Raw genomic sequence first — 57,671 nt, forward strand, 5'->3', positions numbered from 1 at the left:
CCGAGATAACTATACACAGGCCGTGTTCCACTATGAACTGCTCATCAACTACCTTCCGGGCATCTACATGCGAGTATAGTACTCCTGGTAGTTTGTTATCAGATGTTGTCAGGCTTCCCATTATTGATCCGCGTTGATTACAGTACAAAGTTGTGGTTAATTCCACTATTCTGCTTTCGTGAGGAGCTCAATCTTTCTTTAGTTAGAAGCTCACTTTGAAGTATTCTGCCGGGAATTCATATTTTTAAACCACTTAATAAATTGTTAATCATACACCTAAGAACTTTCCATCATTCTTCACGAAATATTTGTGTAATTATTACGGAAAATATTTTGTTTATATGTTTAAACCGCTATATATTTGTGTAGAAGTTACACAAAAGCATACTATCAATGACGACGCAAAAGCCTACAGGAGTAATAATCGCAAGGTTCCAGACGCCTTCCTTACACGAAGGGCACTTACAGCTGATCAAAGAAGTAAAATCCAAACACAATCGCCTGATCATTGTATTAGGTGTCAGCCCCATCAAAGGCGGCCGTAAAAACCCGCTGGACTATTACACCCGCGAGCGGATGCTGAAACAGCTCTTCCCCGATGTAATTGTACTCCCGCTCAGCGATCAGGCTTCAGACAAAGTATGGTCACGTAAACTGGATGAATTACTGGGAAATAACTTAGGTAATGAAACATTCATCCTCTATGGTAGCCGGGATAGCTTTATCCCTTTTTACTCCGGACGCTTTCCAACTGTAGCATTACCACCCGTACAGGATTTTAATGCTACTGCACAAAGAGAAGCGGTTTCTGACAAGGTGTTTGATACAGAAGAGTTCCGCGCTGGTATCATCTATAGCACCTACAATCTTTACCCTAAGGTATACCCTACAGTAGACATTGCATTGTTCCGTAATAATCGCCGTGAACTGCTGTTAGGGCGTAAACCCGCCGAAAATGCCTGGCGACTGCCCGGTGGTTTTGCCGATCCGGACGATGTCAGCTTTGACGCCGCTGCTGCGAGAGAGCTCCATGAAGAATGCGGACAGATAGAAACAAGCCCTATGCAGTACGAAATGTCCCTGCAAATGGATGACTGGCGCTACCGCTCTGAAGTGGATAAGATCATCACCACCCTTTTCAGTACTGATCTGTTATTTGGCGAACCCGCTGCAGACGATGATCTGGCCGCCATGCGCTGGATCGATGTCAATGCAATCCCCGAGCTGATCGCACAAGGTGAAATAGTCAGTACACACATCCCCCTCCTGAAAAAATTAGCTGAAAAATATTCTACTAACGACTAAACAGAAGAATCATGACAAAGGAAAACCTCATTTTATTAGCAGATGCCTATAAATATTCCCACCACAAGCTCTATATCCCCGGCACCGAATACATTTACTCCTACTTTGAAAGCCGCGGAGGCAAATTTGACGAAACCGTGTTCTATGGCCTGCAATATTTCCTGATGGAATACCTGCAGGGCGCTGTTATCACCAAAGAAAAAATTGATGAAGCCGAGGCCACGCTGCTGGAAGTATTTGGTCGCAATGATGTATTTGACCGCAGCCGTTTCGAATATATCATTGAGAAACACGGAGGCCGCCTTCCCGTTCGTATCAAAGCGGTTCCTGAAGGTACTGTAACTGGCGTACGCAACGTGCTGATGAGCATCGAAAATACAGACCCCGAATGTTACTGGTTGACCAATTTCCTGGAAACACTGCTTATGCAGGTATGGTACCCTTGTACCGTAGCCACACTTTCCAGGGAGATCAAAAAGACAGTGAAGAAATATTACACAGAAACCGCCAGTGAAGCTGCTTTTGCAGGAATAGACTTTGTGCTGAACGACTTCGGTTTCCGTGGCGCCAGCTCCGTCGAAAGTGCAGGTATCGGCGGCAGCGCTCACCTGATCAACTTCTCTGGTAGCGATACCCTGATCGGTTCCACTTTTGCCAAAAGATATTACCAGGCACCCGCTGCTCCCGGACTATCCATTCCGGCTACCGAGCACTCTATCGTAACCATGCTGGGTGAAGAAGGAGAGGTCGATATCTTCCGTCATATCCTCAATGCCTTCCCTACAGGCACCATTGCTTGTGTTTCCGACTCTTACAACATCTTCAGGGCGTGTAAAGAATACTGGGGCACTGAACTGAAAGAACAGATACTTAACAGGCAGGGTACACTGGTGATCCGCCCCGACAGTGGAGATGCCATACAGACGCTCCTGAAAGTATTTGAGATCCTCATGGAAACTTTCGGCTATACCCTGAATGAAAAAGGCTATAAAGTATTACCTCCACAGGTTAGGGTAATACAGGGTGATGGTATCAGTTACTCTTCTATTCCTCCCATCTTTGAAGCGTTAAAACAGGCGGGCATCAGTGCTGAAAACCTGGTACTGGGTATGGGTGGCGCTTTACTGCAAAGGGTCAATAGAGATACGCAGGAATTCGCACTTAAATGCTCTTTTGCACAGGTGAACGGCAAACCTATCAACGTACAGAAAAATCCATTGGAGCTGGATGCCAATGGCAACACCAGGGTATCTTTCAAAAAATCCAAATCAGGTAAACAGAAACTCGTACTGGAGAATGGCGCCTATAAATCCCTTCCTCAAAACGAAGCTCCGGAACTGAAAGATCAGCTGCTTACAGTTTTTGAAAATGGTGAGATCAAAACAACGTATACTTTTAACCAGATAAGAAAGAACGCAACAATCTGACTTCTCGCCATCATTTGTCCCCCATACCAGCCGTCCGAAGCGACGGCTTTTTTTTGCTCCAACAGTATGTATCATCCCTGACTTCCATTAAAGGTGCAGGTAACCGGAAGGCCGGAGTAAGACTACTCCGGCCTGTTGCCTAAACCTACAACTGTTACACTATTAGTAACTAAATTCTTTATTGATCAATTCAACGATGTTTCTTCAATTTCCGCTGCATAAGGCGCTACCAGCCTTTGACGGATCAATCGCTTGGCAGAAGGCTTGTTCCATCCAAAACGGTTCATCACGCTGTCCACTACCCTGTATACCACCGGTACTACGATCAGGGTAAGGAACATAGAGCTGATCAGCCCTCCGATGATCACCCAGGCCAGACCATTCTTGATCGAGGCGACACCACCGGTTGCCAGCGCAATAGGTAACATACCGATCACCATGGCGATGGTAGTCATAAGGATCGGACGCAGACGGGCATTATTCGCATGTATCAACGCCTCGTTGGTACTCTGGCCCTGCTCTTTCATCTGGTTGGCAAAGTCAACCAGGATAATAGCGTTCTTTGCCACCAGGCCTATCAACATAATGATCCCCAGGATGGTAAAGATGTTCAGGGTATTGTTCGTAAGTGCAAGCGCAAGCAATGCACCGATAATGGCCAGCGGAATAGAGAACAATACCACAAACGGATAGATATAATTATCGTACAGCGCCACCATGATGAGGTACACCATTACAATAGAGATCAGGAGGGCCGCACCCAGCGCACCAAATGAATCTCCCTGGTTTTCCGCATCACCTGCCCACACATAGGAGATTCCGGCAGGCTTGCGCAATTTCTCCAATGCTGTGGCGAACTCGGTTTGTACGGTACCACTTGGGCGTCCTATCACCAAACACTTTACAGACACTGAAGTATTCTTATCCCTTCTTTCAAGACGGCTTGGACCGGAACCTTCCGTTACAGTTGCGAACTGCGATAAACGGATCAGCTGCCCCTGATTGTTGAGGAACTGGATGTTAGACACATCCTGCAGGCTTTTACGGTTAAAGTCATCGAAACGAAGGTTGATCGCATACTCATAATCGCCCTGGCGGAATTTTATCTTAGAGTCGTCTGCTGTTCCGCTGAAAGCAGTCTGCATGGTGCCTCCCACATTTTCCAATGTCAGGCCAAGAGCCGACATTTTATCGCGGTCTACCTGTACGTTGATCTCAGGATTGCCTTCTTCTACAGATAATTTCGCATCACTGGTACCATCTATTTTCGCCAGCACATTTCTTGCTTCTTTCGCATATGTCATTACACTATCCAGCTCAGTACCCATCACTACCAGTTCTACAGGCGCGTTTTCTGCCGTACCCAGGATACTTACGTTCATGGTTTTTACTTTCACACCAGGCAGGACCTTGCTTATTTCCGCCTTCGTTTTTGCGGCGTATATATCAGAACCGTCCGCACGTTTTTCAGGATCTACCAGCATCACCGTGATCTCTGATTTATATGCAGTAGACTGGGAGGTACCCATACCATCCTCACTCGTCTGACCTACAGTAGTGATCAGACGGGTCACTTCCGGCTTTTTAGACAGATATTGTTCTGCCTTACGTGTAGCCTGGTTTGTCTGTTCTACAGAAGCGTCTTTCGGCATTTCCAGTACCAGGATGAACTGGCCACGGTCGCCTCTCGGGATGAATTCACCACCGATATATCCTTTACCTAACAGCATAAAGGACAGGAACAACAGGCCTATGGCCACTACCAGGGTAATGAGCTTATGGCTCAGCGCCCATTTCAGGATACCGGTCATCCAGTCGGTGAATTTCTGCAGCTGTCTTTCAAACCAGAGGATGAATTTCTCAAAGAAGTTCTTCCCGGTGATATGTTCCAGCTTTCCAAAACGGGATGACAGCAGTGGTACGATCATAAAGGACGACAACAAGCTGAGCATCGTAGAGATCATTACCACCACGCAGAATTCTCTCAGGATCTTCGATACCAGTTCGTTTGTTAAAGAGATGGGGAGGAACACCACTACAATTACCAGGGTAATGGAGGTAACGGTAAAACCGATCTCTTTCACACCATCAAACGCAGCACGTACCCGGTTCTTACCCATCTCCATGTGACGGTAGATGTTCTCAAGCACCACAATGGCGTCATCCACCAGGATACCTACCACAAGAGACAAACCAAGCAGGGACATAAGGTTCAGTGAGAAGCCGAACAGCTTCATACCGATAAAGGTAGCCACCAGGGATGCCGGAATAGAGATCATTACGAAGATGGCACTCCTGATACTATGGAGGAACAACAGCATTACTGCTGCTACCAGCACTACCGCAATGATCAGGTCATGGATCACAGAATCTGCAGATTCCAGTGTAAAATCCGAAGAGTCGTTCGCAATAACGATCTTCAGGTTATTGGCAGCATAATCTTTTTCTACGCGTGCAATCGCCTTTTTCATTTCCTCACTCACAGTTACCGCATTGGCATCTGTCTGTTTCTGTACCTGTAGGGCGATCGCGTTTGCTCCATCTACACGGGCCATACGTTCCACATCTTTCTGGGCGTCCTGCACATCAGCAACGTCGCTCAGGCGGATCTGTGTACCATCCGCAGTTGTTGTAAGTACAAGATTACGCAGCTGGTCCACATTCTTATACTTACCTGCCAGGCGGATCAGGATCTGCTGGTCGGCTGTTTTCACTTTACCGGTAGGAAAGTCCAGGTTGGCGTTGGTAACTGTCTGCCTTACCTGGTTGATGGACAGTTTATATGCTTCCAGTTTGTTTGGATCTATATTCACCTGGATCTCACGTTCCTGCCCGCCGATCAGGGAGATCTGCGCTACACCCGGCAGGCGGGATAATAAAGGCTGCAGTTTTTTATCTACCAGGTCATAAAACTCCTTACTATCCATTTTTGCTGTGGCAGACAGGGTCATGATAGGCAAATCAGACAGGGAGAATTTTGTAAGTGATGGAGCCTTTGCATCTGAAGGAAGGTCTGACAGGACAGCGTTCACTTTACGCTGTGCATCCTGCAGGGCAATATCAACATTGGCATCATTATTCAATTCCACGGTAACGGTAGACAAGCTCTCAGAAGATTTTGACATGATCTTCTTGATCTTCTCCATCGATGCTACCGCATCCTCGATCTTTTTTGTAATGGTGCTTTCCACCTCTTTCGGTGACGCACCGGGGTATACTGTTGCAATGGTTACTACCGGCGACTCGAATTTCGGCAACAGCTCATAGTTGAGCGATTGGTAGCTCATCACACCCAGCAAAGTAAGAATGGTGAATATCACCACCACTATTGTGGGCCGTTTTATGGATACTTCTGTGATTTTCATAGTTGATTATTTTTGCACTGTTACCTTAACACCATCTACCAGGTTGATCTGTCCGCTGGTAATAACAGTTTCTCCTTCATTCAATCCGTCCCTGATCTCCACTTTATCGCCATAAATACGGCCAGCCACCACTTTGCGCAGTTTAGCCGTATTATTTTCCATTACATACACCTGGTTGCTGTTCACACCACCTACAAAAGCGGTACGTGCTACCATAATAGTTGGCAATGCCTCCTTCATCTCAAAATGAGCGGTGCCATACATACCGGCTCTGAGCTGTTTGCCGGTGTTGTTCAGCACTTCCATTTCCACAGGGTAGTTAAGCGTATTATCGCCCTTTGCAGCTATGAAGGTTACGCGACCTTCATAGTTCATTTCAGGAAATACATTGGATGTTACCTTCACTTTATCGCCTTCCTTCAGGTTTACCACCTGGAACTCAGGTACGGATACTGCCAGCTTCAGGCGGGATACATCTACTATATCAAACATCTTATTGCCGGGGGAGAGGTAGGCGCCCTGCTCTATATATTTTTTGTTGATCACACCGCTGATAGGAGCCTTGATGTAGGTATCGCCTACACGACGGCTGGCAGCTTCATATTTTGTCTTCTGCAGTTCATATTGCAGGGTTGCATCATCCACTTGCTTTTTAGTTACCCCACCGGTTTTGAATGCAGCTTCATATCTTTCCTTATCTACCTTCAGCTGTTCCAGGTTGGTTTTAGCAGCAGCAAGGTCTGTACCCAGTATCTCGCCATCTACGTGCGCGATTATTTGTCCCTGGTGTACAACGCTGCCTTCATCTACCAGCAGTTTAGTGATGCGGCCGGTAGTTTCTGCCAGGTAGGTCAGTTCACGTACAGGCGTGAAATTACCATTGGACTGAAAGCCCTGTGAGAAATCCGATTTCGCTACCTTTTCCACCAGCACGGGAACCTCGCCGGCATTGCTCTGCTTCACAAATTCCGTCTTAGCTTCGTTGGCTTTTTTATTGGCGTCCAGTTTCCACATGATCAATACGACAGCTGCAATGGTCAGTGTGCCCCAGATAAGAATCTTTTTCATATAGTTTGGTATGCGGTTTTAGCGGTTTTAATTAGTTCAGCAGGCTTTTCAGGTTACCATTGGATTTGATGATATCCAGTTCTGCCAGTTTATATTGTAGTAAGGCTTCGTTGTAGTTGTTCTGTGCGGAGGTGAGGGATGTTTCAGCATCCAGCAGGTCCGTCAGGTTGGCCAGTCCCAGGTTATAGTTATTCTGGGTAGAGTTGTATACTTCATTGGCCAGATCTACGTTCTCTTTCTGCGCTTTGATAGTGGCCAGGTTATTCTGCACCTGCAGTTTGGCGTTCTCGTACTGCGTATTCAGAGAGAGAGTAGTAGCCTCCATATCTTTCTTCAGCTGCTTCAGGGTTACGTTGGCCTGGCTTACACGCGAGCGGCGCGCCCATCCATCAAAAATGGGGATCTTCAGTGTAAGGCTTACGGCCGCCATATCGTACCAGCTGGCAGTAGAACCGCCTGACTTGGATTTCAGCATGTCAAACTTATTGCTGATACCATTATAAGAGTAGTTGCCAGATAAAGCGAGAGAAGGATAATATTCCGCGAGGTAAGCTTTCTTCTGGAATTCCTGCAGCTCTTCCTGTTTCTTCAGCAGGCGGTATTCAATCCTGCTGTCGACATTCATACCACCAAAATCCACCAATGTTGCTTTGTTCTCTATTTCCCTGAATGAAGCGGAAGGCAGGTTCAGGGTGGTGCTCATAGACATGCCCATTTGCTGTTTCAGCTGATTGGCCTGTACAAGGAACTGGTTCTGCGCCTGTGTACGTTGTGTTTTATAATTGGTGAGGTTCACGCGCATACGGTCAAGGTCTATCTTACGTGCCAACCCGTTCTGCACCTGGGAGGAAGTGGTCTCTACCAGTTTAGTGAGCTTCTCAATATTTGCATCCAGTACGATCATCTTCTCGCGGGACACCAACGTATTGTAATAAAGCTGTGTTACGTTATAGATTACGGTCTCCTCGTTCTGCACTGTCTGCATTTTATAGTATTCCTCACCGGCTTTTGCAGCTTTCAGGCCTGTAAACACAGACTGATTGTATACTTCCTGTGTCACAGTACCGGAAGCGGTAACATTGTGTGTGGTACCGGCTTGCAGCAGGGTAGTGGTACCCGGGGCGCCTCCGGTGATTTCGCCGGGAACAGCAAGCACCTGTTTCTTGATATTATTGGTATACTGTCCCTGGGCATTTACCTGGGGTAGTGCCCTGGCTCTTACTTCACTGGTTTTAAAACGGCCCATATCTTCTTCCAGCCGGGTACGTGCCAGTTGCTGATTATTAGCGAGCGCATACTTCAGGCACTCCTGCAACGACAGTTCCGATTGCGCATAGGAGGTATATCCCCCTATTCCCATTAAGAGAATAAGCGTTAACATTATCCTTTTCATCCGTATGTTTTACTTTGATTTTTTTAGTTGGCGGATATAGTTTTAAGCGGTAGTATTAGTCTTCTTTAACTTGTAGGTATTCAGCTGCCAGCTTACGTCCTTTCATTGTCGTCACTCCAAGTATAAAATGTATGGTGATCTCTCTTATGACCTCATGCATATTGAACTGTGCAGCAGGAAATTGCATCGGTTCAAAAGCCAGGTCCAGCTGAAGCAGCCGCGTACGTGCTATAATATTCAGATTAAGGTTACTGCGGTAAATGCCTTCCTGTATTCCCCTTTCGAGGTTGGCAGTGATGGCCTGCAATAGCCGCTCCTGTTTAAACACCTCCACGTCTTTCCAGGTATCGGGCAGGTACTTCTCCATTTCAAACAGCATCACGGGATTGATTGTATTTCCCACCTGTTCAATGTACTCCACCTCTTTCAACAGTTCTTCAATAGCGTTAGCAGATTGCTGACGAAAATCTTCCAGATGCTGCTCATGCCTGTTCAGCAAAAAGCGCACCCCGTCCTGTACCAGTTCTTCCTTATCCCTAAAATGTTCGTACACCGTTTTCTTTGACACCCCACATTCCCTTGATATGTCGAACATTGTAACACTCTTAATTCCATACGTCCTGAACATCCTTGATGCTGTTTCCAATATCCGTGCTCTGACTGGCATTACTCCTGTTTATTGTTTCTTGATTCCTCTAACGAATATTTCCGTCAACAATTTCTGCTGTGCTACTATCTTGTCAAATGCTTCATTGTCTATATCCGGGATCGTTTCGGGAAGGCAGCTCATGCCGGCAAATCGCAATCCTTCCATGGCATCCCTGTATAATTGTGCGATCGCTACAGGATCTTCGACGTCAAATTCTCCTGAGGCTACGCCTTTTTCTATGATCTTGGTGAGCATCTTGGTTTCCCGCTCATGAACAGACCGGATGATCTGTTGTATCTCTTCTGATTTATCATTGAGTATCTTAAACAGTTCCAGGCGATTGTAGCGCTCAACGAACTGCTTTTTTATAGCAATAATGTTGGTGAAGATCTGTTCAGATGAAATCGCCTTATCAGCCTCTGCTTCCTGCTCCTCAAAGAAGGTTTCCCCGATCTTCATTAACACGGCATTATGCAATGCCTTTTTATCGGAAAAATAATAATACAACGATGCCTTTGAGCAGCGCAGATCATCTGCAATCTCATTCATAGTGGTTTTAGAAGCACCATAGTGCATAAACCGCTTCAAAGCCGCCTCAAGGATCTTCTCCCTCATTTCATCTTTGTTCTCAGCAAGCATTAACTTTTTGACTTTTTTAGTTTGCGAGTCAAAAATAGGAAGATTTCGGATAATAGTGAAACAAGTTGACCATTTAACAATAGATTAACTTTTTGACTCCAAAAGTCAGATAGTTGAAAAGTCAAAAGTCAGTTTACTAAATAATTAATAATCAACTTTCTATAAATCTTATTTTTCGCCGCAAAACAAGAAAGTCAGCTTTCAGCTTTGGTAGAGATCCGGTAGAGGTTCGGTGGAGGTAGCCTCATCCTCCCTTAATCTTCCGTTCCGGAACGGAAGATTAAGGGAGGATGAGGCTACCTCCACCGAACCTCTACCGAACCATTGGCGGATTTTCATATTAAATACTGTCTTTAACCGGGTCCGGCAAACAGTTATCAGTCTAATACAGATCAGGTCTTAACAATGGTTCTTCTATGGTTATCTTTTGTTCAAAGACGTAAAAAGCCACAGCCCGCCAGTGTTAATACCGTATTCAGGCGGCTAATGCCCGGAGCATCAGCCGCTGCAGGAAGCGCTGAGCTGGCTGTTCGGGAAGAATCTTATCAGGAAGGGCCGGCCACTGGTTTCCGGGAGAACCATCCGCAGGCTAACCCGGCATTCCCCGGAAAAGTAAACATTCGGGCTACTACGGGGTTATTTAATGTTACGGGAGCATTATTGCGCTTATATAGCTGGTGACCGTTTTCATTAAATGTCGGTTATAATAAAACATTCATATCCGGGGATGAATATCGGGGGCTTATGAATCAATTTCCTACATAACTGGTCTCAACATTCAGGGTTTTAGCCGACAAATTTTTGCTCTATATCTCAGAAAAATGACGCCGACAGTTTAGGGCATTGGTTTTGCCTTATATAGGTAAAATCAAACGCTATGAAAAAGTTAATGTTTCTTCTGTTAGCCGTAACAGGTTTTACGGCAACAAGCATGGCCCAGCAGATCAATGTAAGTATCAATATAGGAAGGCAACCGGTATGGGGACCTGTGGGTTATGATCATGTTGATTATTATTATCTCCCCGATATCGAAACATACTATTATGTACCAGACAGGGTATATGTTTACCGGTATGGTAATGATTGGCGCAGGTCTGCCACCCTGCCTGCGAGATACGCAGATTTCGACGTATACCACGCGCATAAAGTTGTGATCAATGGCGTAAACAGGCCTTATTTATACCATGACAAGTATCGTAAGGAATATTATGGTTACAGGAACAAACATGACCAGGTATCCATCCGTGACAGCAGGGAACAGAAATATTTCGTGAACAGGGACCATCCACAGCACGGGCAGTGGAAGAAAGACAACCGGGGTCACGGGAAACAGGGCAGAGGTCACAATAAACACTAATATACCCTTCTTTCCACAACACCACACCTATTCAATGAAGAAGGCCGCTCCGTTCGAGACGGGGCGGCCTTTCTTCTTTTCTTATAGCTTGCCAGTATAATCTGTTATTGCAGTTTCTCCAATGCTGATTTCAGCTGGGCGATCATAGCCGGGATCTCTTCTTTCTTACAGGTACCTACGCTGAGACGATACCATGGAGAGTTTTTGGAAGAGCCGAAAGCATAGAATGGCACCAGGCCCAATTTAGCCTCGTTCAGAATGTAAGAGGTAACAGCTGCCTGGTCCTGCAGTACGGTACCATCGGCGGTCTTTTTACCGGCCAGGTCGATTTTCAGGGTCAGGTAGATAGCCGCCTGCGGTGCAATAGCCTCTACAGGATGACCGGCTTTCTTCAGGCTGTCAAAACCTTCATAGATCTTCTGCAGGCGTTCTTCCACTTCTGCCTTGAATTTCTTCAGGTAAACGTTCACCTCGTCCTTGCGGCGCAGATAGCGGGCAGCCGCATGTTGTTCTGCCATCGGGCTCCAGGCGCCTACGTGAGAGAGGATGGATTTCATTTTACCGATTACATGAGCAGGTCCTAAAGCCCAGCCCACCCTTACACCGGTAGCCGCGAAAGCTTTACTCATACCGTCGATGAAAACGGTGTAGTCGCGCAGTTCAGGACGCAGGGTAACTGGTGTGTAATGGTGCGTCTGGCCAAAGGTCAGTACCCAGTACATCTGATCGAACAGGATGTATAAAGGTTTCTGATCAGCGCTGCGGCTCTTGTTCTCGGCAATTACCAGGTCGCAGATCTCTTCCAGCTGTTGCTTGCCGAAAGCGGTACCTGTTGGGTTCTGCGGAGAACACAACGCCAGGAGGGTGGCCCCCTTCAGCAGTGGTTTCAGTTCGGCAGCAGTTGGCATGAAGTCGTTCTCTGGCTTTGTTTCCAGCACTACGTGCTCTGCCTCCAGGAAGTGAGTATAATGATTATTGTTCCAGGATGGAGTAGCATATACTACCTTTTCTCCCCTGTCAACAATTGTTCTGAAAGTTGCATAGATGATTGGACGACCGCCGCAGGAGATCACGATTTCCTTGGCCGGATCGTAGGTCAGGTTCTCATGTTCAGCGATAAACTCGCTCACAGATTTCCTCAATTCGGGAATACCGTCAGCCGGTGGGTAATTGGTAAACCCTTCCTTGTAAGCCGTTATGATCTCTTCCTCAAATTCAGCCGGAATTGGGAATACCTTGGGGTCAAAATCCCCAATGGTAAAATTGTAGATCTTCTCGCCCTTGGCCTGCTTCTCCTTTATCTCACCGGCCAGTTTGATAATTTCAGACCCGATCAAGGTTTCGGCTAAATGAGACAGTTTCATAACCCAAAAGAATTTTAGTTTTAAAAATATTTTTTTGCGCCCGCAAAGCTAAAGGATATGAACATCATTTAAAAGAAACAGTAAATTTTTTCACCACATCATAATAAACATTCGTTTCATTAAATTAATTTCAATAAAAACACACATAATCATCACTTTGTCTAACATTGCATTTTACGGTAATATCTGTAAATAGCACGATACTTGACAATTCTTTCTATCTTTGTCCGCTTTCTTAAAAAGCCTTATTTTTAGTGCGGTTAACAAACCCGGAATACGGCCAACAATATCAGAAACCTTTACAGTGGCCGGTTTTGATAAAAAAGCAAAAAGTAAATAACAATATATCACATGAAGTTTATCGTTTCTTCCTCTACTTTGTTAAAACAATTGCAGCAGATCAGCGGGGTGATTAACTCTAATACGGTGTTGCCTATATTGGAAGATTTCCTTTTCCTGATCGACAAGAACGAGCTGACCGTTGTGGCCACAGACCTTGAGACTGTCATGAAGGTAAAGCTGGAGGTTGAAGCCAAAGAAAATGGCCGTATCTGCATCCCCGCCAAGATTCTGATGGATTCACTCAAGAATCTGCCCGATCAGCCGCTGACTTTTCATATAGATCTTAATTCTTATGCTGTAGAGATCACCTCCGACAATGGTAAGTATAAGGTAATGGGTGAAAATCCTGAGAATTTCCCCAAAGAACCTACAGCAGATGATACCACCTCTTTCACGGTGACATCTACGGCACTGGTAACAGCGATCAACAAGACATTGTTTGCCGTAAGCAACGATGACCTGCGTCCCGCTATGACAGGTGTGTTCTTCGAACTGACGCCTACCAGCCTCACTTTCGTAGCTACAGACGCTCACCGTCTTGTAAAGTATGTAAGGACCGGCGTTGAATGCCCTAAAGCAGAAACATTCATTGTGCCTAAAAAACCGCTGAATCTGCTCAAGTCTGCATTGCCTGACAATGACAGCGAAATAAAGATCGCCTACAGCCAAAACCATTTCTTTGTGACACACGATGGCGCCCAGATGATCTGCCGCCTCATTGACGCAAGGTTCCCCGACTATAAAGTGGTGATTCCAAAAGATAATCCTTACCGCCTTACACTGGCGAAAAGCGATTTCCAGAACGCCCTGAAACGTGTAAGCGTATTCGCCAACAAAAGCACCAACCAGGTGGCCCTGAACATCACCGGCAGCGAGCTCCAGCTTTCTGCACAGGACGTGGATTTCTCTTTTGAAGGTAATGAACGCATGAGCTGCCAGTATACCGGCGATGATATGCAAATTGCTTTCAATGCGAAGTTCCTCATAGAAATGCTGAACGCCGCCGAAGGCGATGAGATCACCATCGAACTGTCTACTCCGACTAAAGCTGGTATTCTGAAGCCTTCAGAAAAAGAGGAAAATGAAGACCTGCTGATGCTGGTAATGCCGCTTATGTTGAACAACTAGTCAGTTTTACAACAACTAATAACTTATGTTTATTTGTAAAGCAATCTCTCACAAGGAGATTGCTTTTTTCTTTATCCATGGCCACTTTCAAAAGAATTATTATTTAAAAAGTTCGTAAATTAATACCAGTAAAACAGGACAGTAAGCGATTGATTTGCCCCAGTTTGATGACCACTATTTCACGATGAACTGATCAGCGCATGATACGTCATGCTATAAATTTTAATTCCCGTATGGAAGAATTTTTCAATAATATTCCTTCCTGGTATCGTACCGCATTTCTCGTAGGCGGACTGGTACTGCTATGGATGATAGAAGGAGCAATACCCCGGCTCTCATTAAATGTGAACCGTTACAGGCATGCAGGCACCAACCTGTTCTTTACCCTGACAACGGCTATCGTTAACCTTGGCTTCGCATTTGTCATTGTCATTGCATCAGAATGGACCGCAAAGGCACAATTCGGCCTCTTATACATCGTTACACTACCCGTATGGCTCCATTGCCTGCTGGCTATTATGATGATGGACCTGATAGGCGCCTACCTGGTACATCTCATTCAGCATAAGATTGCCTGGATGTGGCATTTCCACAAGATTCACCACATCGATACGGCGGTCGATACGACTACCGCCCTGCGGCATCATCCGGTAGAATCCGTTTTCCGGGTGCTGGCCCTTCTCCTCGCCATCGTTTCTATGGGAGTGCCTATCTGGATGGTCATGTTATACCAGACCATTTCGGCCTTTATGTCCCAGTTTAACCATGCCAATATCCGCTTGCCTAAATGGCTGGACACAGCCCTTAGCTGGGTCATTGTGTCGCCGGATATGCATAAGGTGCACCATAGTCATTATCAGCCGGAAACGGACTCCAATTATGCAAATATCTTTTCGTTCTGGGATCGCCTGTTCGGCACATTTGTGGTGGTAAATGATGTAACGCGGCTACGCTACGGGCTGGATGAATACCGGGAATCCCAGTATCAGCAGATAGGGACACTGTTGAAAGTACCCTGGGAAGAACGAAAGCAATAGACAGGTTATGAACTTTTCATTTTCATTTTAATTCTACATATATGCAACAGCACACCACGTCCACCCCCACTAAGATTGCCTGCTTCGTTTCCATGTTTGCGGGCATATTTGCTGCAGTATTTTCTTTTGTGTCAAGGAATCATAATACTGCACTGGTATTTGGTATTGCAGCAATTGTAATAGGCGGACTTTCCGTAGTTAAAGCTCATAAGAACATTGATGACACACAGGTAGCTACAGCAGGTATCTTCATGGCGGTTGTAGCCTGCGCCGTAGCTTTGTGGAATATCTATCATTAGTTAGTTCATGACAAACTATAGTCTGCAATGCAGGCAGCAGGCAATATATCGCAATTGTCTGTTGCCTGCAGACTATGGATGCGAACTATCTCTTATTACTTTTGACCTTTTTGTATTCTTCGAGGTATCCCTCTGCAGCTTTGATGGGAAACAATACTAACGAAGTGTCCGTTAGTGACCTGATAAGCGTAGTATCTATGACGGCGGCAGAATCTTTTTGCTGCGAGCCTTCTGCATGGCTCCATAAAAACAGCGTATCATGCGACACACTCCACTTGTCATATACCATTGAGTATGTATTGACTGAAGTAATAGCGCCTTTTTTCTTCAGCAGAAACCCCTGTGTAGCCTTGTCAACTCCCGGCACAGGCTGCAGCCACTTGCCCAGCAACTGGTCTTCAGTATAAGATATCGTGTCCACCTTCACCAGCGTTACTGAATCAGTGATCGTTTCAGGGGTCACTGTATCTTTCACATCAATCAGGCTGCTGTCTTCCGGTATATCTGTTTTTGAAGACGGAGATGGCTGTTGACATGCTGCGGTAATAACAGTACAGATCACTGACAGGACCAGGCATTTTTTCATAGTTCCAAAGATAGTAATACTAGTTTAACAAATTTAACTACCTTTAAGCTCACTTTAGGGGTGTTTCCCGGTTGTAAAGACTTCCGGGAAGCTGAGATGAAACCCTCAGTACCTGACGCAGCTCATACTGCCGTAGGGAAAAGTAGCTGAACTCTCCTTCATCTTTCCATCCTTAAAGTTTATTGTTCACTTAATTCCTTGCAAACATGGAAGTGCTTGTAAACAATAAACTTTATGCGGTGCAGCCAGGAACAACTGTTGCTGCCCTCTTACAGTTTATTCAACTTTCTTCAGAAAAAGGCGTTGCTATCGCCGTCAACAGCCAGGTTATTCCGAAAACCTCCTGGCCTGAGCAAATCTTACAAACAGCAGATAAGGTCACCATCATTCGCGCTACACAGGGCGGATAAGGGCTCATTTACCAGCATGCTATAACATTGATACGCGCACAGCCGTGAGGCCGTGTTATGCCTCCGTGTGCCGTCTTCTCAATTCATAAATCCTAATTCATAATTCAATCGTCAGTTTATGCATTCAATTTCCCGTACGCCCTTCCCGGCATCCAGAAAGATCTATGTAGATGGCGTTGCCATGAGAGAGATCACGCTGACTCCTACACGCCTTCAGGGCAGTAAAGGAGCTGAAGTACCTAATTCCCCGGTGGTGGTTTATGACACCAGCGGCCCCTACACCGATCCCGATATGGACATCGATGTACGTAAAGGCCTGCCCAGGTTGCGTGAAAGCTGGATCAAAGATCGTAACGATGTTGAACAGCTGCCAGGCATTACTTCTGCCTACGGCAGGGAAAGAATGGCCGACAGTCGTCTGGACAGCCTGCGTTTTTCTTACCAGCATTCCCCTATGAAAGCAAAAGCCGGACATAATGTATCGCAGATGCATTATGCCAAAAAGGGCATTATTACCCGCGAGATGGAATACATTGCCACACGCGAGAATCAATGCGTGGATAAGCTATTCCAGGATAACGCCCTCTGGCAACAGCATAAAGGCCAGTCATTCGGCGCCAATACCCCTGTAAAATTCATTACCCCTGAATTTGTAAGGCAGGAGGTAGCTGCGGGACGTGCCATTATTCCCAATAATATCAATCATCCCGAGAGTGAGCCTATGATCATTGGCCGCAACTTCCTGGTGAAGATCAACGCCAATATCGGCAACTCCGCTGTCAGCTCCAGCATTGAGGAAGAGGTTGAAAAAGCTGTATGGGCCTGCCGCTGGGGGGCAGATACTATTATGGACCTCAGCACCGGTAAAAATATTCATGAAACCAGGGAATGGATCATCCGCAATTCCCCCGTTCCCATCGGTACCGTTCCCATCTACCAGGCCCTGGAAAAAGTGAATGGTAAAGCAGAAGAACTGAGCTGGGACATCTTCCGGGATACGCTGATAGAACAGGCGGAACAGGGCGTTGACTATTTCACCATTCATGCCGGCGTACTGCTGCGTTATGTACCATTGACGGCCAAACGCACCACCGGTATTGTATCCCGGGGAGGGTCCATTCTGGCTAAATGGTGCCTGGCGCATCATAAGGAAAACTTCCTGTATACACACTTTGAAGAGATCTGCGAGATCATGAAAGCTTATGATGTAGCTTTCTCACTCGGAGATGGCCTCCGTCCCGGAAGCATTGCAGACGCAAACGACGCTGCGCAGTTTGCAGAACTGGAAACACTGGGAGAGCTGACGCATATTGCGTGGAAACATGATATACAGACGATGATAGAAGGTCCGGGCCATGTACCCATGCACCTGATCAAGGCCAATATGGATAAACAGCTTGAACACTGCAAAGAGGCGCCTTTCTATACCCTCGGACCACTGACCACCGATATTGCTCCGGGTTATGATCATATCACATCTGCCATCGGCGCTGCCATGATCGGCTGGTTTGGTACGGCTATGCTATGTTATGTTACACCGAAAGAGCACCTGGGATTGCCCGATAAAGAAGATGTAAGACAAGGGGTGATCACTTATAAGATAGCAGCGCATGCTGCAGACCTGGCGAAAGGTCATCCCGGGGCGCAACACCGTGATAATGCCCTGAGTAAGGCCCGTTTTGAGTTCCGTTGGGAAGATCAGTTCAACCTTTCCCTCGATCCGGAGACTGCTCGTTCTTATCATGATGAAACGCTGCCGGCAGAAGGCGCCAAGATCGCTCACTTCTGTTCCATGTGCGGGCCTCATTTTTGCTCAATGAAGATCACACAGGAAGTGCGGGACTATGCCGCTACCCAACAGATAGATGAAACACTAGCCCTGGAAACCGGTATGGCAGAACAGGCACACGCATTTAAGGAACAGGGAGGAGAAGTTTACTTCTGATACTCATCTCATGATACAGATCATCACACACAGTACATTTCTGCCGGAAGAAACCAGCTACTGGCAACAACTGATCGCTGAAGGCGCAGACAGTATTCTTGTACGTAAACCGGGATGGCCGGAAACGGACTATGAGCAACTGTTACAGGATGCTGATCCTTCCTGTTACCCTAAGCTGATGATAGCCGGGCATCCTGCGCTTTGTGAAAAATATGGTCTGCAGGGCGTACACTTCAGTGAAGCCGGCAGAGGCCTCGTAAGCGGCGACCAGATCATCGGCTACAGGGAGAACGGATGGCGGCTCAGTACCAGCATACATGCGGCTGAGACATTGCAAATAGCCAGCGACAACTGGGACCAGCTCTTACTCGCGCCCGTGTTTCACAGCATCTCCAAACCAGGGTATGCCGGTACATTTGAAGAAAGCTTCCGTCTTTCGAAAGACGGTTATAACGGGCAGGTACTGGCCCTGGGAGGGATCGATCATACCACAGCAGCAAAGGCCCGCAACATGCAGTTTGACGGGATTGCCCTACTGGGCGCCATCTGGCAGGAACCCGCTGCAGCTATCAGCAATTTCCGCCGCATCAGGGATATATGGAGAACGGACGCCCTTATGTCATGAGCCTGGCCGGCCTGGACCCTTCGGCGGGAGCCGGTCTGCTGGCAGATATAAAAACGTTTGAAGCACTTGGCGTCTATGGTCTCGGCGTTTGTACTGCCCTTACCGTACAGACAGATACACGCTTTGTTTCTGTAGAATGGTTGCCTGCAAGCCAGATCATTGCCCAGGCAAGGCCCTTGCTGGAAACATTTCCGGTGCAGTACTGCAAGATCGGGATCGTGCAGGACGCAACATCCATGCTGGAGGTGATCCAATCTTTCAGGGGCATACAACCGGATATACGCTTCATACTGGACCCGGTGCTGAAAGCGAGTGCCGGCTACACGTTTCATGATGCCACACAACTGGCCGTATGGAAACAGGTATTGCAACAGCTCTACCTGCTCACGCCCAATTACCAGGAAGCACTATTGCTGAGCGGAGAGGAGGATGGCCATGCTGCTGCAAGTACGCTGGCCACCTGCTGCGCCGTGCTGCTAAAGGGTGGGCACCGTCAGGAAAGGCCGGGTGTAGACAGTCTCTATATCGGAAAGACCGATATCATTGACATTCCTGCAGGTACTGACGCCGTCTTTCCAAAACATGGTTCCGGTTGTGTGCTCAGCGCTGCCATCACTGCTCAGCTGGCAACAGGCAGTTCATTGCCTGTCGCCTGTATCAGGGCTAAACTTTATACAGAGAAGTTCCTGGCCAGTCATTCATCACTTTTAGGTTATCACATCACATGATCAGCTCATTGCATTATATATCACAACAAACCGCAACCGCCTCCCACCTGGACAATATCCTGGCTGCCTGCGAGGCTGGTTGCAGATGGATACAGCTTCGTATCAAGAACGAACCTGAAGACAAGATCCTCGCCAGCGCACTGTCAGCAAAGGCCATCTGTTCACGGTACAATGCTACCCTGATCATCAACGACTATCCGCATATTGCCAGGATAGTGGGCGCCCATGGCGTTCATGTCGGCAAGCAGGATATGACAGTGAGCGGCGCACGGGCTGCTACCGGCGATGAGTTCATCATCGGTGGCACCGCCAATACCCTGGAGGATATTCTCATGCATGTAAAAGACGGCGCCAATTATGTAGGTCTCGGACCTTACCGCTTTACCACTACCAAAGAGAAGCTCAGCCCCATTCTTGGCCTGGAAGGCATTGCCGGCATCATGGAGACGCTCAGGAATATGGGTATTCATATTCCGGTTATCGCCATTGGCGGCATACAGGCTGAAGATGTACCGGCACTGATGCAGACGGGTATTCATGGTATTGCTGTAAGCGGTCTGATTACGCACGCAGAAAACAAATTTCAAACTGTATCATCTCTTACACTATGACACCACTCGTAATAGCCGGGCATTCCTTTTCATCCCGCCTGTTTACCGGCACAGGCAAGTTTGCCTCACTGTCCGTCATGGAAGAAGCCCTGCTGGCTTCAGGTTCAGAACTGGTAACGGTGGCCCTGAAAAGGGTGGACGTTCACAACGAATCGGACGATATGCTGCAGCATGTACATCATCCGCAGCTAAAATTGCTTCCTAACACCTCCGGTGTAAGAACCGCCAGAGAAGCCATCTATGCGGCGCAACTGGCCAGGGAAGCACTTGAAACGAACTGGCTCAAACTGGAAATACATCCTGATCCGCGCTACCTGCTGCCAGATCCGGTAGAGACATTGAAAGCGGCAGAAGAACTGGTAAAACTCGGTTTCATTGTATTGCCTTACGTACATGCAGACCCCGTATTGTGTAAGCGCCTGGAGGAAGCAGGTACCGCAGCGGTGATGCCACTCGGCGCGCCGATAGGCAGTAATAAGGGACTGCGGACCATAGATTTCCTGGAAATCATCATCGAGCAGAGTAATGTGCCTGTAGTGGTGGACGCAGGTATTGGCAGTCCTTCGGATGCGGCGAAAGCCATGGAAATAGGGGCAGACGCCGTATTGGTGAATACGGCCATCGCCGTTGCCAAAGACCCGGTAATGATGGCGCAGGCATTCAAACAGGCCGTAATAGCCGGCAGACAGGCATATGAAGCAGGCCTGCCTTCCGTACAGCGGCAGGCAGTGGCATCCAGTCCGCTGATAGGCTTTCTTGATGAAGTTTAAACAAGCACACCATGTCAGGTTTTAAGAACATTTTCGATCAATATAACTGGGATGAGGTCAAGGCAGACATTTATGCCAAGACCCCGCGCGATGTAGAAGCTGCGCTCAACCGCAGCAGGCGCAGCCTGGAAGATTTCAAGGCACTCATCTCACCCGCGGCGGCGCCGTACCTGGAACAGATGGCCCAAATGAGCCGCACGCTTACACAACAGCGTTTTGGCAATACCATGCAGTTGTACATACCCCTGTACCTCAGCAACGAATGCCAGAATATCTGTACCTATTGTGGCTTCAGCCTGGATAATAAGATTGCACGGAAAACGCTCAACAAAGAGGAGATACTCCGGGAGGTGGCCGTTATCAAGGCAATGGGCTATGAACATGTGCTGCTGGTTACGGGCGAGGCCAATCAGACAGTAGGCCTCGATTATTTCCAGGAAGCACTGAAAGTGATCCGCCCTCATTTTGCCAACATCTCGATGGAAGTACAGCCAATGGACGAAGCTGACTATGCACAGCTGATACCCTACGGCCTGCACGCGGTATTGGTCTACCAGGAAACCTATCACCAGGCAGATTATAAAATGCATCATCCCAAAGGACGTAAATCGAATTTTGAGTACCGTCTGGACACTCCGGACAGGTTGGGCAGGGCAGGTATACATAAAATAGGATTGGGCGTGTTAATCGGCCTGGAAGACTGGCGTACGGATAGCTTTTTTACCGCCCTGCACCTGCAGTACCTGGAAAGGACCTATTGGCAGACCAAATACAGTATATCTTTCCCCCGTCTGCGTCCGTGTTCGGGTGGCCTGCCGCCAAAAGTGGAGATGAACGACCGCGAACTGGTACAGCTTATTTGCGCCTACCGCCTGCTGGACCAGGAAATAGAATTAAGCCTTTCTACAAGAGAAACGCCCCGCTTCCGGGATAATGTGATCAAACTGGGCATTACCGCGCTTAGTGCAGGCTCAAAGACGAATCCGGGCGGATATGCAACAGATCTGTCATCGCTGGAACAGTTCGAGATCTCGGACGACCGTAGTCCGGTGAGTATCAGTGGCATGTTGCGGGCTCAGGGCTATGAGCCTGTATGGAAGGATTGGGATGCGGGATATTGATAAAGAGCGGAATCTTACAAAAGAACAGCCCCGCATCCTACGGGGCTGTAAATTTACCTAAATCCATTACTGAAAATGTTACTTATCGAGATAAGTAGCCGCTTAATCTTACATTTCAAATGTAAGCTGCACATAATGAACAACCGCAGTTAACATCCATTATGAACAAAAAGAACAGCGGATGATAAAATGAACACATTCCCATTAATGGGGGATCTTTTCAAGGTCCCTGTAGGTTCTCACTGTCTCGTGCGAGCCTCTGAGCGCACCCTTCTGGTTAGCGATCAGTTCTCTTATGCTGTAGGGCATGGGGACGCTTGAGCGTAATACATCTTCATATGTTCTTTGTGCGGCGTCTTCTGCATATTCACAGGAAGACAGCAGTGCCTGACGGTCGTGTCCGGAAAAGGTAGCTTTCACATTCATCCAGGTTCTATAGAGTTTTCCATAAACGGAAGAGCCTTGTGCTACATCTCCGCCGCCGTCGAGTAATACATTGTTTAACTGGTCAATATATGTAAGGCTTTCATCTGCCATTCTCTGAAATAAGGCCTTCAAGTCGGTATCTTCTGTTAACGCTATTGCTTTTTTATATCCCTCCACACGATCTTGATTGATCCTGACCAGATCACTCAGGGCTTCCAACAATTTTTCATTTAGTTGCATGATAGTCAATTTTAAATTAATGCAATGACGATTAATATATGTGAGGCAAAAATGTAACCAGTTTCTACGCTTAGATCAGGGTGGGTATGGTGGCCCATTCCAGCCCCTTACCTGGCGGGGATTTTGCCCTTGCTGGGGAATACACTCCACAAAGAAAAGCGCCTGAAAAATACTGGCATATATTGCTTAAAAAAGGGAAGAAGACGCTGTAACCCTTGTAAATATTGGATAATAGCCATCCGTGCTTTTATTAACACTATCTGGCACAAATTTTTTACTCACTACTGTAACCAAATCTTATTGATATGAACGGCTTACTTTATTTGATCGCAGTGATCCTCATTATCGGATGGATTCTGGGTGCGTTTGTTTACTCCGCCGGCAGTCTGATACATGTGCTGTTGGTATTAGCTATCATCGCTATTCTTGTAAATATAATACGCGGCCGGGCAGTATAAGCCAGGCAACCGAGCTCCATTGTGTGAAGAGGTAATCAGTCGTAGCAGAATATTCCGAGCGTTTATTTTGCTATGATCTGATTACCTTATTTTTCTTCATAGCATCCATCCCAGTCGTCATAATCCATCAGCACAAAGCGGGTGTCCTTTTGCATTTCGAATTTGTTAACTGTTTCGCTGCCATCGGCCGCCCTGCCGACATCTATGACCCTGCTCTTCCAGCGGCACACTGATTGAAAAGTATTGCGCATATGTCCACAACTGCTTGCCATACTGTACAGAGATGAGCCACTTCATACTTCCTCCCCCCGGATGCTTCTCATTCACTACTTTTGTGCGAGAAATTTTTATATGAAAAAATATATGCTGCTGGTGATGCTGTTAGGAGCTTGCACCACACTACATAGAACCCCTGTTAAGGATACCACGCTGCCATCCATTCATTCACTGACTTTGCTGCATAAATATATTGTGCCTTACAATATGCCTTTTAACGGCACCACAGTAGGCGGGCTTTCCGGTATAGACTATGATAGTGCCCGGAAGGTATATTACCTGATCTGCGATGACCGTTCGGAGAGACAAGCTGCCAGGTTTTACACCATTCAGATACCGGAAAGCAACTACGACAGGGACAGTATCCGTTTTTCCCGTGTTACTTATCTGAAAACGCCGAATGGCAATGTTTATCCGTCAGCGAAGGCCCTCGCGCCCGATCCGGAGGCGATGCGTTACAACCCACATACCGGTCGTTTGGTATGGAGCAGTGAAGGGGAGAGGATCATCTCGGAGCAGGCGAATATTATTAACGACCCGGGAATATATGACATAGACACCATTGGCCGGTACCTTGACAGCTATCCATTGCCCGCGCAGTTTCATATGCATGCAACGGAAAACGGGCCAAGGCGGAATGGAGTATTTGAAGGCCTCGGATTTACACCCAATGGCCGCCATATGTTTGTAAGCCTGGAAGAGCCGCGATATGAAGACGGGCCCCGCGCTGATCTGAGGGATACAACAGCCTATACACGTATTATAAAGTACGACCTGCGTACCCGTCAGCCCATAGCTCAGTATGCTTATAAGCTGGAACCAGTTGCACACCCATCCATACCTGGTAATGCCTTCCGTGTCAACGGCATCTCTGACATCCTGGTGCTATCGGAAACGCAGCTATTGGTCATGGAACGTTCCTATTCTACAGGCGTGAAAAGCAACACCATTCGTGTATTTAAAGTAGATCTCCAACATGCAACAGATATTAAGGCAGTCAATTCATTGCGTGAAAACCCCCATTTTCTACCTGCACAAAAGTCTTTGCTCTTAAATTTTGATGACCTGGATACTTTTGTCGATAATGTAGAAGGAATGACGTTCGGGCCGATATTACCTAATGGCCACAGAAGTCTCATTTTTGTTGTCGACAATAATTTTGACAAAAATGAGGAGACGCAGTTTTACATCTTCGAAGTTGAACAATAAAGAATACTATTTTATCGGGAAAAATATATGAAACAGGAAAGTATGCCAAAATAATACTTTCCTGTTTTGTCACTTTATGTCATTTTTCTGATTTATATACAAATTGCGGAAATCCCTTTCTTATCCTCTCCCATAGCAGTTTTTCACCGTTCAAAACTTTTTTGCAAAAACGTTTTACTTTACTTGAAAAATATTATACTTTTAACACGGAGTTACCATATTTATTCAAAAAGCCGAAATCGTTATAAAGAACTTGTGTATTGAACTAAAACTAAAATTCCGTAGCGTTATTTGGATCATTAATCATTAATTATTACTTGTAGCTTTTTCTTATCCGCACAGGATAACTATCAGCATTTTATTTTATTCTTTTTCATTACAGGCCACGTAAAATAATGATGTAATGTAAATGTAACTGTCAGTAATAACTGTACTTGTCATGCTGCAATCGAATGTTGTAGCCCAGAACTCTATTATCTAAAACCTCCAGAATATGAAGTCTAAATTCACACGTTTCATGAGGGTTGCGGTGCAGGGCGCGCTAGCGTTGCTGTTAACACTGCCCGCATTCTCACAGGCCCGGAAAATTTCGGGTAGGGTCCTTGACAACAGGGATAATTCCCCGCTCCCCGGGGTTTCTGTACAAATTAAAGGTACCAGTAGCGGTACACAAACCAAACCAGATGGTACTTATAGCATTGACGCACCATCCGGGAGTACCCTTGTGTTCTCTTTTATTGGTTATCTGACCCAGGAAAAAGTAGTTAATGGTGCTGCGACCATTAACGTCAGCATGTCCTCTGACGTAAAATCATTACAGGACGTAGTAGTTGTAGGTTATGGTTCAACAAGACGTTCAGACCTGACAGGTGCGGTAGCTTCTGTTAAGACCGCACAGCTGGAAGAAAGGCCCGCTGCGTCTGTGAACCAGGCATTGGCAGGCAGGATCCCGGGTGTACAGGTGAACACCAACTCCGGTCGTCCAGGTGGCCAGACCAATGTGCGCATCCGTGGTTTCAGCTCTATCAATACTACCAACAACCCGCTCTATGTAATTGACGGAGTGGTAATTCCGGTAGGTGCGCAAACACAGAACAGTAATGCAATTGACTTCTTAAACCCGAATGAAATAGCATCCGTAGAGGTACTGAAAGACGCTTCTTCCACTGCCATCTATGGTGCAAGAGGTGCGAACGGTGTGATCCTGGTTACTACTAAAAGAGGTAATGCGAGCGGTAGCCGTGTTACTTATGACGTAGGCCTTGCTTATAACACCATCGGGCCTAAACGCGTTCATATGCTTAACGCAAAAGAATATATGCAGGTAGAAGACCTGGCATGGAAGAATGCAGAGATCTATGATCCGGAAGGATGGGCTAAGGGTAACTATATCTCTAAAGAGCCGAAACTAAAGAGAACCAATCCAGACCTGTTCGATGCTAACGGTAACCCAAAATATGACACCGACTGGTTTAAAGAATCAGTACAACATAAAGTGTCTCACAGCCACCAGTTAGGCTTTACAGGCGGTGATGAAAACAGCCAGTTCGGCCTGTTCCTGGGCTACAGGGATGACGAAGGGCTGCTGCTGAACTCTTACCTGAAAAGATATTCTGCACGTTTCACCTTCGACAGCCAGATGAAAACATGGCTGAAAGTAGGTGGATCATTAGGTTACACCAACCAGAGTGAGAACCTCGTAGATATCGGTACCGGCGGCCTGAACTCTGTTCGTATGATCACGGAGGCGCTGCCTTTCCTGCCGGTTAGAATGCCGAATGGTACTTTCAGCAATAACAAGCTGTATCCTGGTGCTGAAGGTGGTTCCAACCCTGTACACATCCTGACAGACCGTAAATACATCCTCCAGACACAGAACGTACTGGGTAACGCATATGCGACCGTCACCCTGGCAAAAGGCCTGGAATTCCGCAGCGTTGTAGGTGCTAACGTAGTGACCCGCGGCAGGAATGAATGGAACGGCCGCTCATTGATAGACATTTCTGCTACCCAGAAAGGTATTGCCATCGTAGCTAACGACAGAGAAACATATTGGTCATTTGAAAACTACCTGACCTACAACAAACGTTTCAATAAGGTTCACTCCATCAATGCATTGGCGGGTGTAGGCTGGCAGCAGGATGACATTTACGGTTTCAACGTACGTGGTGAGAACTTCTCTACTGACTACTTCGAAACTAACAGTATCGGTTCCGCGGGGCTGATCCCTTCATCAGGCGCAGCTTCCCGTAAACTTGGTTTTGCTTTCAACTCTTACTTTGGCCGTGTAAACTATGGCTTTAAAGATAAGTACCTAGTTACCTTCACAGGTCGCGTGGATGGTTCTTCCAAATTCGGTCCTAACAACAAATATGCATTCTTCCCGTCTGCAGCATTGGCATGGCGTGCCTCTGAGGAACCATTCCTGAAAGGCAATACAACCATTTCTACTTTGAAACTGCGTACGAGCTACGGTTTAACAGGTAACTCTGAGATACCTCCTTACAGCTCTCTGGCCTTATTGACTGCAAGTAACGATTATGCCTTCCCACTGAACGGTCAGAAAGTACAGGGTGTAGGTACCAGCAGGCTCCCCAATCCGGATCTGAAATGGGAAAAGACCGCACAGTATGACTTTGGTGTGGAATTAGGTCTGTTAAAGAACAGGATCTCCCTGGAAGCCGATATTTACTACAGGAAAACCACAGACATGCTGCTGGAAGCTCCTGTACCCACCACCAGCGGTTACACCAGTATCACAAAGAACATTGGTGCTATGGAAAACAAGGGTCTGGAAATTGGTCTGAATACTGTGAATATTGAGACCAAAAACTTCTCCTGGTCTACTACCTTCAACATCTCCTTCAACAAGAATAAAGTACTGGCACTGGCTACTCCGGCCGATGTATTCGCTGTAGGAGGTCCTAACTTCACCAACCAGACAAACATCATCCGTGTAGGTGAGCCAGTAGGCTCTTTCTGGGGCCTGGTACGCGAAGGCACCTGGTCTTCAAAAGAAGCTGCAGAAGCAGCCCTGTTTAAAGATTACCGTGGCGGTAAACCAATCCTGCCTGGCGATATCAAATACCGCGACGTGAATGGCGACCATGCCATTAATGACGCAGACCGTATGATCATCGGTAATGGTAACCCTGACGGATGGGGTGGTTTCTTCAACACCTTCAAATATAAGAACCTGGACCTGACTGTTGAACTGCAGTTCGTGTATGGTAACGATGTGCTGAACATGACTCACCACTCCGGTGAAGACCGTACCGGTCTGGCAAACAGCTTCAAGTCTGTACTGAATTACTGGGTAAAAGATACTCACGAGAACACTGACATTGCAGCTCCACGCGATCCGAGCGCTGGTTATGTTACCAACGTGGATACCCGCTGGATAGAAGATGGTTCATTCCTCCGTGGTAAAAACCTTGCACTGGGTTATAACTTCTCAGCTGAAAAACTGAAACGTCTGCATCTCAGCAAACTGAGAGTATATGCTTCCGTACAGAACTTCTTCCTCGCTACTAAATTCAGCGGTAACGATCCTGAGGTAAGCACTTACTCACAGCCATTTGCACAGGGACAAACATTCTTTGATTATCCGAAACCAACTACGTTCCAGCTTGGTGCAAACGTTGCTTTCTAATCTAACATTTATCAAGAAAAAGAGATGCTCATGAAGAATTATATTAAAAAAACCGCGCTCAGCATATTGATCGGAGGCAGCCTGTTTATGACCGGTTGCTCCAACTTCCTGGATGAAAGCGATCCATCCAACCTTTCGCCAGACAGCTATTATACCTTACCGGAACATGCTGATGCAGCAGTATATGCGGCTTATGCCCGTGCCCGTTTCATTGGAAGTGGCGCCGGTATCTTTTCTGCCAACTTCCAGATGCTGGATGCTCCGACAGGTACTGCCGCAACAGCCACTGCCCAGAACTCTGACCTGAACAACCTGCTGGGTCTTGTATATGACGGAGACAACCTGCATGTCAGGCAATTCTGGACAGGTGCCTACAGGGTAATAGCCCAGGCCAACCTTGCACTTGACAAGATACCCGGCATTCCTAATATGGATGAAGCGATAAGAGCCCGGACGCTCGGTGAAGCTGCTTTCATGCGTGCCTGGTCTTACTTCTACATTGTAAGGCTTTGGGGTGATGTTCCTTTGATCACAAAACCACAAACACCTACTTCTCCTGATTTCTATCCTAAACGTACAAGCACAGACAGCGTATATGCGCAGATCGTTGCTGACCTGAAAATGGCTGAAGCAGCAGGACTGCCATGGATGGATGCTTCCGGTAGGGTAGGCCTCGCAGCTATCAAAACTGAACTGGCAAAAGTATATCTGACCATGGCCGGTTATCCGCTGAACAAGGGCGCAGAATATTACAGGCTGGCAGCAGACAAAGCAAAAGAAGTACTTGATTACGCTGCGGCTAATTCGTCTGAGTTGAACCTGTTCAACACTTATAACGATCTGCATAGTGTAACAAACAATAACAAAGTGGAACACTTGTTTGAAGTACAATATCTTGCTGATATAGAGGGTAATCCGATGCAGTCGCTGATGCTGCCAAACAACTCCCTGACCAAAAACATCTCTGCTATGGGTAGCGGCGTAGGTAGCTCAATACCTACCCCTTCTTTCTATGACTCATACAAGAAGTTCGAGCCTAAAGATAAACGTACAGATGAACAGCAATTCTTCTTCACTTCCTATTTCGTAGACGGTAAAGGAGATCCATTCAAATTAGACAGGCCTTATATATTCAAACACTTCGACATAGCTGCTCATGGTAAACCGGGTTCCCCTGGTACCGGCAGAAGTAACCTGAATATTCCTCAGATCCGCTTTGCCGAAACACTGTTGATCTATGCAGAAGCGCAGAACCAGGCAGATGGTAATCCTAATGTAGACGCATACACCGCATTAAACCGTGTACGTGGAAGGGCAGGGTTGGACCCATTATCAGGTCTGACAAAAGATGCCTTTGAAGCCGCAGTATGGCGTGAGCGCTGGCATGAGTTCTCTTATGAAGGTATTACCTGGTTCGATATGGTACGCCTGAGAAAAGTATACAACGAAGACAATAATGGCTTCGATAACTTTGTAGGGCACGTTAACAAAAACTCCGGTGCGGCACTGGCAGAAAAGCATCTGCTGTTCCCATTGCCCATCCAGGAAATGCGTAACAACCCGAATCTGAGACCTCAGAATCCAGGCTACGGTTCATAAGATCAGTTCCTTCCAATAAATAAAATAGGCTGTATCAACGATGATACAGCCTATTTTTATTCCGATACCTGATGGGATCAGGTCTTCAGTTAAGTAATTCTCCGGACCTTCGTTTATTCCTAATACAGCACTTTTTCATTCGGATAGCCGACAGAGGCTGGTCCTCATTTGGCTAATTCTCAAGTCCCTCGTTTATTCTGATATATCAACTTTTTACTCCGATACCTGATTGAGTCAGATCTTCATTCAAGTAGTTCCCAAGACCTTCGTCATCCTCTTTCTATTGAAGAGACTGTTAGTCCCATATCTCGTTGGATGCAGTCAGTATCACCGGCTGCCCGTCTGTTACAATGATCGTATGTTCATGCTGTGCTACAAAACTGCCGTCGTTGGTGACCAGTGTCCATCCATCGCCCATATCATAAGCGTAAGAAGCTCTTGTAGAGATGAATGTCTCAATGGCTACAACACTATTCTTCCGGAAGCGGTGCTTGTTCATGCGGTCGTAATAGTTCGGGATCTCTTTGGGCTCTTCATGCAGGCTTCTGCCTACGCCATGTCCCACCAGGTTCCTGATTACCCGGTAACCCATCTTCTTTGCTGTCGATTCTATAAGATGTCCTACATCCGCAATCCTCACACCACCCCTGATCTCACTGATCGCCTTTTGCAATATCAGCTTTGATGCGTTCACCAGCGGGTTATGATTGTGAATATCATTTCCCAGTACAAATGATCCGCCGTTATCGCCCCAGTAGCCATTCAGTTCTGCAGAGACGTCAATATTCACCAGGTCTCCTTCCTGCAATATTTTGTTCCCCGTGGGGATGCCATGTGCCACCTCATTGTTCACACTGATGCAGGTCCAGCCAGGGAAGCCATACGTCAGCTTCGGTGCAGACTTCGCACCCATTTCGATCAGTAAGCGGCCGCCATATTCATCCAGCTCTTTTGCTGACATACCCGGGCAGGCATACTCCCTCATCTTCTTTAATGTAATACCAACTGCCTCGCTCACTGCCTGCATTCCCGACAGATCTGCATTGGATGTTATAGACATGATCTTAATTATTTTGTGATATTCTGTATAATAGCTGCATGGATCTCGGCGATGGACTTCATCTTGCCCTCAGCATCGTAACAGGTGATCCTGGTAACGGAAGGGTCAGTATCTGCTAATATATCATACTCACGCTTCACCGCCAGCTGAAGGGAAAAATCCTTCTCATGAATATCCTCCTTTCCATTCAGGTATTTCCTTTCCTCGCCAGAACGCCGTTTTGTCAGCGACTGTTCTGTAAACGAAAAAGGAACGTCCAGATAAACAGAAAGGTCCGGCTGGGGAATACGGTTGTATTCATATTCAAACATGTTGATCCATTCACGCAGCTCATTTTTCTCTTTTTCTGTTTGCAGCTTCGCACACTGGAAGGCAATATTTGACAACACATAACGGTCTACCAGTACTACATATCCGCTGGCCAGCCATTCGTTAATATTGTGTGCAAATGCCTTCCTGTCTTCGGCAAATATCAGCGCCACCAATTGAGGATGTACATTTTTCACGTCTCCGAACTCGCCCCGCAGGAATTTAGCGATCAGTTCCCCGAACACCCCCTCCTGTACAATAGGAAAATGTACAAATCGTGTTTCTACACCCTGTTTATTAAAATATTCCGTCAGTAAAGCGATCTGGGTAGACTTACCCGCCCCGTCCAGTCCTTCAATAGCGATAAACCTGCTCTTATGCTGCATTAAAAAATCAGTTAAAACCAGCCGCGAAGATACCACTAATTCCACCAGCTAGACCCCGGCAGTATATTTTTCACGGGAGGCATGGATTCCGTCCATATGCGCATCCGCCCATTCAGCCAGTCCTTCCAGATGAGGCAACAAGGAGTACCCTCTTTCCGTAAGGCTGTACTCTACCTTGGGAGGTATCTCCGCATATACTTTGCGAACCACCAATCCATCTGCCTCCAGGATCTTAAGTGTGACGGTCAGCATCTTCTGAGAAATATCCCCGATCCCATGATGCAGTTGATTGAAACGCATGGTACCTTCTTTGCCCAACACGAGAATGATCAGCATAGACCATTTGTCGCCTAAACGGTCCAGTACATTCCTTACCGGACAATTGCCTCCACCGGAGGTACGATATTTTTTCAAAAAATCCATCGTCTTAATAAATTGATAATCAATAATAGTTACGCCTGGGTAAGCACCATACCGCCCGGTGCCTTCTTGTCAGTCATTTTCCCGCGGCTTACTTTTGACTTACTAAAAGTAAGTAAAAGTAATAAAGTAAGTAATACAGTAAACTAAAGCACAATGGGAAAAATATTAATAACAGGCGTAACAGGACATCTAGGCCGTATCGTATTAGACAAATTGCTCACTAAGGTACCCGCTTCCGGCGTAAAGGTATTAGTACGTGACGAAGCAAAAGCAGCCCCTTTCAGGCAACTGGGTGTTGAAGTGGCAATAGGCAGCTACGACGACAAAGCATCGCTCATAGCAGCTTTTAAAGATGTTGACAAGCTGTATTTCGTATCCGGCAGTGATACCGCTGCCAGGGGCCGGCAACATGAAAATGTTGTAAATGCAGCGGTGGAAGCAAAAGTAGGACATGTGGTATACACCAGTTTCCAGCGGAAGAACGAAACAAGCACATCTTCCATCTATTTTATTGCATCCACTCACCTGCTGACAGAAAACCTGTTGAAATCATCCGGGCTGAAATACACCATTCTTAAACATGGTATATATACCGAGATGATCCCGATCTTCGTCGGAGATAAAATATTTGAAACCGGTGTTATTTTCCAGCCGGGAGGGGAAGGAAGAACCGCCTATGCGCTGCGCAGCGATCTGGCAGAAGCAGCTGTAGCAGTATTGACAGGGCAGGGGCATGAAAATAAGAGCTATGAACTGACCGGACCTGAAGCGGTGTCTTATGCCGAAATAGCAGCAAAGATCTCTGCTATTACCGGCAAGAATGTTTCTTATGTATCACCCACTCCGGAGGTATTTACCGCCGAACTCACAAAAGCAGGCGTACCGTCAGAGTACATCGGATTATTTGCAGGATTTAGCGTGGCAAATAAAGAAGGCGAGTTTGCAAGTGTGTCCTCTGACCTGGAAAAGCTGATCGGCAGAAAGGGTGGGAGCGTAGAGGCCTACCTGCAACAGGTATACGGAGGCAAATAATCGCCTGGGTAACAGCATACAGAGAACTGTGAATAAGTGGGTACCTCGTTTAACAAACGGGGTACTTTTTTATTTTGTAGAGTGTGGGGATTGGGGAACGTCATTCACCACTATCAGCACTTTCCGGGTTAACAGTTTCCCCAGGAGCGCCTTCCTGTCTTACACCTTCTTCTTCAATTCAAGTGGCGTAATTTTTCATGCTTTCGTAATCGGAAGTCTGTTTGATTATAATTATGTACCAAAACATGTATCAAATGAAAAAAGGCTTTCAGCCGATCAGCTGAAAGCCTTTACCATTTCGTGGTCCCACCAGGGCATGATCCTGGGACCCCCTGATTATGAGTCAGGTGCTCTAACCAACTGAGCTATAGGACCTGTTCTTTGCAGAACAAATATTTTGAAACTTTCTCGTGGGTTCCCTTTTTCAGGGAGGGCAAAATTAATTATTTTTTATTCAATTAACCAATCATTCCTGATTTTTTTATTTCCGCCATATAAATTTGCACTTTCTCATTCAGCAGTTCATACAATGAAAGGTATTAAACACATCATCTTCGATCTGGGCGGAGTTATTATCAATCTTGATTACCAGCTGACTTACAAGGCATTTGAAGCCCTTGGGGTAAAAGAGTTCACCAGTTTGTACAATCAGTTTTCATTAACCACGGTGTTTAACGATCTGGAGACTGGCAAGATTGAACCGGAAGTATTTCTAAATGAGATGCAGCGACACACGGCACCGGGTACCACTCATCAGCAGATCATTGATGCATGGAATGCAATGCTGCTGGATTTTCCTTTACGCAGATTGCAGATATTACAGCAGTTAAGGCAACATTATGGCATATACCTGTTAAGCAATACGAATGCGATCCACCTGGAGGCCTTTAATAAAATATTACAGGACAGCAGGGGAATTCCTTCACTGGCATCTTTCTTTGATAAAGCTTATTATTCTCACCTGATCGGGTTACGTAAGCCGGAGAAGGAGGCATATCAGTTTGTGCTGGATGAGAATGGCCTGGATCCTGCGGAGACATTATTTATAGATGACACGCTTCCTAATATTGAAGGCGCCAAAGTTGTTGGCATACAAACAATTCATCTCCTGCCGCCTAAGACGATAGCAGATATCTTCAGGTAACAGTGAAGACTATTTGATTTCTTCAAAATCCAGGTAATCGCCCTTGTCCGCTTTTTTAGGAGCGGTGTGTTGTTGTTGTGCCTGGGCTGCCTGTCTCTGTGCTTGTTCCTGTTGCTGGTATTGGCGACGGAGGTGTTCCTGGATATCTCCCATCTGTCTGCGTACATGTTTGGTTGACTGATACACAGGCACGATGAAGTCAAATACAAATTTGTACAGCAACCAGAACACAAATGCTAAAAATGCGTATTTCAGTATCATGCAACAAATTTAGCGGTTAATCTGCTTTCCGGACAGAGAAAATCCGGCCTTTAGGTTTTCTTTAACAGCCGGAAAGACACACCAACCAGGTTATAAACCTAACAATGCCGCGGTTTGAAGGGCGGCCTTTTTATTGTACTCCCAGGCCAGTTTACGATAGTTGATTGCATCAACAATAGTACCGATCCAGCACAATCCTACTGTTAATATATATAATATGCCCATACCGATCTGATTGATCAGGAAGCGATGGATACCTGCGGGGCCAATCAGTCCGACAAGGCAGCAGATGAGAATAACCTGTGGATCCTTTCTCCGGCCCTCATAAACAGCCAGGAAACGCTGGCGGGTTTCAATGGAGTAATCGCGGGTAAGTTCCTGCAGCCATAGGAGTTCTTCCTGTTCAATACCCGGTAAGCTGATAAAGTCTGTCATGTATAGTGGTTTTTAAGTTCCGCAAAAGATTGCCATTGCAGCCTGGCGAGCTGGAAGGTCCGGTATGTTAATATTAATAATGCGAACGGTCCCAGAGGGTGGCTTTTCAGAGAGGCCCTCCATTCCCCATGCAACAAATAATGGATAGAATGTCCGAGGCCACACCCGGGGCACCAGGGTATTCCTATTCTTTTTAAGATGCACAAACTTGCCTCGCCAGTTGGCGAGGGATGCATAAAAAACAGCAACAGCAAGGCCGTCGGCCACATGATCAACTCTATATTAATATGTTGTATGTATGCTTTAATCTGCATGTTTCGTATCTGGGGCGCAGTTATTATTATTTTTTAAAATCTGTGCGGACAGGGCGTTTTCTCCGGGTGAAATTATTTCGTACAAGTTAAAGAAAATGTTCTTGGATCAAAATAAAATCCTAATTTTGCATAGGAAAATGATACTAATGAAGGGGACTGAGCGGTCCCCTTCTCGTTTTTTTATGGCAAATGAACAAGTGATAACAAACATCCGGGACCTGGCAGCAGAAATGCTTGCACCTTATCCGGAATACTTCGTAGTAGATGTGCGGATAAAGCCCACAAACAACGTAAAACTCTTTGTAGACGGGGATAATGGCGTACCGGTAGATAAGCTGGTCGCATTTAACCGGAACCTGTACACCAGGCTTGAAGGTGCCAATTTGTTCCCAGACAACGATTTTTCCCTGGAAGTATCCTCTCCCGGACTGGACGAGCCGCTGAAACTTCACCGTCAATACGTTAAGAACATTGGTCGTAAAGTAGCTGTTACTTTATTGGATAACTCCGAAAAAGAGGGTACGCTGCTGGCTATTACGGAAGAAAAGGTGACGATTGAAGAGCTGATTGGCAAGAAAAAAGAGAAAAAAACAACTGAAATAAATTTAAATGAAATCAAGCACACGAAGGTGTGCATCGTGTTTTAAAATATAATAATATAACCGAAACATGGCTAGTATTAACCTGATTGAGTCATTCACGGAGTTTAAGGAAGCGGAAAACATTGACCGTCCTACGTTGATGAAAGTGTTGGAAGACGTGTTCAAAACTCTTCTCCGTAAAAAGTATGGCTCTGATGAGAATTTTGACGTGATTGTAAATACTGAGAAGGGTGACCTGGAAATTTTACGCCGCCGTACCATTGTAGCAGATGGTGAGGTAGAGGACGATAATGCCCAGATTGCTTATTCGGAAGCCATTTTAGTTGAACCAGACTATCAGGTAGGAGAGGACCTTTACGAGGAAGTGGAGATCATGGATTTTGGCCGCAGGGCCATCCTGGCTGCAAAGCAGACACTTTCTGCCCGTATCGGCGACCTTAAAAAGAACATTCTTGTAAAGAAATATGCTGACCGTGTAGGAGAAATTGTAACGGGTGAAGTTTACCAGGTATGGAAAAAAGAAGTTTTATTGCTTGATGATGAAAGGAATGAGTTAATTTTACCTAAATCTGAACAAATTCCTACCGATTATTTCAAGAAAGGGGAAAATGTAAGGGCAGTAGTGAAAAAAGTGGAGATGAAGAATAATGCTCCGCTTATCATTCTTTCCCGCACCCATCCGACCTTCCTGGCTAAATTGCTGGAAATTGAAGTTCCCGAGATCTTTGACGGCCTTATCGTGATCAAGAAAATCGTACGCGAACCTGGAGAAAGAGCTAAAGTGGCTGTTGAATCCTATGACGACCGCATTGACCCTGTCGGCGCCTGCGTAGGTATGAAGGGAAGTCGTATACATGGAATTGTGCGCGAGCTGCGTAACGAAAACATAGATATCATCAACTATACCTCTAATATACAATTGTTGATCCAGCGTGCCCTGACGCCCGCAAGGATCAGCCGTATGGAAGTGGATAATGATAATAAATATGCTTCTGTTTTCCTCAAAGCAGATCAGGTGTCCCTGGCAATCGGTAAAAAAGGTGTCAATATCAAACTGGCCTGCGAATTGACGGGTTATGAGATTGATGTCTTCCGTGATGAAGAGCAGGAACAGGCTGAATATGACATTGACCTGGGAGAATTCTCCGATGAAATCGAAGAATGGGTACTGGACGAACTCAAACGTATTGGTTGCGACACTGCCCGCAGTGTACTTGACCTGACGGTAGAGGAACTGGTACGCCGCTCAGACCTTGAAGAGGAAACTGTAAGCGAGGTAAGAAGAATACTACAGGAGGAATTTGATAAAGAGTAGGTTCACACCACAACTTCCCCGGGATGTGGGCTTGCTCGACAGAAAGTATTTTTTAGTTATTGTTAATTGTTAAAAAGGAGTCCCGTTAGCTAACGGGAAAAATGGGGAGGCCCGAGATTACAATATGCCTGAAGTAACAAACAACACGCCACGATTGCTGGCTGCAGCGAAGGAGTTCAATATTGGTAAGGAAACCCTGATCGATTTCCTTGCTAATAAGGGCTATGACATGGGGGGCTTTGGCTCACCCAATGCCCGTCTTACGTCCCAGATGTATGCAGCATTGCAGTCCGAGTTCCAGCAGGACAAGGCTAACAAACGCAAAAGCGATCAGATAGCCCTGCCTAAAGGAAGTGTGTTAGATGCAATGAAGAAGAAAGAGAAGGAAGAAGCAGAGGCAGCAGCCAAGAAGAAAGAAGCAACTCCTAAAGAGGAACCCACACCCGCGGTCGCAGTTGAAGCGCCTAAACCCGAACCAAAACCAGAACCACGGCCGGAGCCTAAAGCAGAGCCTAAGCCCGAACCTAAACCGGAGCCAAAGCCTGAGCCTAAACCCGAGCCTAAACCAGTTCCGGTGGCGGAAGAAAAACCTGTTGTTAAAACAGAAGAGGCTCCTAAAGAACCCGTCGTAGCTCCTCAACAGCCTGTTGCTGAGAAAACGCCGCCTGTGCAGACACAACCGGAAACTCCGGAAGTTATAAAAACAGACGCCCCCAGGATCAATGGCCCGAAAGTCGTGGCCACTATCGACCTGGATGCGCTGAATAAACCTAAAAGACCTCCTGCACCACCGGCATCATTCAAAAAGCCGGAACAGGAGGAGAAACCAGTTGTTGCAAAACAACCGGAACCTACCGCCAGCGAAAAGGAAAGGCCGAAAGAACCTGTTCCGCAGCCGCAGGCACAACCGCAACCCGTTGCACAGCAACAGCCTCCGGTAGAAGCAGCCAAACCTGCACAACCTGAAGCGAAACCGCAGCAACCCGTTCAGCCAGTACAAAACGTACAACCAGTACAAGAAGTAAAAACAACGGCACCTGCTGCTGAAAAACCTGCTGTCCCCGCTGTGGAAGAGAAACAAGCGCCGGCAGCCGAAAAACCGGCAGCTGCTCAGGAAAAAACAAAAGAACCGGCAGAGGCGAAAGAACAAACCGCACAGAAACCGGCCGCACAGCATATGGACGAAGTTGCAGCAGACATTGCATCAGACCAGGATGATAACGGAGGAACTGCCGTTATTGAAAATATACAGGCCGAAAAACTCACCGGTCCTAAAGTGATCGGAAAAATTGAGTTGCCTGTACATTCAGAAAGACGCGACAATAAGGGTAACAGTAATTTCAACCGCGGTGGCGGCGGCAATAATAACAATGCCGACAACAACCGCAAGCGGAAACGTATTATAGTTGAAAAGAAACCTGAACCTATTCAGCCAGGCGATCTTTCAAAAGGTGGTAACGCCGATAACCGTGGTCCCGGTAACCGCGGAGATTTCAACAGGGATAACCGTCCCGGCGGAAACCGCGACAATACCAACAGACCCAGCGGTCCTAGCAGACCACATGCTGCGCCTAACCGCGATGGCCGCCCGGGCGGACCAGGTGGTAACAGACCAGGCGGACAGCAACATGGCGGTGGAAACCGTCCAGGTGGTGGTCCGGGTGGTAACAGGCCAGGCGGACAACATGGTGGCAACAGACCAGGCGGTAACTTCGGTAACCGCCCCGGTGGTCAGGGTAACTTCAACCGTGATCGTGACCGCGACAGGAAACCTGAAGAAAAAGAAATCGATAAGAACGAGATCCAGAATAAGATCAAGGAAACCATGGCCAAAATGACAGGCGGTGGTAACCGGGGTAAGAACACTAAAGCTAAACAACGCCGTGAAAAACGCCACGAGCTCGCTGAGCAGATGGCTAACCAGGGCGCTGAAAGCAACAAACTGCAGGTGACAGAGTTCGTATCTGTAAGTGAACTCGCCAACCTGATGGATGTGAGCTTTGCGGAAGTGATCTCAAAATGTATGGGACTTGGTATCATGGTATCTATCAACCAGCGTCTGGACGCAGAGGTGATAGAACTGGTAGCAGGAGAGTTCGGTTACGAAGTAGAGTTCATCGGTGTAGACGACGCAGACGAGATCGAAGAAGAAGAAGTAGCAGACAACGAGGAAGATCTGATCCCAAGAGCGCCTATTGTGACCATCATGGGTCACGTAGACCACGGTAAGACCTCCTTGCTTGACTATATCCGTAATGCGAACGTAGTATCCGGTGAAGCAGGGGGTATCACCCAGCACATCGGTGCTTACCAGGTGGTTACCTCTTCCGGTAAAAAACTCACCTTCCTGGATACTCCGGGTCACGAGGCCTTTACCGCGATGCGTGCACGTGGTGCCAAAGTAGCGGATATCGCCATCATCGTGATCGCTGCAGATGACGCCATCATGCCACAGACACGTGAAGCGATCTCCCACTCACAGGCGGCCGGCCTGCCAATGGTATTCGCTATCAACAAAGTGGATAAAGACGGCGCTAATCCTGAAAAGATCAAAGAACAGCTGGCAGGTATGAACCTGTTGGTGGAAGACTGGGGTGGTAAATACCAAAGCCAGGAAATTTCTGCCAAGAGCGGTCTGAACATAGACGTCCTGCTGGAAAAAATACTCCTGGAAGCTGAATTACTCGAACTGAAAGCTAACCCGAACAGGGAAGCTTCGGGTAGCGTGATTGAAGCCTCCCTCGATAAAGGCCGTGGTTATGTGGCTACCCTGCTGGTACAGAACGGTACCCTGCACCAGGGAGACACTATCGCCTCCGGTTCCCACTTCGGTAAGATCAAAGCAATGTTCAACGAACGCGGCCAGCGTGTTGACTCCGCAGGACCTTCCGCACCTGTACAGGTACTGGGTCTGAACGGTGCTCCGCAGGCAGGTGAGAAGTTCCGCATGTTTGAAGACGAATCCGAAGCAAAAGAGATCGCTAACCGCCGTGCACAGATCATCCGTGAACAAGGTATCCGTACCAAGAAACACATCACACTGGATGAGATCGGACGCCGTCTGGCACTGGGTAACTTTAAACAGCTCAACCTCATCATCAAGGGTGACTTTGATGGTTCCGTAGAAGCGCTGAGCGACTCCCTGCAGAAACTGTCTACCGAAGAGATCGTAGTGAGCGTGGTACACAAGGCCGTAGGTCAGATCACAGAATCCGACGTATTGCTGGCCACCGCATCCGATGCTATTATCGTAGGTTTCCAGGTGCGTCCTTCTTCTCAGGCATCCAAACTGGCAGAGAAAGAGAACATCGAGATCCGTACTTACTCCATCATTTACGATGCTATCGACGAACTGAAGAGCGCGATGGAAGGTATGCTGGAGCCGAAGATCGAGAAAAAGGTTGTTGCCAACGTAGAGATCCGCGAAACTTACCGTTTCGACAAAGTAACCGTAGCAGGTTGCTTCGTACTGGACGGAAAGATTACCCGAAACACCCGTGTAAACCTGGTGCGCGAAGGTATCGTGATCTACACCGGCGAACTGGCCTCTCTGAAACGCTACAAAGATGACGTGAAGGAAGTTGCTGCCAATATGGAATGTGGTCTGAGTATCAGAAACTATAGCGACCTTAAAGTGGGCGATATAGTGGAAGGCTTCGAAGAAGTAGAAGTAAAGAGGACTTTATAATATCAGCATAAACTTTTGTTAAAAAGATAAGCCGCCCAATAGCGGCTTATTTTTTATTGGCTATTTTTGAATTTCACTGCACTTGTTAACATGAATAAAATTTTTGCACTTTCTGCGGGTACTTTACTTCTTTGTCAGGTAGCCGCAGCCCAGCAGAAAATGGTAGCTGATAAAATTGCGGCTATTGTGGGGGATAAAATCATTCTTAGATCGGACATTGAAGGAGAAATGGTCAATCTGCAGCGTTCTACTGTAGACGGCTCCCTGCCTCCCAATGCTCCCTGCATGATAATGGAGCAGATCATTGCCCAGAAGGTAATGGTGATGCAGGCAGAAAGAGACAGCTTGCCCGTGAGTGAACAAGATGTGGACGGCCAGATCGACAACCGTATCCGTTACTTCGAAGACCTGTACGGCAGCCGTGAGAAGATGAAAGAGGTAACAGGATATTCCATTTACCAGCTGCGTGAGCGCTTCCGTCAGCCTATCAAAGAAGGTCTGCTGGCAAAAGCAATGCAGGACAAGATCACCGGTTCTGTGAAAGTGACGCCTTCTGAGGTAAAAAAGTATTTCGACGCCATTCCTAAAGATAGTCTCCAATTCTACGAATCCGAACTGGAGATTGGCCAGATCGTAATATTGCCAAAGGCAACCAAAGAAATGGACCAGTATGCGATAGACCGCCTGCTGGAGTTCAAGAAACAGGTGCAGGACAAAACAAGTGACTTCGGACGTCTGGCAATACTTTATTCAGAAGATCCGGGCGCCAAAGAGAATAAAGGAGTATACATCCTGAACAGGAACGACAAACAATGGGATCCCGACTTCCTGGCGGCGTCTTTCCGCCTGAAAGAAAATGAGATCTCCTCACCGATAAAAAGCCAGTTCGGTTATCACCTGATCCAATGTATTAAACGCCAGGGAGACAACATTACCGTTCAGCACATCCTGCTGAAACCCAATGTGACCCGTAATGATCTGGCAGAAGCGACAAAAAAACTGGACAGTGTCCGCCTGCTCATTCTTGATGGAAAAATGACCTTCGGAGAGGCAGTAGTGAAATATAGTGACCTGCCGATGGCAAAATTTGACGGTGGTATGTTGCAGAACAGAATGAATGGCAGTACCCTGCTCACTATCGACCAGCTGGACCAGCCTTCCGAAAGAGATATCGTGCTGTTGCTCGACACCCTGAAGCCAGGGGGCATCTCCAAACCAATGCCTTATGTCGATGACCAGCCAGGTGGCCGTGGCGGTGTGCGCATCGTTTATCTGAAAACACGCACCAACCCTCACCGGGAAAATATGACCGACGATTATGCCCGTATCCAGCAGCGCACCCTGCAGCTGAAACAACAGGATGCCCGCGACAAATGGCTCAGGGAAAAGATCCCGACATATTATATCCATGTGGAAGACGAGTTCAAACAATGTAACCACATCGCCAAGTGGATGGGAAGTATAGCAAAACAATAACACATATAATTCAATAACAGTCCCCGGTATAATATATACCGGGGATTGTTGTTTCAGGACCAGCCCGCATTTATCATTCAGCGTTGGGCGTTCCGCTTTTTACACGTAACTTTGCGCCTTCAATTCTAATAGGGATGAGTGATGCCATAAAACATGAATGCGGATTAGCGTTTATCAGACTTAGAAAGCCGTTCTCATATTACCAACAGAAATACGGATCAGTTTTCTACGGCCTCAACAAGTTGTACCTCCTGATGGAGAAACAACATAACCGCGGACAGGACGGAGCAGGTATAGCCACAGTAAAGTTGAACACAGAACCGGGAGTACCATTCATGCATCGCCTGCGAAGCAGCGCACCGCAAGCCATCGGAGATATCTTTGCCAAGGTCAGAGACGAAATAGACGAAATAGAAAAATACCAGCCGGAAATCACCAAATACCCTGGCCTTATGAAAGGCCACATACGTTTTCTCGGAGAGCTGCTGATGGGACACCTCCGCTACGCCACCCAGGGCAAGAACAACGTAGAACTCTGCCACCCCTTTGTACGTCACAATACCATTCCTGCACGCAACCTCGCCCTCGCCGGTAACTTTAACCTGGTGAACGTGGATGAACTGTTCAAGTTCGTGAACGTTGAACCCGGAGAAACACACCGTAACAGTGACCTGGCCGCTATGCTGGAAGTACTTCACCACTTCCTCAGCAAGGAAGATGAAGAAAGACGTAACGGGCTGGATGTGAAAAATATACTCCAACAGGCATTTTCCATGTTTGACGGAGGTTATCATGTGTGTGGGCTGATCGGCAGCGGAGACGCCTTTGTAATGCGCGACGCCCACGGTATCCGCCCTTCTTACTATTATGTCAATGAGGATGTCATTGTTGCCGCTTCTGAACGTGCAGCCATCCGTACAGCGTTCAATGTAGGAGAGAATGAAGTACTGGAGCTGATGCCGGGTAATGCCCTGATCGTGAAGGAAAACGGGGAATACAGCGTAGAGCAGATCCTGGCGCCGAAAGAGCGCCGCGCCTGCAGCTTCGAACGTATCTATTTCTCCCGCGGAAACGATGAAAAGATCTATAAAGAACGTACTGCTTTAGGCTATAACCTGTCTGAAACCGTATTGAAAAGCATCGACAACGACCTGCGTAATACCATCTTCTCCTTCATCCCTAATACTGCGGAAATTGCCTTTTACGGCATGCTGAAAGGATTGGAAGACTATCTCAATAAAATAAAGGTAGAGCGCATCGTTTCATGGGGGAAAGACTTTGACGAGGAAAAACTGACGGAAATGGTGAACCGCCGTATCCGTATAGATAAGATCGCTATCAAAGACGTTAAAATGCGCACCTTCATTACTGCAGACACCAGCCGTAATGAAATGGTACAACACGTATATGACATCACCTACGGTACCGTGCGTCCGGGCATAGATACCCTCGTAGTGATAGACGACTCCATTGTACGTGGCACTACGCTCCGTGAAAGCATTATCAGGATGCTGGACCGTCTGGGACCTAAACGTATCATTGTGGTATCATCGGCTCCACAGATCCGTTACCCTGACTGCTACGGTATAGATATGAGCAAAATAGGGGATTTTGTGGCCTTTAAGGCGGCAATTGAGCTCCTGAAAGACCATGGCAAGGAACATATCCTGCAGGAAGCCTATGGCCTCTGTATGGAACTGCAGCGTACAAATACCCTGCATGCCCAGAACGTAGTGAGAAATATCTATAAGCCATTTACAACAGAAGAGATCTCTGCCAAAATTGCCGAGATCATTACACCGTCCGATATCAGCGCCAAGGTAGATGTTATCTACCAGTCCATTGAAAGCCTGCACCAGGCTTGCCCGAATAACCTCGGAGACTGGTATTTCACGGGTAACTTCCCAACACCGGGAGGTAACCGCGTAGTGAATAAAGCATTCATGAACTACATGGAAGGTAAAAACGAAAGAGGATACTAAAAATATAAAGGGCTCGTTTCAAACGGGCCCTTTTTTTATGGCAGCTCCATTATTAAATTTCCTTTAAATCCGCCATTCCCTGGCCGGCAGAGCCCCCTGTATTACACTTACTTTCAGTAAAATCCGTAAATTAGTTAGTATTAAATAAGAACTAACTCAAACCGCGAACAGCAAATCCCTTTTGCTACATAATAACATTGTTGTTATGAAAACATTATTACTCATCCGTCATGCCAAATCGAGCTGGAATGACCCCGACGTGGACGACTTTGACAGGCCTCTCAATAAACGCGGCAAACAGAACGCTCCTGAAATGGCGCACCGCCTCGCACACCGGGGCATCATGCCAGAGCTGCTTATTGCCAGTCCGGCGAAACGAACCAAAAGTACCGCGCGGCTCATGGCTAAAGAATGGCATTATGACAAAGATGCTATCCTGTTGGAGGAAGAATTGTACCTGTGTTATGCCTCTACTTTTCTGAAAGTGATCACGAAGATCGATGACGACATAGACACAGTGGCGCTTTTCGCGCACAATCCTGGTATTACAGATTTTGCCAACTATGTAACCCAGGAGATCAGAATTGACAATATTCCCACCTCCGGTGTATTTGCTGTTCAGGCAAATATCCAGTCATGGAAAGACTTCGACCGGGCGAGGAAGTCCTTCCTTTTCTTTGATTATCCCAAACAGGAAGTTGTCTGACGTTAATCTTTCGCTATCTTATTGTAAGAGACGGTAATTCCTTTTATGAGTGAGGAACTGAAGCCCTGATGTTCCATCTCGTTAAGGCCGGCAATGGTGCAGCCCTTAGGAGTGGTCACCTTGTCTATTTCCTCTTCCGGATGGCGATTCTCCTTGATCAGCAGTTGTGCAGCGCCTTTTACGGTTTGTGCTGCGATCAGGTTTGCTGTGCGGGCATCAAACCCGATCTCAATTCCGCCCTGTATACTGGCCCTGATGAAACGCAGGGCATAGGCAATACCACAGGCGCCCAGCACCGTTGCTGCGTCCATCAGTTTTTCGTCAATACTTACTGCTACACCCAGCTGATTGAACATTTCTGTCACATACATTTCCTGCTGCTGAGACACATTCTTATGACAGATACAGGTCATAGATTCCTGTATGGCAATAGCGGTATTGGGCATGGCACGTACCACCGGCATACCGGCGCCTGCTATCTGTTCCAGGTCGTCAATAGAAACGCCTGTTATTACGCTGATCAGGATCTGGCGGGATGGGTCGAATGCACTTTTCACCTGCGATAGCACCTCTCTGACATTATACGGTTTTAATGCCACGACAATGACTTCAGCGTCCCGTATTGCTGCTTCGTTGTCTGAAATTGTCTGTACTCCTAACGACTGCAGATCATTTAATGAAGCCAGATTACGTTTGGTTACAGTCAGGTCTGCAGGCGCTGAAAATCCGCTCTTTAGCAGGCCCTGTGCTATCGCTTTCCCCAGGTTGCCACCACCGATGATGGCTATTTTCTTGTTAGACATGTTCACTTATTACTTTAAATCCTTCGGAAGGTAGAACAAAAATTTGTTACTTCGCATCCCTAAATCCAGCGTGCAATGCCGAAAGTATTTTATTGTGTGGTCTCATGTCTTATCCTATGCCTTTGTACTCAAATAACCAGCGCTGCCAACCCACCGAAGAAAGTAAAAGGGAAAGTGGTACGCATAATGGATGGCGATACATTTGAACTGCTGGTGAATAAAACTACTTACAAGATCCGCTTAAGCGCTATTGATGCTCCCGAAAAAGGGCAGGACTTCTATCAGAGAAGTAAACAGGCCCTCGCAGATCTGTGCTTCAATAAAACCGTCACAGTGGAACTGCTGCGCAAAGACAGGTATCAACGCTGGATAGGGGATGTATACAGTGCTGATGGCCAGTATGTCAATGGCAGAATGATCTCTGACGGTTACGCATGGCATTACACTGAATACTCGAAAAGCGCGCCCCTGGCTGCGGCCCAGGCAACCGCCAAAAGACAGAAACTCGGATTGTGGTCGCTCTCCAAACCGGAAGCGCCATGGTTGTTCAGAGCAGAGAAACGAAAAGACAAGCCACATCGTAAAGCTGCATAGACCTTTTTACTTATATTGCTGATCGCTTCATCGTTTACAATTTTTAATGATTGTTGACCTTCTCTTGCATATGTCAGTGAATAAGATCAATGCACCAACACACCATCTCAGTGGTCAGGCTTTTTACATGCGCCTGCAGGAAGCGGCCAACAGGCCATCTCCTACAGAAACACTACGACAGATCCGGCAATTGCTGGAACAGCTGTTCCGCTATCTTACAAGGGAAGAAACGCGCAGTTTCGGCAACCTGTTTGCCCGTATGCAATTCTTCTTTGATAAATATCCCGTTCCTGCTGCCTTGCAGGAACAACTCACTGCCCTCCGCATCCACACACACAAAGCTGTTATTGGCACACTGATAGCAGACAAACCGCTATCACTCATCTGCATACAAACGATGGCCAATGCCATCCGGCACTTTTGTGAAGTTCCTGTTCCTGCAGTACTTGTGGAGCATTGCCTTCCTGTAGAAGGAAGCATGCTGGCCTATGCGCCCCAGCTTTCAGCAGCATTAGTGCCACAACTGAAATGCCTGATCACGGATGTCGGTCCTCTGCAGAAAAGATCTGATCAGGCGCCGTATTTCATCCTGGGTTGCCGCAATGACGACCTGGGAAGCTTCCGGCTGCTGGTCTCCGAAAGTGTGCAGGCACACACCACGCTGTTACAGGCACAATTGCGGGTTTATGACACCGTACATATCCTGCACTGTAGTAAAACAGAGGAGCCGGGCTTATATGAAGCAGTAACTACCACCAGGATCATCCTGGAACCAGACCTCCTGGTGGATATCAGCGATCTGGCAGAATGTTTCGGAAGGCAGGGCGCCGGTAAACTGCTTTACCTGGTAAAAAAGCTGGTGCCACAAACACCCGGCCTTGCCGCTTTTAAGGGGAATGTGGTAAACGCCCTGCTGGACAATGTACTGCGCAATCCTGAGATGGACCTGCGCCAGTCATTCGTTGAAGCGGTGGCAGACAATGTATTGCAGGCCGCTGCTTATGGCCGCGTGGAACTAAACAACATGTTTGCCGACATTCGCACAAAACACTGGCCTAACCTCTTACAATCCGCTGCGGAATTACATGATCGCCCTGTTAGGATAGAACCCACCTTTTTCTCGGCCTTATATGGCCTGCAAGGTCGATTGGACATCCTGGCAGAAGATGATACGGATCCATTGCGAAAAGAGATCTTCGAGCTGAAAAGCGGTCGTTCTCCTGACTATGGCGCCTGGAAGAATCATGAGATGCAGGTAGTAGGATATAACCTGCTGCTTCAATCCGCGTTTGGCGACGAACGACGGGGCAGCTCCGCTATTTTATATTCCGCCGCCAGCGATACCCCGCTCCGCAATGTGAGCAGTAACCGGCCGGCAGAAAATGAGTTGCTGGCGCTTCGTAATGAGGTCGTTTCCCAGCTCCTTCGGCTGGCGGCAGGTGAATATGCTATTCTGGACCAGATCACAACAGCCGCTGCAGAAGGCCTTCCATCTTTCAGCGCGGTACACTTCAGCGCTTTCGAAGAGGTCTATACGACAGCGTCGCCCTTATTGCGAACCTATTATCAGCAATTCCTGTCCTTTCTGCTCCGCGAATACCTGCTGGCCAAATGCGGGATGTATTCGGCGCCAGACCGGGAAGATGATTCCGAAGGCTTCGCGGCCCTCTGGCTACTGTCTGAACAGGAAAAACTGGAGCGTTTTAATATCATTCCGGGATTGCAATTCCGCCATTTTGATGCAGAAAGCAGTACGGTGGTTTTCAATATTCAAATCCCGGTCAGCCATAATTTCCGTATTGGCGATACCGCCATCATTTACCCCCGCTCTCCGGAGGGCCTGTTCCCCCTGCGGCACCAGGTGCTGAAGGGCAGGATAGATGCCATGGGAAAAGCCAGCCTTACCTTTTCACTCAACAACCGGCAGATCACCCACGACTTTTTTGGTCAGCAGCAATTGTGGGTCATCGAACACGATATCTATGAATCCAACTATTGGGTGGCTGCCACGGCTTTGTTTCATGTACTGGAGCCCCGTTTTGCCCAACGGATGGAATTACTGCTGGGACAGCGGGCGCCTGGCGCCGCGCCGCTGACAGCGCCATGCCCGCCGATGTTCAACAGTAATCAGCAGGCTATTTTGCAGGCAGCCCTGGAAGCGCAGGACTATTACCTCATACAGGGGCCTCCCGGCACAGGTAAAACATCAGCATTATTAACAGCATTGGTCTCTTCCCTGGTAAACAAGGGCGACCAGACGGTGATTGTTGCTTTTACCAATCGTGCCGTGGAAGAGATCTGCCGGAAGCTGGAAGATAAGGGCATCCCTCATCTCCGCATGGGTAGCCGTCGTTCCGCTACTGAGCACCAGTTGCGCCGGTTTTGCCTGAGCGGAGATATTGAGGGCGCCGGAAAGTTTGTCATGAACCAGCGCGTATTCGTAGGTACGGTGGCAACAATGGCTACACGTCTTCACCTGTTGCAGATGCTGGGAGTAAGAATGGATACGCTGATAGCGGATGAGGCATCCCAGCTCACCGAGCCGCAGTTACTGGGCCTGCTGATGCCTTTCCGCAAGTTTATCCTGATAGGTGACCAGAACCAGTTACCACCGGTCGTTGCGCAGGCAGATCAGTTCTGCCACAGCCAGCATCCTTTGCTGATAGCCCAGGGGATTACAGACCTGCGTTGTACTTTGTTTGAACGCCTGATCCATACATGCAAGGCCATGCAGTGGCATCATGCATGGGGTATGCTGAACACGCATTTCCGAATGCACAATGATATAGCGTCTCTGATCAACCACTACTATGCCGGACAGCTTTCTGCCGGTAATCCGTTACAATCCCAGCCCTACAATCCCGGCGAGTATACGGCCACCGACAACTGGTCCCATATCCTTTGCCGGGGACGAACCCTGTTTATCCCCAGCCCACATGAGCCTACTTCCAAGATGCATCGCACGGAGGCACAACAGGTAGTGTCCCTGTTACACCATCTGAGGCAACGGTATGGCCATGGGTTCAGTAGTGAGACGGTTGGAGTGGTAACGCCGTGGCGTACACAGATAAGCCTTATCAGGGAGTTAATAGGCAATGACGATGAGCTGCAGGCCATCAATATTGACACGGCGGAACGGTTTCAGGGGGCAGAAAATGATATTATTATCGTCTCGCTGGCAGTGTACCACCCGGTACAACTGGGACAGTTACAGAACCTGGGGGCATTCCACTGGGAAGACAGCAGGGTAGAGGTTGACAGGAAATTGCTGGTAACGCTTTCCAGGGCCAGGCAGCAGGTGATCATCATGGGGCATGAGCCGGTATTGAGGGCAAGCAGTCATTATACCGGCTTGCTGAACAGTATGACGAGGTGTTCATAAAAAAAGCCATCTGTCATGAAACAGATGGCTTGTATGTCAGACAACATCATATGATCATTCCTGGAAAACCAGGCTTTAATCCAGGGTTACATGGCTCCAGTTTTCACCGCTCTTTATGCGGTAGAGTTGCATTTCGCTGATATCAAACTGTTCAGCGATCTGCTTCATTGTTTTTCTGCCGGGCTTTGCCAGCAGGCGTTTAATACTTTTTACTTTGGTAATGTTCAGCTTAAGCCCCTTTACACGGTTCCGCTGCTTTTCCTTGTAGGCCAGTTTAGCAGGACTGAACTGCTGGTGAGCTTCCATTTCTTCTTTGGTTGCCCATTGCAGGTTAGTGGCTTTGTTATTTTTCTTATCGTAATCAATGTGGATAACGTACTTGTAGTTACGTCCCGGTTTTTTATTAAACAACTTTGCGACTTCCCGGTGCAGGTAAAGGGACTGGTAACTATCCGCCGGCTTTACATTCAATACTGTATAGCCCTCTACCGTGGAACCGGACAACAATTTCCCGTCTGAAATATCTTCGTAATAGCTGATCACTCTTCCCATGTTAGATACTGCATACTTTTTACGCAGGGCAGATTTATTTTTAATCTGCAAGTCTTTCCAGACTTCATTCTTCAGATTTTTAATCGTGGCCATGTGAAAGAAATTTAATAGTTGAACCTGGGGTTTATCCGTAAACGTTACAATCTGCTACTTCATTTTTTGCTGGCAGTAGGTTTTGGTCAGTAAGGGGGGATGTCCGCTCAATTATATGATCTTTGTAATGCAATGCTATCGAATCTAACACTTCTTCCACAGCTGCCAATGTACTGCAAGTTACTAATTGCTGCCTGAATTCTTTTATATGAGGTAACCCTTTCAGGTAATTGGTATAGTGTCGTCTCATTTCAAGTATTCCTACAACAGCGCCTTTCCACTGCACTGAATGCCTCAGGTGTTTTTTACATACTTCTACCCGTTCCAAAACAGATGGGGGAGGCAAATGTTCACCCGTTTGCATAAAATGTTTTATTTCATTGAAGATCCATGGATATCCGATGGCGGCTCGTCCGATCATCACTCCATCTACTCCGTATTTCTCGCGGGCTGCAATGGCCTGCTCCGGTGTACATATGTCCCCGTTACCGAATATAGGGATATGAATACGTGGATTGTTCTTGACCTTTCCGATCAATGTCCAGTCGGCATTACCTTTATACATCTGTGTACGGGTACGGCCGTGGATGGTCAGTGCCTGGATACCGACATCCTGAAGGCGTTCCGCCACCTCTTCAATGTTTTTCGTATTGTCGTCCCAACCCAGACGGGTCTTTACGGTCACCGGCAAACGGGTTGCTTTTACGACAGCGGCTGTCAGCTTCACCATCTTGGGAATATCTTTCAGGATACCGGAACCGGCTCCTTTACACACCACCTTCTTCACCGGGCAGCCGTAATTGATGTCCAGCAGGTCAGGGTTTGTGGCTTCCACTATCTGGGCGGCCATTGCCATTGGCTCCTCGTCTCCTCCGAATATCTGGATACCCACAGGTCGTTCATAATCAAATATGTCCAGCTTCTGCCGGCTCTTGATGGCATCACGTATAAGTCCCTCCGAAGAAATGAACTCTGTATACATCAGGTCCGCCCCGTTTTCTTTACACACCGCACGAAAAGGCGGATCACTAACATCTTCCATTGGAGCAAGCAACAGCGGAAAATTGCCCAATGTTATATTTCCAATCTTTACCATTTTATCATTTGTAGGCTGACCTCCTATTCCGGTAAATCCGGAAACCAATTGTCAACTCGATTTCGCACTGTAAATTTACGCAAATTTAATCTATGACAGGCCGTTTGAAGCAATATCCGCCATCATTACAGTTCGCAGCATTTATTGGGTTATTCCTGCTGTTCTCAGTCCTATATCTTTTTTTCCTGGTTTTTGTATTCCCGGCCATTAGCGGTTACCCTTTGACGACACTTCAAAGTGACCTGTATGCCGCAGAAAAGGCCTTACACCCTGTATCCCCTAAAGTTCTCGGCTATTTGAAATTAACGCAAATTCTATACAGTTTAGTAGTTTTTTTGCTGCCTCCGGTATTTTTTACCTTCCTGGTGACCAACCGCCCTGCCAAATGGCTGAGAGTAGACAAGAAACCCCGTTTCCTGCCCGTCATATTAGCTTTTCTTATTATGATAATGGCCCTGCCATTTGTGAGTTACACCGGCGACTGGAACCATACCTGGCCCTTTTCCCCTGAAACCAGGAAGCTGGAAGAACAGACGGACATACTGATGCGGGGCCTGCTGACGATGTCGGATCTTTCCGGCCTGCTCATTAATCTGATGCTGATTGCCGTTCTTCCGGCTATCGCGGAAGAATTCTTTTTCAGAGGGGTTGTACAGCGCCTTTTCATCAAAATGATGCCGCAGCTGCCCTGGCTGGCCATATTTATCACCGCAGTCTGTTTCAGTGCCATTCATATGCAATGGATGGACTTTATTCCCCGGGTGCTGCTGGGCTTTCTCCTGGGCGCTATCTATTACCTGAGCGGCAATCTCTGGCTGTCTATACTGGGCCATTTCCTCAATAATGGCCTGCAGGTTGTGATGGTCTATCTTTACCAGGCGAAAATGATAAAGACGGATCCTATGGTGTCTACACCAACCGAATGGTATATTGCCGCACTCAGCCTGGCATTGACCATCGGGGCTATCTGGCTGTTTGATAAACAGACCACGCCCGGGCCACAGGATCCTAATCACCGGGAAGACTTTAACGACAATATTGAATCAATCGGGAAGTAATCGTACTTTAGTCCTAACAAACAGATTATTATGGAAAAAGACTGGGTGAAAATTTATTATACCAATCAGGTGTTCCGGGCAGAAATCATCAGGGGGATGCTGGAAGAGAACGGGATCAATGTAGTGCTGATCAACAGGCAGGACTCTACTTACCTGACCGCCCTGCCGGGCATGGCAGAGCTGTTTGTACACAACTCCCAGGAAGCCGAAGCCAGGCAACTGCTGACCGAAGCCGGAGACCTGTCCTGATAGTAGCTGCCATTTTCCGCTTTAACACAAATTTTTGTAAAACAACTGCCTTTTCAGCATGAAAACTTTCTTTACCCGCACAGCAACAGCACTGGTTTTTGTAGCCGTGATGCTTGGCGGGATCCTTTATAGCCCTTTTACGTTCTTTCTGCTTTTTTTCCTGATCAATTTCTTTGCATTACAGGAGTATTTTAAGCTCATCCGCCATGTGGATCCGGACTATAACAATATTTCCGGCTGGCATAAAACCGGGCTGCTGGTAGCCAGCTGCGCGCTGATCATGGCCTTTACAGGAGAGCATTTTTCCTCGTCTGCCAACCTTTCCCTGGGCTTCCTTGGCTGGTGGCTGACCATCATATTCCTGCTGATCATGCCCATCGGGGAAATATTGCTCAGCAAGGATTTTTCCCTGAAAAACATGGGCTATTCCGCGCTGGGCCTGGCCTATATTACACTTTCCCTGGGCCTGCTGGTGCATCTGTGCCTGAACTATGATACTATCCGTTTCACTGATACGGCTACTGGTACCGGCCCCGGCTGGCTTATTCCATTATTACTGATCGCTTTTATCTGGATCAATGATACAATGGCCTATATTGTTGGCTCTCTGATAGGGCGTACCCCTTTTGCGCCTGCCATTTCTCCGAAAAAGACCATCGAAGGCACTGTGGGAGGTATGATACTGGCGGTGGCTGCCGCCGGCGTATACGGTTATTTCTGGGGCAGGGAATACCTGGCATTACAGCATTGGCTGGTACTGGCCGCTATCGCCGCCATTTTTGGCACCGCGGGCGACCTCATCGAGTCAAAACTGAAGCGTATGGCGGGTGTCAAAGATTCCGGCAGCATCATGCCGGGGCACGGCGGCTTTATGGATCGCTTTGATTCCCTGCTGCTGGCAGCTCCCTTTGCCTGGTTGTACGTACATTTCTTCGCAATGATTTAACTTCGCACCAAATACATAACAACAATGAAGATCCACCGAGAAGGATTAGCTACCATTTTACTGACCTTTGCTGTTCTTGCCCTGATCAATGGCGCCGTTTTCTACTTTTTAGGACATATGCCGCTGCTCTGCAGGATCGTGGCTGCCTTTTCCCTGGTACTGTTCCTGTTTATCATTTCCTTCTTCCGTATTCCTAAACGTGAAATGAAACTGGATGAATCCCTGGTGATTGCTCCCTGTGACGGTAAGGTAGTAGTGATTGAAGAAACCTATGAACCTGAGTATTTCAAAGACAAACGCCTGCAGGTATCCATCTTTATGAGCCCTGCCAACGTGCACGTGAACAGGAACCCGATCAGCGGACAGGTGAAATTGTCGCAGTACCATGCAGGTAAATACCTCGTAGCATGGCACCCGAAATCTTCTACAGAGAATGAACGCCATACCGTAGTGATCGGTAATGCAAAAGCAGATATCCTGGTAAGACAGATCGCCGGTGCATTGGCCCGCCGTATCGTGAATTATCTGAAACCTGGTATGCAGGTGACCCAGAATGAAGAACTGGGCTTTATTAAATTTGGCTCCAGGGTGGACATCTACCTGCCGGTAGGCACCCAGGTCAACGTAGCGCTGGAACAGGTGGTACGTGGTGGTCAAACTGTGATCGCTACCATTTAATTGCTTATTTTTATCAGCATAAACAGAAAGTCATGAAAAAACTGATCTTAGGAGCGAGCGCTGTATTACTCTTCGCGGGCGCTGTATTGGCCCAGGAAAAGACTAAGGACGCTTCCTGCTGTAAAAAATCAGCGACTGCTGCTGCATGCTGTAAAAAAGACCAGGCAGCAAAAAGTAGCGCCTGCTGCAAACAACCCAGTAAAACCGCTGCACTGCGCACGGCTGCCGCAAAACCGGCAAAACCAGCGCAGACTGCTACTGCTGCCGCAGTAAAACCATCCGGAAAATAGAATCAGTATAATAACAGGAAGTCCCATCTTCATTGCAATAAGCAGTTGAAGATGGGACTTCCTTATTTTAAGCAGCTGCCGTCTTTACAGGATCGTTTTTAGTTCGTGCAGGCTGTTGATGACAAAGGTCGGCTTCAAATCGCCGGTAGCTGGTACCAGCGGGTTGAAATACACCTGGTCAATGCCCGCATTAAATGCCCCGATAATGTCAATATCCAAAGCATCCCCGATCATGATACTGCTGTCTGCTGTAGCGTCTGCCTTCGTAATGGCATAGTCGAAGATCTCCCGGTAAGGCTTCAGGCTGCCGGCAGATTCAGAAGTGATCACGTGTGTGAAAAAATGATCTATCCCTGAACTTTTCATCTTACGCAGCTGGGTTTCTTCAAACCCGTTGGTGATCATATGCAGGGGATAATTCTTTGCCGCCAGGTATTCCAGTACCTCTTTCGCATGCGGAAAGAGGGCCGTCTGGGTAGGCAATTCCTCCAGGAACTGTGTGCCCAGCGCTTCGCACAATTTCTCGTCGCCGATCTTAAAATCCAGTAATGTAAGCCGGAAACGTTTACTGCGGAGATCATTCCGGGTGATATATCCCTTCCGGAAACGGTCCCAGAGTTTCTCATTATACACCATGTACACCTGATGAAATTCCTTAAAGGATGGCACCCCGCGGCTTTCCAGCTTATGTGCGTGGTATAGTTGCTCTAATACCAGGTAGGCATTGGTTTCAAAATCCCATAGGGTATGGTCCAGATCGAAAAATATATGTTTGTATTTCATTTTCCTGCACTTCCTTAATCAGCTACAAAGATACTCATTACGGGGGGATGCACATTTTTTACTATTTTCCGTATCCCTTAATCACAAAATATGAACGCAGTAATTACCGGCGCCAGTAAAGGAATAGGAAAAGCAGTTGCGGAAAAGCTGGCCAGAGAAGGATTTAACGTAGCCATCTGCGCCCGGAACGCAGTCCACCTGGAAAAGGCAGTAACAGATATCCAGGCGGTAAACCCCTCGGTCGAAGTACTTGCCCGTTCCGTAGACATGGGGCAGAAAACGGCTGTACTGGCATTCGCAGAAGAGATCAGGAATACTTTCAACACTGTGGATATACTGGTCAATAATGCCGGCATATTCATCCCGGGCGGTATGCAGGACCAGGAAGACGGATTATTGGAAAGCATGATGTCTGTTAACGTGTACAGCGCCTATCACCTCACGCGGCAACTATTGCCGGGAATGAAGGCCAATGGAACGGGGCATATTTTTAATATGTGTTCTACTGCGAGTTATACATCATATTCCAACGGAGGGGCCTACAGCATCACAAAGTTTGCTTTGCTTGGCTTTTCCCGGAACCTGCGGGAAGAACTGAAACCTCATAATATCAAAGTAACATCCCTGAGCCCCGGGCCAACCCTGACAGCTTCCTGGGAGGGTTTTGACGCTCCCCCGGGCAGAATGATGGAGCCGGAAGACGTAGCAGATCTCCTATGGGGTGCATATACCTTGTCAAAACAGGCCGTTGTGGAGGAAGTTATCATGCGGCCAATGCTGGGCGATATTGCATAAACCCTTTACCAGCAAGCACTTCCACGATTATATTGATTATTTTTTTAACTAACTTTTAACTGGCTATTCAGCACCAACAGGGCTGGCTTTGGCTAAATTTGTTTTGCATTATGAATGTCACTACTGTTAGTATAAAGAAGTTTGTATTATCCCTGCTCTTTTGCCTGGGCGCAGTTGCCTGCATACAGGCACAGGAATTCAGGTTCACTACCTCTGTCAGCAATAACAGGGTAGCGCTGGACGAGCCGTTCCAGATACAGTTCATGCTGGAAAATGCGCCTAATGTTACCAGTTTTACGCCTCCGTCATTTAATGACTTTGAAATACTGCAAGGGCCATCCCAGATGCAGGGTCAATCCATTATGAATGGCCGGCGCTCGGAATATATAGCCCTTATTTATGTGATACAGCCTAAAAGGGTGGGTAACTTTACCATTGCCGGCGCCACTGCGCGTTCAAACGGGAATGTTGTCCGTTCCAACCCTGTTACCATAGAAGTTGTAAAGGCTAACCGTGGCGGGTATCAGCAAACACCTCAGCAGTCAACGCCGCAGAGCGGCTTTCCGCCATCCCGTTCACAACGTCAGCAACAGCAGGATGAAATGGAAGGTGTATTGAGGAATGGGGAAGACGTGAATGCCAAACTGCGTAAAAATATTTTCGTAAAAGTAGATGTGGATAAAACCACTTTATATGAAGGTGAGCAGCTGACTGCTACTTATAAACTATACACCCGCCTTCCCACTAACTCCAGCGTTACCAAGGTGCCGGCATTCAAAGGCTTTTCCGCGAAAGATATTGAGCTGCCCAATCCTCCGCAGGCGTCTGAAGAAATAGTGAACGGCGTACGTTTCAAGGTGTTCACCATCCGTAAAACGCTGTTGTTCCCTTTACAGTCAGGCACCCTGGAGCTCGATCCGGTGGAAGTGGATAACCACGTAAAACTGGTTAAACTCGTTAAGAACGGTAATAACAAGAAGGCACGCGATCCTTTTGCGGACCTGTTCAATGATCCGGGCTTTAAAGATCCTTTCGATGATCCTTTCTTTGACGACTTTTTCAATCGCCCGGAAGTAACCTACGAAGATGTTCCCTACAAAGTCCAGACAGCGCCACTGAAAGTAACCGTTAAGCCGCTGCCTGTGGATAGTCGCCCGGCCAGTTTTACCGGCGCTGTGGGTAAATTCAAC

The 57,671-nt window shown here is 47.2% G+C and carries 54 protein-coding genes, 1 tRNA gene and 1 riboswitch (2 of these 56 running past the window's edge); of the genes, 34 read left to right on the plus strand and 21 right to left on the minus strand.

All coding sequences use genetic code 11. The features are described from left to right. On the minus strand, positions 1-121 hold the 5' portion of the coding sequence (locus MYF79_RS03090) for a helix-turn-helix domain-containing protein (protein ID WP_247812509.1). Its footprint begins 689 nt before the window's first position; 121 of the gene's 810 nt are visible here — the first part of the coding sequence; it begins with the start codon at positions 119-121; the stop codon falls past the left edge of the window. Positions 122-393: 272 nt separating this feature from the next. Here MYF79_RS03090 and MYF79_RS03095 point away from each other — a divergent pair, with 272 nt between their 5' ends. Then, complete coding sequence (locus tag MYF79_RS03095) at positions 394-1,305, plus strand: NUDIX domain-containing protein (RefSeq protein WP_247812510.1); 912 nt, start codon at positions 394-396, stop codon at positions 1,303-1,305. Between the two features lie 11 nt (positions 1,306-1,316). Next, on the plus strand, positions 1,317-2,732 hold the full coding sequence (locus MYF79_RS03100) for a nicotinate phosphoribosyltransferase (RefSeq protein WP_247812511.1): 1,416 nt from the start codon (positions 1,317-1,319) through the stop codon (positions 2,730-2,732). Between the two features lie 185 nt (positions 2,733-2,917). Here the strand turns inward: MYF79_RS03100 and MYF79_RS03105 are convergent, their stop codons facing one another. From MYF79_RS03105 to MYF79_RS03125, 5 genes are all read right to left on the minus strand, one after another. Continuing rightward, positions 2,918-6,097: an efflux RND transporter permease subunit gene (locus MYF79_RS03105; protein ID WP_247812512.1), complete on the minus strand. Its 3,180-nt coding sequence runs from the start codon at positions 6,095-6,097 to the stop codon at positions 2,918-2,920. Between the two features lie 6 nt (positions 6,098-6,103). After that, positions 6,104-7,165, minus strand: a complete 1,062-nt coding sequence (locus MYF79_RS03110) for an efflux RND transporter periplasmic adaptor subunit (protein ID WP_247812513.1) — start codon at positions 7,163-7,165, stop codon at positions 6,104-6,106. Positions 7,166-7,196: 31 nt separating this feature from the next. Further along, entirely contained in the window at positions 7,197-8,558 is a 1,362-nt protein-coding gene (locus MYF79_RS03115) for a TolC family protein (RefSeq protein WP_247812514.1), read from the minus strand. A gap of 55 nt (positions 8,559-8,613) precedes the next feature. Then, entirely contained in the window at positions 8,614-9,153 is a 540-nt protein-coding gene (locus MYF79_RS03120) for a TetR/AcrR family transcriptional regulator (RefSeq protein ID WP_247812515.1), read from the minus strand. An 81-nt stretch (positions 9,154-9,234) separates the two neighbouring features. After that, a complete protein-coding gene (locus MYF79_RS03125) occupies positions 9,235-9,846 on the minus strand; it encodes a TetR/AcrR family transcriptional regulator (RefSeq protein ID WP_247812516.1) in 612 nt (203 codons plus the stop codon). An 877-nt stretch (positions 9,847-10,723) separates the two neighbouring features. Between MYF79_RS03125 and MYF79_RS03130 the strand changes: the two genes are divergently transcribed. Continuing rightward, positions 10,724-11,203: a hypothetical protein gene (locus tag MYF79_RS03130; RefSeq protein WP_247812517.1), complete on the plus strand. Its 480-nt coding sequence runs from the start codon at positions 10,724-10,726 to the stop codon at positions 11,201-11,203. Positions 11,204-11,307: 104 nt separating this feature from the next. Here the strand turns inward: MYF79_RS03130 and MYF79_RS03135 are convergent, their stop codons facing one another. Next, a complete protein-coding gene (locus MYF79_RS03135; protein ID WP_247812518.1) occupies positions 11,308-12,567 on the minus strand; it encodes a pyridoxal phosphate-dependent aminotransferase in 1,260 nt (419 codons plus the stop codon). Positions 12,568-12,918: 351 nt separating this feature from the next. Between MYF79_RS03135 and dnaN the strand changes: the two genes are divergently transcribed. The 3 genes from dnaN (at position 12,919) to MYF79_RS03150 (ending at position 15,373) form a co-directional block, all read left to right on the plus strand. Then, positions 12,919-14,037 (plus strand): DNA polymerase III subunit beta, encoded by a 1,119-nt coding sequence (dnaN, locus tag MYF79_RS03140; RefSeq protein WP_199654225.1) that lies wholly within the window; start codon positions 12,919-12,921, stop codon positions 14,035-14,037. A 233-nt stretch (positions 14,038-14,270) separates the two neighbouring features. Continuing rightward, the gene (locus tag MYF79_RS03145; protein WP_199654227.1) at positions 14,271-15,074 is read left to right on the plus strand and encodes a sterol desaturase family protein; all 804 of its coding nucleotides are present in this window, start codon (positions 14,271-14,273) and stop codon (positions 15,072-15,074) included. A gap of 41 nt (positions 15,075-15,115) precedes the next feature. Further along, a complete protein-coding gene (locus MYF79_RS03150; RefSeq protein ID WP_199654229.1) occupies positions 15,116-15,373 on the plus strand; it encodes a hypothetical protein in 258 nt (85 codons plus the stop codon). Between the two features lie 85 nt (positions 15,374-15,458). Here the strand turns inward: MYF79_RS03150 and MYF79_RS03155 are convergent, their stop codons facing one another. Further along, complete coding sequence (locus tag MYF79_RS03155) at positions 15,459-15,959, minus strand: lipocalin family protein (protein ID WP_247812519.1); 501 nt, start codon at positions 15,957-15,959, stop codon at positions 15,459-15,461. Between the two features lie 46 nt (positions 15,960-16,005). After that, positions 16,006-16,115, plus strand: a riboswitch (TPP riboswitch). A gap of 50 nt (positions 16,116-16,165) precedes the next feature. Between MYF79_RS03155 and thiS the strand changes: the two genes are divergently transcribed. The 7 genes from thiS to thiH all read left to right on the plus strand — a co-directional run bounded on the left by thiS (position 16,166) and on the right by thiH (position 22,169). Further along, positions 16,166-16,369 carry a sulfur carrier protein ThiS gene (thiS, locus tag MYF79_RS03160; RefSeq protein WP_236384932.1) on the plus strand — a complete coding sequence of 68 codons (204 nt, stop codon included), beginning with the start codon at positions 16,166-16,168 and terminating at the stop codon, positions 16,367-16,369. A 118-nt stretch (positions 16,370-16,487) separates the two neighbouring features. Beyond that, positions 16,488-18,314, plus strand: a complete 1,827-nt coding sequence (gene thiC / locus MYF79_RS03165) for a phosphomethylpyrimidine synthase ThiC (protein WP_247812520.1) — start codon at positions 16,488-16,490, stop codon at positions 18,312-18,314. A 10-nt stretch (positions 18,315-18,324) separates the two neighbouring features. Beyond that, positions 18,325-18,939, plus strand: a complete 615-nt coding sequence (locus MYF79_RS03170; protein ID WP_247812521.1) for a thiamine phosphate synthase — start codon at positions 18,325-18,327, stop codon at positions 18,937-18,939. Further along, a complete protein-coding gene (locus MYF79_RS03175; RefSeq protein WP_247812522.1) occupies positions 18,912-19,667 on the plus strand; it encodes a hydroxymethylpyrimidine/phosphomethylpyrimidine kinase in 756 nt (251 codons plus the stop codon). Before MYF79_RS03170 ends, MYF79_RS03175 begins: the two co-directional genes overlap by 28 nt. Next, positions 19,664-20,278 (plus strand): thiamine phosphate synthase, encoded by a 615-nt coding sequence (locus tag MYF79_RS03180; protein WP_247812523.1) that lies wholly within the window; start codon positions 19,664-19,666, stop codon positions 20,276-20,278. Before MYF79_RS03175 ends, MYF79_RS03180 begins: the two co-directional genes overlap by 4 nt. Next, on the plus strand, positions 20,275-21,048 hold the full coding sequence (locus tag MYF79_RS03185; RefSeq protein WP_247812524.1) for a thiazole synthase: 774 nt from the start codon (positions 20,275-20,277) through the stop codon (positions 21,046-21,048). Before MYF79_RS03180 ends, MYF79_RS03185 begins: the two co-directional genes overlap by 4 nt. A gap of 11 nt (positions 21,049-21,059) precedes the next feature. Next, entirely contained in the window at positions 21,060-22,169 is a 1,110-nt protein-coding gene (gene thiH, locus MYF79_RS03190; protein ID WP_247812525.1) for a 2-iminoacetate synthase ThiH, read from the plus strand. 204 nt (positions 22,170-22,373) lie between these two features. Here thiH and MYF79_RS03195 read toward each other — a convergent pair whose 3' ends face one another. After that, positions 22,374-22,835: a ferritin-like domain-containing protein gene (locus tag MYF79_RS03195; protein WP_247812526.1), complete on the minus strand. Its 462-nt coding sequence runs from the start codon at positions 22,833-22,835 to the stop codon at positions 22,374-22,376. A gap of 305 nt (positions 22,836-23,140) precedes the next feature. Here MYF79_RS03195 and MYF79_RS03200 point away from each other — a divergent pair, with 305 nt between their 5' ends. Then, complete coding sequence (locus MYF79_RS03200; RefSeq protein WP_110053527.1) at positions 23,141-23,293, plus strand: lmo0937 family membrane protein; 153 nt, start codon at positions 23,141-23,143, stop codon at positions 23,291-23,293. A gap of 86 nt (positions 23,294-23,379) precedes the next feature. On the opposite strand, the gene MYF79_RS03205 is transcribed toward MYF79_RS03200, so the two are convergent. Further along, positions 23,380-23,565, minus strand: a complete 186-nt coding sequence (locus MYF79_RS03205) for a hypothetical protein (RefSeq protein WP_247812527.1) — start codon at positions 23,563-23,565, stop codon at positions 23,380-23,382. A 79-nt stretch (positions 23,566-23,644) separates the two neighbouring features. On the opposite strand from MYF79_RS03205, the gene MYF79_RS03210 reads away from it, so the two are divergent. From MYF79_RS03210 to MYF79_RS03220, 3 genes are all read left to right on the plus strand, one after another. Then, complete coding sequence (locus tag MYF79_RS03210) at positions 23,645-24,778, plus strand: esterase-like activity of phytase family protein (RefSeq protein ID WP_247812528.1); 1,134 nt, start codon at positions 23,645-23,647, stop codon at positions 24,776-24,778. A gap of 493 nt (positions 24,779-25,271) precedes the next feature. Then, entirely contained in the window at positions 25,272-28,430 is a 3,159-nt protein-coding gene (locus MYF79_RS03215; protein WP_247812529.1) for a SusC/RagA family TonB-linked outer membrane protein, read from the plus strand. A gap of 30 nt (positions 28,431-28,460) precedes the next feature. Then, positions 28,461-30,029 carry a RagB/SusD family nutrient uptake outer membrane protein gene (locus tag MYF79_RS03220; protein ID WP_247812530.1) on the plus strand — a complete coding sequence of 523 codons (1,569 nt, stop codon included), beginning with the start codon at positions 28,461-28,463 and terminating at the stop codon, positions 30,027-30,029. 295 nt (positions 30,030-30,324) lie between these two features. On the opposite strand, the gene map is transcribed toward MYF79_RS03220, so the two are convergent. From map to MYF79_RS03235, 3 genes are read right to left on the minus strand one after another with little or no spacing between them, the layout of a single operon-like run. Further along, the gene (gene map, locus MYF79_RS03225; protein ID WP_247812531.1) at positions 30,325-31,089 is read right to left on the minus strand and encodes a type I methionyl aminopeptidase; all 765 of its coding nucleotides are present in this window, start codon (positions 31,087-31,089) and stop codon (positions 30,325-30,327) included. Positions 31,090-31,097: 8 nt separating this feature from the next. Continuing rightward, the gene (gene tmk / locus MYF79_RS03230) at positions 31,098-31,784 is read right to left on the minus strand and encodes a dTMP kinase (protein WP_247812532.1); all 687 of its coding nucleotides are present in this window, start codon (positions 31,782-31,784) and stop codon (positions 31,098-31,100) included. A 48-nt stretch (positions 31,785-31,832) separates the two neighbouring features. After that, positions 31,833-32,207, minus strand: a complete 375-nt coding sequence (locus MYF79_RS03235; protein WP_247812533.1) for a winged helix-turn-helix transcriptional regulator — start codon at positions 32,205-32,207, stop codon at positions 31,833-31,835. Between the two features lie 153 nt (positions 32,208-32,360). Between MYF79_RS03235 and MYF79_RS03240 the strand changes: the two genes are divergently transcribed. After that, on the plus strand, positions 32,361-33,239 hold the full coding sequence (locus MYF79_RS03240) for an SDR family oxidoreductase (protein WP_247812534.1): 879 nt from the start codon (positions 32,361-32,363) through the stop codon (positions 33,237-33,239). 301 nt (positions 33,240-33,540) lie between these two features. On the opposite strand, the gene MYF79_RS03245 is transcribed toward MYF79_RS03240, so the two are convergent. Beyond that, positions 33,541-33,614, minus strand: a tRNA-Ile gene (locus MYF79_RS03245). A 154-nt stretch (positions 33,615-33,768) separates the two neighbouring features. On the opposite strand from MYF79_RS03245, the gene MYF79_RS03250 reads away from it, so the two are divergent. Then, positions 33,769-34,383 carry an HAD family hydrolase gene (locus MYF79_RS03250; RefSeq protein ID WP_247812535.1) on the plus strand — a complete coding sequence of 205 codons (615 nt, stop codon included), beginning with the start codon at positions 33,769-33,771 and terminating at the stop codon, positions 34,381-34,383. Between the two features lie 9 nt (positions 34,384-34,392). On the opposite strand, the gene MYF79_RS03255 is transcribed toward MYF79_RS03250, so the two are convergent. From MYF79_RS03255 to MYF79_RS32485, 3 genes are all read right to left on the minus strand, one after another. Then, the gene (locus MYF79_RS03255) at positions 34,393-34,644 is read right to left on the minus strand and encodes a hypothetical protein (RefSeq protein WP_247812536.1); all 252 of its coding nucleotides are present in this window, start codon (positions 34,642-34,644) and stop codon (positions 34,393-34,395) included. A gap of 90 nt (positions 34,645-34,734) precedes the next feature. Then, positions 34,735-35,079, minus strand: coding sequence for an NINE protein (locus MYF79_RS03260; protein ID WP_199654284.1), 345 nt, complete (start codon positions 35,077-35,079; stop codon positions 34,735-34,737). Continuing rightward, entirely contained in the window at positions 35,076-35,393 is a 318-nt protein-coding gene (locus tag MYF79_RS32485) for a DUF2752 domain-containing protein (RefSeq protein WP_410688354.1), read from the minus strand. The genes MYF79_RS03260 and MYF79_RS32485 overlap by 4 nt, the downstream gene beginning before the upstream one ends. 182 nt (positions 35,394-35,575) lie before the next feature. Here MYF79_RS32485 and rimP point away from each other — a divergent pair, with 182 nt between their 5' ends. From rimP to MYF79_RS03290, 6 genes are all read left to right on the plus strand, one after another. After that, positions 35,576-36,040 (plus strand): ribosome maturation factor RimP, encoded by a 465-nt coding sequence (gene rimP / locus MYF79_RS03265; RefSeq protein ID WP_247812537.1) that lies wholly within the window; start codon positions 35,576-35,578, stop codon positions 36,038-36,040. Between the two features lie 22 nt (positions 36,041-36,062). After that, on the plus strand, positions 36,063-37,310 hold the full coding sequence (gene nusA / locus MYF79_RS03270; protein ID WP_199654287.1) for a transcription termination factor NusA: 1,248 nt from the start codon (positions 36,063-36,065) through the stop codon (positions 37,308-37,310). Positions 37,311-37,434: 124 nt separating this feature from the next. Then, positions 37,435-40,998 carry a translation initiation factor IF-2 gene (gene infB, locus MYF79_RS03275; protein ID WP_247812538.1) on the plus strand — a complete coding sequence of 1,188 codons (3,564 nt, stop codon included), beginning with the start codon at positions 37,435-37,437 and terminating at the stop codon, positions 40,996-40,998. 90 nt (positions 40,999-41,088) lie between these two features. Beyond that, positions 41,089-42,474 (plus strand): peptidylprolyl isomerase, encoded by a 1,386-nt coding sequence (locus MYF79_RS03280; RefSeq protein ID WP_247812539.1) that lies wholly within the window; start codon positions 41,089-41,091, stop codon positions 42,472-42,474. A 254-nt stretch (positions 42,475-42,728) separates the two neighbouring features. After that, a complete protein-coding gene (locus tag MYF79_RS03285) occupies positions 42,729-44,456 on the plus strand; it encodes an amidophosphoribosyltransferase (RefSeq protein ID WP_247812540.1) in 1,728 nt (575 codons plus the stop codon). A 205-nt stretch (positions 44,457-44,661) separates the two neighbouring features. Next, a complete protein-coding gene (locus MYF79_RS03290) occupies positions 44,662-45,162 on the plus strand; it encodes a SixA phosphatase family protein (RefSeq protein WP_199654294.1) in 501 nt (166 codons plus the stop codon). 2 nt (positions 45,163-45,164) lie between these two features. Here MYF79_RS03290 and proC read toward each other — a convergent pair whose 3' ends face one another. Continuing rightward, entirely contained in the window at positions 45,165-45,965 is an 801-nt protein-coding gene (gene proC, locus MYF79_RS03295; protein ID WP_247812541.1) for a pyrroline-5-carboxylate reductase, read from the minus strand. Positions 45,966-46,040: 75 nt separating this feature from the next. Here proC and MYF79_RS03300 point away from each other — a divergent pair, with 75 nt between their 5' ends. Then, a complete protein-coding gene (locus tag MYF79_RS03300; RefSeq protein WP_247812542.1) occupies positions 46,041-46,559 on the plus strand; it encodes a thermonuclease family protein in 519 nt (172 codons plus the stop codon). Between the two features lie 70 nt (positions 46,560-46,629). Beyond that, positions 46,630-49,941 carry a DEAD/DEAH box helicase gene (locus tag MYF79_RS03305; RefSeq protein WP_247812543.1) on the plus strand — a complete coding sequence of 1,104 codons (3,312 nt, stop codon included), beginning with the start codon at positions 46,630-46,632 and terminating at the stop codon, positions 49,939-49,941. Between the two features lie 75 nt (positions 49,942-50,016). On the opposite strand, the gene MYF79_RS03310 is transcribed toward MYF79_RS03305, so the two are convergent. Next, a complete protein-coding gene (locus MYF79_RS03310) occupies positions 50,017-50,586 on the minus strand; it encodes a helix-turn-helix domain-containing protein (RefSeq protein WP_247812544.1) in 570 nt (189 codons plus the stop codon). A 31-nt stretch (positions 50,587-50,617) separates the two neighbouring features. Beyond that, on the minus strand, positions 50,618-51,682 hold the full coding sequence (gene dusB / locus MYF79_RS03315) for a tRNA dihydrouridine synthase DusB (RefSeq protein ID WP_247812545.1): 1,065 nt from the start codon (positions 51,680-51,682) through the stop codon (positions 50,618-50,620). 296 nt (positions 51,683-51,978) lie between these two features. Between dusB and MYF79_RS03320 the strand changes: the two genes are divergently transcribed. From MYF79_RS03320 to MYF79_RS03340, 5 genes are read left to right on the plus strand one after another with little or no spacing between them, the layout of a single operon-like run. After that, a complete protein-coding gene (locus MYF79_RS03320) occupies positions 51,979-52,740 on the plus strand; it encodes a CPBP family intramembrane glutamic endopeptidase (protein WP_247812546.1) in 762 nt (253 codons plus the stop codon). Between the two features lie 30 nt (positions 52,741-52,770). Then, on the plus strand, positions 52,771-52,989 hold the full coding sequence (locus MYF79_RS03325; protein WP_247812547.1) for a DUF2007 domain-containing protein: 219 nt from the start codon (positions 52,771-52,773) through the stop codon (positions 52,987-52,989). A 58-nt stretch (positions 52,990-53,047) separates the two neighbouring features. Beyond that, positions 53,048-53,935 carry a phosphatidate cytidylyltransferase gene (locus MYF79_RS03330; protein WP_247812548.1) on the plus strand — a complete coding sequence of 296 codons (888 nt, stop codon included), beginning with the start codon at positions 53,048-53,050 and terminating at the stop codon, positions 53,933-53,935. A gap of 24 nt (positions 53,936-53,959) precedes the next feature. Next, on the plus strand, positions 53,960-54,613 hold the full coding sequence (locus tag MYF79_RS03335) for a phosphatidylserine decarboxylase family protein (protein WP_199654309.1): 654 nt from the start codon (positions 53,960-53,962) through the stop codon (positions 54,611-54,613). Positions 54,614-54,645: 32 nt separating this feature from the next. After that, on the plus strand, positions 54,646-54,903 hold the full coding sequence (locus tag MYF79_RS03340) for a hypothetical protein (protein ID WP_247812549.1): 258 nt from the start codon (positions 54,646-54,648) through the stop codon (positions 54,901-54,903). 84 nt (positions 54,904-54,987) lie between these two features. Here MYF79_RS03340 and MYF79_RS03345 read toward each other — a convergent pair whose 3' ends face one another. Further along, on the minus strand, positions 54,988-55,686 hold the full coding sequence (locus MYF79_RS03345; RefSeq protein WP_247812550.1) for a YjjG family noncanonical pyrimidine nucleotidase: 699 nt from the start codon (positions 55,684-55,686) through the stop codon (positions 54,988-54,990). A 90-nt stretch (positions 55,687-55,776) separates the two neighbouring features. On the opposite strand from MYF79_RS03345, the gene MYF79_RS03350 reads away from it, so the two are divergent. After that, positions 55,777-56,481 (plus strand): SDR family oxidoreductase, encoded by a 705-nt coding sequence (locus MYF79_RS03350; protein WP_247812551.1) that lies wholly within the window; start codon positions 55,777-55,779, stop codon positions 56,479-56,481. Between the two features lie 110 nt (positions 56,482-56,591). Next, positions 56,592-57,671: the 5' portion of a BatD family protein gene (locus MYF79_RS03355; protein WP_247812552.1), read on the plus strand. It continues 903 nt past the right edge of the window; only the first 1,080 of its 1,983 coding nucleotides appear in the window; it begins with the start codon at positions 56,592-56,594; the stop codon falls past the right edge of the window.

It is taken from the genome of Chitinophaga filiformis (genome assembly GCF_023100805.1).
Taxonomy (GTDB): Bacteria; Bacteroidota; Bacteroidia; order Chitinophagales; family Chitinophagaceae; genus Chitinophaga; species Chitinophaga filiformis_B.

Excerpts from the sequence above, each read along its gene's own strand:
- MYF79_RS03325 (WP_247812547.1), top strand. The coding sequence starts at position 52,771 with ATGGAAAAAGACTGGGTGAAAATTTATTATACCAATCAGGTGTTCCGG.
- MYF79_RS32485 (WP_410688354.1), bottom strand. The coding sequence starts at position 35,393 with ATGCAGATTAAAGCATACATACAACATATTAATATAGAGTTGATCATG.
- MYF79_RS03135 (WP_247812518.1), bottom strand. The coding sequence starts at position 12,567 with ATGAAACTGTCTCATTTAGCCGAAACCTTGATCGGGTCTGAAATTATC.
- MYF79_RS03240 (WP_247812534.1), top strand. The coding sequence starts at position 32,361 with ATGGGAAAAATATTAATAACAGGCGTAACAGGACATCTAGGCCGTATC.
- dusB (WP_247812545.1), bottom strand. The coding sequence starts at position 51,682 with ATGGTAAAGATTGGAAATATAACATTGGGCAATTTTCCGCTGTTGCTT.
- tmk (WP_247812532.1), bottom strand. The coding sequence starts at position 31,784 with ATGCAGCATAAGAGCAGGTTTATCGCTATTGAAGGACTGGACGGGGCG.
- thiS (WP_236384932.1), top strand. The coding sequence starts at position 16,166 with ATGGAAGTGCTTGTAAACAATAAACTTTATGCGGTGCAGCCAGGAACA.
- MYF79_RS03280 (WP_247812539.1), top strand. The coding sequence starts at position 41,089 with ATGAATAAAATTTTTGCACTTTCTGCGGGTACTTTACTTCTTTGTCAG.
- proC (WP_247812541.1), bottom strand. The coding sequence starts at position 45,965 with ATGTCTAACAAGAAAATAGCCATCATCGGTGGTGGCAACCTGGGGAAA.
- MYF79_RS03105 (WP_247812512.1), bottom strand. The coding sequence starts at position 6,097 with ATGAAAATCACAGAAGTATCCATAAAACGGCCCACAATAGTGGTGGTG.
- MYF79_RS03250 (WP_247812535.1), top strand. The coding sequence starts at position 33,769 with ATGAAAGGTATTAAACACATCATCTTCGATCTGGGCGGAGTTATTATC.
- thiC (WP_247812520.1), top strand. The coding sequence starts at position 16,488 with ATGCATTCAATTTCCCGTACGCCCTTCCCGGCATCCAGAAAGATCTAT.
- MYF79_RS03235 (WP_247812533.1), bottom strand. The coding sequence starts at position 32,207 with ATGGATTTTTTGAAAAAATATCGTACCTCCGGTGGAGGCAATTGTCCG.
- MYF79_RS03260 (WP_199654284.1), bottom strand. The coding sequence starts at position 35,079 with ATGACAGACTTTATCAGCTTACCGGGTATTGAACAGGAAGAACTCCTA.
- MYF79_RS03210 (WP_247812528.1), top strand. The coding sequence starts at position 23,645 with ATGAAAAAATATATGCTGCTGGTGATGCTGTTAGGAGCTTGCACCACA.
- MYF79_RS03185 (WP_247812524.1), top strand. The coding sequence starts at position 20,275 with ATGACACCACTCGTAATAGCCGGGCATTCCTTTTCATCCCGCCTGTTT.
- MYF79_RS03130 (WP_247812517.1), top strand. The coding sequence starts at position 10,724 with ATGAAAAAGTTAATGTTTCTTCTGTTAGCCGTAACAGGTTTTACGGCA.
- MYF79_RS03290 (WP_199654294.1), top strand. The coding sequence starts at position 44,662 with ATGAAAACATTATTACTCATCCGTCATGCCAAATCGAGCTGGAATGAC.
- MYF79_RS03125 (WP_247812516.1), bottom strand. The coding sequence starts at position 9,846 with ATGCTTGCTGAGAACAAAGATGAAATGAGGGAGAAGATCCTTGAGGCG.
- MYF79_RS03110 (WP_247812513.1), bottom strand. The coding sequence starts at position 7,165 with ATGAAAAAGATTCTTATCTGGGGCACACTGACCATTGCAGCTGTCGTA.
- thiH (WP_247812525.1), top strand. The coding sequence starts at position 21,060 with ATGTCAGGTTTTAAGAACATTTTCGATCAATATAACTGGGATGAGGTC.
- MYF79_RS03310 (WP_247812544.1), bottom strand. The coding sequence starts at position 50,586 with ATGGCCACGATTAAAAATCTGAAGAATGAAGTCTGGAAAGACTTGCAG.
- MYF79_RS03255 (WP_247812536.1), bottom strand. The coding sequence starts at position 34,644 with ATGATACTGAAATACGCATTTTTAGCATTTGTGTTCTGGTTGCTGTAC.
- MYF79_RS03145 (WP_199654227.1), top strand. The coding sequence starts at position 14,271 with ATGGAAGAATTTTTCAATAATATTCCTTCCTGGTATCGTACCGCATTT.
- MYF79_RS03220 (WP_247812530.1), top strand. The coding sequence starts at position 28,461 with ATGAAGAATTATATTAAAAAAACCGCGCTCAGCATATTGATCGGAGGC.
- map (WP_247812531.1), bottom strand. The coding sequence starts at position 31,089 with ATGTCTATAACATCCAATGCAGATCTGTCGGGAATGCAGGCAGTGAGC.
- MYF79_RS03200 (WP_110053527.1), top strand. The coding sequence starts at position 23,141 with ATGAACGGCTTACTTTATTTGATCGCAGTGATCCTCATTATCGGATGG.
- MYF79_RS03285 (WP_247812540.1), top strand. The coding sequence starts at position 42,729 with ATGGAGAAACAACATAACCGCGGACAGGACGGAGCAGGTATAGCCACA.
- MYF79_RS03175 (WP_247812522.1), top strand. The coding sequence starts at position 18,912 with ATGGAGAACGGACGCCCTTATGTCATGAGCCTGGCCGGCCTGGACCCT.
- MYF79_RS03300 (WP_247812542.1), top strand. The coding sequence starts at position 46,041 with ATGCCGAAAGTATTTTATTGTGTGGTCTCATGTCTTATCCTATGCCTT.
- MYF79_RS03205 (WP_247812527.1), bottom strand. The coding sequence starts at position 23,565 with ATGGCAAGCAGTTGTGGACATATGCGCAATACTTTTCAATCAGTGTGC.
- nusA (WP_199654287.1), top strand. The coding sequence starts at position 36,063 with ATGGCTAGTATTAACCTGATTGAGTCATTCACGGAGTTTAAGGAAGCG.
- rimP (WP_247812537.1), top strand. The coding sequence starts at position 35,576 with ATGGCAAATGAACAAGTGATAACAAACATCCGGGACCTGGCAGCAGAA.
- MYF79_RS03330 (WP_247812548.1), top strand. The coding sequence starts at position 53,048 with ATGAAAACTTTCTTTACCCGCACAGCAACAGCACTGGTTTTTGTAGCC.
- MYF79_RS03120 (WP_247812515.1), bottom strand. The coding sequence starts at position 9,153 with ATGTTCGACATATCAAGGGAATGTGGGGTGTCAAAGAAAACGGTGTAC.
- infB (WP_247812538.1), top strand. The coding sequence starts at position 37,435 with ATGCCTGAAGTAACAAACAACACGCCACGATTGCTGGCTGCAGCGAAG.
- MYF79_RS03345 (WP_247812550.1), bottom strand. The coding sequence starts at position 55,686 with ATGAAATACAAACATATATTTTTCGATCTGGACCATACCCTATGGGAT.
- MYF79_RS03170 (WP_247812521.1), top strand. The coding sequence starts at position 18,325 with ATGATACAGATCATCACACACAGTACATTTCTGCCGGAAGAAACCAGC.
- MYF79_RS03095 (WP_247812510.1), top strand. The coding sequence starts at position 394 with ATGACGACGCAAAAGCCTACAGGAGTAATAATCGCAAGGTTCCAGACG.
- MYF79_RS03350 (WP_247812551.1), top strand. The coding sequence starts at position 55,777 with ATGAACGCAGTAATTACCGGCGCCAGTAAAGGAATAGGAAAAGCAGTT.
- MYF79_RS03340 (WP_247812549.1), top strand. The coding sequence starts at position 54,646 with ATGAAAAAACTGATCTTAGGAGCGAGCGCTGTATTACTCTTCGCGGGC.
- MYF79_RS03195 (WP_247812526.1), bottom strand. The coding sequence starts at position 22,835 with ATGCAACTAAATGAAAAATTGTTGGAAGCCCTGAGTGATCTGGTCAGG.
- MYF79_RS03215 (WP_247812529.1), top strand. The coding sequence starts at position 25,272 with ATGAAGTCTAAATTCACACGTTTCATGAGGGTTGCGGTGCAGGGCGCG.
- MYF79_RS03100 (WP_247812511.1), top strand. The coding sequence starts at position 1,317 with ATGACAAAGGAAAACCTCATTTTATTAGCAGATGCCTATAAATATTCC.
- MYF79_RS03305 (WP_247812543.1), top strand. The coding sequence starts at position 46,630 with ATGTCAGTGAATAAGATCAATGCACCAACACACCATCTCAGTGGTCAG.
- MYF79_RS03180 (WP_247812523.1), top strand. The coding sequence starts at position 19,664 with ATGATCAGCTCATTGCATTATATATCACAACAAACCGCAACCGCCTCC.
- dnaN (WP_199654225.1), top strand. The coding sequence starts at position 12,919 with ATGAAGTTTATCGTTTCTTCCTCTACTTTGTTAAAACAATTGCAGCAG.
- MYF79_RS03115 (WP_247812514.1), bottom strand. The coding sequence starts at position 8,558 with ATGAAAAGGATAATGTTAACGCTTATTCTCTTAATGGGAATAGGGGGA.
- MYF79_RS03155 (WP_247812519.1), bottom strand. The coding sequence starts at position 15,959 with ATGAAAAAATGCCTGGTCCTGTCAGTGATCTGTACTGTTATTACCGCA.
- MYF79_RS03150 (WP_199654229.1), top strand. The coding sequence starts at position 15,116 with ATGCAACAGCACACCACGTCCACCCCCACTAAGATTGCCTGCTTCGTT.
- MYF79_RS03335 (WP_199654309.1), top strand. The coding sequence starts at position 53,960 with ATGAAGATCCACCGAGAAGGATTAGCTACCATTTTACTGACCTTTGCT.